Origin of the sequence: Bacillus sp. SIMBA_008, assembly GCF_046535495.1 — a bacterium.
Lineage (GTDB): Bacteria > Bacillota > Bacilli > Bacillales > Bacillaceae > Bacillus > Bacillus subtilis.
On sequence record NZ_JAWRWL010000004.1, the window covers coordinates 57,672 to 115,342 of the forward strand.

At 46.0% G+C, this 57,671-nt stretch carries 60 protein-coding genes, 1 pseudogene and 1 other annotated feature (1 of these 62 only partly in view); of the genes and pseudogenes, 43 read left to right on the forward strand and 18 right to left on the reverse strand.

The window, feature by feature from the left end; translation table 11 throughout:
• Window positions 1-90 precede the first annotated feature (90 nt).
• The 9 genes and pseudogenes from mpr (at window position 91) to trhO (ending at window position 6,174) form a co-directional block, all read left to right on the forward strand.
• On the forward strand, window positions 91-1,032 hold the full coding sequence (gene mpr, locus SB658_RS14440) for an extracellular metalloprotease Mpr (protein ID WP_003246370.1): 942 nt from the start codon (window positions 91-93) through the stop codon (window positions 1,030-1,032).
• Window positions 995-1,393, forward strand: coding sequence for a YbfJ family protein (locus SB658_RS14445; protein WP_003246434.1), 399 nt, complete (start codon window positions 995-997; stop codon window positions 1,391-1,393). Before mpr ends, SB658_RS14445 begins: the two co-directional genes overlap by 38 nt.
• Before the next feature lie 170 nt (window positions 1,394-1,563).
• Entirely contained in the window at window positions 1,564-2,454 is an 891-nt protein-coding gene (cesB, locus tag SB658_RS14450; protein WP_029726952.1) for an enantioselective carboxylesterase CesB, read from the forward strand.
• A gap of 195 nt (window positions 2,455-2,649) precedes the next feature.
• The gene (pssA, locus tag SB658_RS14455) at window positions 2,650-3,183 is read left to right on the forward strand and encodes a CDP-diacylglycerol--serine O-phosphatidyltransferase (RefSeq protein WP_009966430.1); all 534 of its coding nucleotides are present in this window, start codon (window positions 2,650-2,652) and stop codon (window positions 3,181-3,183) included.
• Window positions 3,174-3,662, forward strand: a complete 489-nt coding sequence (locus SB658_RS14460) for a DedA family protein (RefSeq protein WP_003234861.1) — start codon at window positions 3,174-3,176, stop codon at window positions 3,660-3,662. Before pssA ends, SB658_RS14460 begins: the two co-directional genes overlap by 10 nt.
• Window positions 3,655-4,446, forward strand: a complete 792-nt coding sequence (locus SB658_RS14465) for a phosphatidylserine decarboxylase (protein WP_003246344.1) — start codon at window positions 3,655-3,657, stop codon at window positions 4,444-4,446. Before SB658_RS14460 ends, SB658_RS14465 begins: the two co-directional genes overlap by 8 nt.
• A gap of 52 nt (window positions 4,447-4,498) precedes the next feature.
• Window positions 4,499-4,777, forward strand: coding sequence for a hypothetical protein (locus SB658_RS14470; protein WP_021481898.1), 279 nt, complete (start codon window positions 4,499-4,501; stop codon window positions 4,775-4,777).
• A gap of 87 nt (window positions 4,778-4,864) precedes the next feature.
• Window positions 4,865-4,957 (forward strand): annotated as a pseudogene (locus tag SB658_RS14475) (hypothetical protein); the annotation flags it as partial.
• Window positions 4,958-5,205: 248 nt separating this feature from the next.
• Window positions 5,206-6,174: an oxygen-dependent tRNA uridine(34) hydroxylase TrhO gene (trhO, locus tag SB658_RS14480; protein WP_003246287.1), complete on the forward strand. Its 969-nt coding sequence runs from the start codon at window positions 5,206-5,208 to the stop codon at window positions 6,172-6,174.
• A gap of 35 nt (window positions 6,175-6,209) precedes the next feature.
• On the opposite strand, the gene gltP is transcribed toward trhO, so the two are convergent.
• The 3 genes from gltP to nagB form a co-directional block, all read right to left on the reverse strand.
• On the reverse strand, window positions 6,210-7,454 hold the full coding sequence (gltP, locus tag SB658_RS14485) for a glutamate-aspartate/proton symporter GltP (protein WP_003234847.1): 1,245 nt from the start codon (window positions 7,452-7,454) through the stop codon (window positions 6,210-6,212).
• Between the two features lie 144 nt (window positions 7,455-7,598).
• A complete protein-coding gene (gene ptsG / locus SB658_RS14490) occupies window positions 7,599-9,494 on the reverse strand; it encodes a glucose-specific PTS transporter subunit IIBC (protein WP_113713015.1) in 1,896 nt (631 codons plus the stop codon).
• Between the two features lie 20 nt (window positions 9,495-9,514).
• Window positions 9,515-10,264, reverse strand: coding sequence for a glucosamine-6-phosphate deaminase (nagB, locus tag SB658_RS14495; RefSeq protein ID WP_113713016.1), 750 nt, complete (start codon window positions 10,262-10,264; stop codon window positions 9,515-9,517).
• Window positions 10,265-10,482: 218 nt separating this feature from the next.
• On the opposite strand from nagB, the gene gamR reads away from it, so the two are divergent.
• From gamR to SB658_RS14510, 3 genes are all read left to right on the forward strand, one after another.
• Window positions 10,483-11,190, forward strand: coding sequence for a transcriptional regulator GamR (gamR, locus tag SB658_RS14500; protein ID WP_003234841.1), 708 nt, complete (start codon window positions 10,483-10,485; stop codon window positions 11,188-11,190).
• 33 nt (window positions 11,191-11,223) lie between these two features.
• A complete protein-coding gene (locus tag SB658_RS14505) occupies window positions 11,224-11,499 on the forward strand; it encodes a DUF1648 domain-containing protein (RefSeq protein ID WP_113713017.1) in 276 nt (91 codons plus the stop codon).
• A 209-nt stretch (window positions 11,500-11,708) separates the two neighbouring features.
• Window positions 11,709-12,779 (forward strand): branched-chain amino acid aminotransferase, encoded by a 1,071-nt coding sequence (locus SB658_RS14510; protein WP_003246499.1) that lies wholly within the window; start codon window positions 11,709-11,711, stop codon window positions 12,777-12,779.
• A 36-nt stretch (window positions 12,780-12,815) separates the two neighbouring features.
• Here SB658_RS14510 and mmuP read toward each other — a convergent pair whose 3' ends face one another.
• The 4 genes from mmuP to SB658_RS14530 form a co-directional block, all read right to left on the reverse strand.
• Window positions 12,816-14,228 (reverse strand): S-methylmethionine permease, encoded by a 1,413-nt coding sequence (mmuP, locus tag SB658_RS14515; RefSeq protein ID WP_009966441.1) that lies wholly within the window; start codon window positions 14,226-14,228, stop codon window positions 12,816-12,818.
• Between the two features lie 120 nt (window positions 14,229-14,348).
• Window positions 14,349-15,296: a homocysteine S-methyltransferase gene (gene mmuM, locus SB658_RS14520; RefSeq protein ID WP_113713018.1), complete on the reverse strand. Its 948-nt coding sequence runs from the start codon at window positions 15,294-15,296 to the stop codon at window positions 14,349-14,351.
• Window positions 15,297-15,419: 123 nt separating this feature from the next.
• A complete protein-coding gene (locus SB658_RS14525; RefSeq protein WP_003234831.1) occupies window positions 15,420-16,856 on the reverse strand; it encodes an alanine/glycine:cation symporter family protein in 1,437 nt (478 codons plus the stop codon).
• A gap of 22 nt (window positions 16,857-16,878) precedes the next feature.
• On the reverse strand, window positions 16,879-17,862 hold the full coding sequence (locus tag SB658_RS14530; protein ID WP_003234829.1) for a glutaminase: 984 nt from the start codon (window positions 17,860-17,862) through the stop codon (window positions 16,879-16,881).
• Window positions 17,863-18,163: 301 nt separating this feature from the next.
• Here SB658_RS14530 and glnK point away from each other — a divergent pair, with 301 nt between their 5' ends.
• The 15 genes from glnK to SB658_RS14605 all read left to right on the forward strand — a co-directional run bounded on the left by glnK (window position 18,164) and on the right by SB658_RS14605 (window position 34,404).
• The gene (glnK, locus tag SB658_RS14535; RefSeq protein WP_010886394.1) at window positions 18,164-19,396 is read left to right on the forward strand and encodes a two-component system sensor histidine kinase GlnK; all 1,233 of its coding nucleotides are present in this window, start codon (window positions 18,164-18,166) and stop codon (window positions 19,394-19,396) included.
• A gap of 10 nt (window positions 19,397-19,406) precedes the next feature.
• Window positions 19,407-20,351 (forward strand): glutamine utilization two-component system response regulator GlnL, encoded by a 945-nt coding sequence (gene glnL / locus SB658_RS14540; protein ID WP_003234824.1) that lies wholly within the window; start codon window positions 19,407-19,409, stop codon window positions 20,349-20,351.
• A 226-nt stretch (window positions 20,352-20,577) separates the two neighbouring features.
• Window positions 20,578-21,504: a 5-dehydro-4-deoxyglucarate dehydratase gene (gene kdgD, locus SB658_RS14545; RefSeq protein WP_003246372.1), complete on the forward strand. Its 927-nt coding sequence runs from the start codon at window positions 20,578-20,580 to the stop codon at window positions 21,502-21,504.
• 29 nt (window positions 21,505-21,533) lie between these two features.
• On the forward strand, window positions 21,534-23,000 hold the full coding sequence (gene gucD, locus SB658_RS14550; RefSeq protein WP_003246263.1) for an alpha-ketoglutaric semialdehyde dehydrogenase GucD: 1,467 nt from the start codon (window positions 21,534-21,536) through the stop codon (window positions 22,998-23,000).
• Between the two features lie 83 nt (window positions 23,001-23,083).
• Window positions 23,084-24,451 (forward strand): glucarate transporter GudP, encoded by a 1,368-nt coding sequence (gene gudP / locus SB658_RS14555; protein ID WP_003234818.1) that lies wholly within the window; start codon window positions 23,084-23,086, stop codon window positions 24,449-24,451.
• 36 nt (window positions 24,452-24,487) lie between these two features.
• Window positions 24,488-25,855 (forward strand): glucarate dehydratase, encoded by a 1,368-nt coding sequence (gene gudD / locus SB658_RS14560; RefSeq protein WP_003234816.1) that lies wholly within the window; start codon window positions 24,488-24,490, stop codon window positions 25,853-25,855.
• 69 nt (window positions 25,856-25,924) lie between these two features.
• Window positions 25,925-26,626, forward strand: coding sequence for a FadR/GntR family transcriptional regulator (locus tag SB658_RS14565; protein ID WP_003246338.1), 702 nt, complete (start codon window positions 25,925-25,927; stop codon window positions 26,624-26,626).
• A gap of 90 nt (window positions 26,627-26,716) precedes the next feature.
• Window positions 26,717-28,249, forward strand: coding sequence for a galactarate dehydratase (gene garD / locus SB658_RS14570; RefSeq protein WP_144500908.1), 1,533 nt, complete (start codon window positions 26,717-26,719; stop codon window positions 28,247-28,249).
• 278 nt (window positions 28,250-28,527) lie between these two features.
• A complete protein-coding gene (gene mphK, locus SB658_RS14575; protein ID WP_088467501.1) occupies window positions 28,528-29,448 on the forward strand; it encodes a macrolide 2'-phosphotransferase MphK in 921 nt (306 codons plus the stop codon).
• 56 nt (window positions 29,449-29,504) lie between these two features.
• Window positions 29,505-29,752, forward strand: a binding site (T-box leader).
• 97 nt (window positions 29,753-29,849) lie between these two features.
• Window positions 29,850-30,011: an anti-TRAP regulator gene (gene rtpA, locus SB658_RS14580; protein WP_003234807.1), complete on the forward strand. Its 162-nt coding sequence runs from the start codon at window positions 29,850-29,852 to the stop codon at window positions 30,009-30,011.
• 20 nt (window positions 30,012-30,031) lie between these two features.
• The gene (locus SB658_RS14585) at window positions 30,032-30,970 is read left to right on the forward strand and encodes a DMT family transporter (RefSeq protein WP_144500909.1); all 939 of its coding nucleotides are present in this window, start codon (window positions 30,032-30,034) and stop codon (window positions 30,968-30,970) included.
• A 96-nt stretch (window positions 30,971-31,066) separates the two neighbouring features.
• Window positions 31,067-31,747, forward strand: coding sequence for a two-component system response regulator YcbL (ycbL, locus tag SB658_RS14590; RefSeq protein WP_076458515.1), 681 nt, complete (start codon window positions 31,067-31,069; stop codon window positions 31,745-31,747).
• A 1-nt stretch (window position 31,748) separates the two neighbouring features.
• A complete protein-coding gene (ycbM, locus tag SB658_RS14595) occupies window positions 31,749-32,684 on the forward strand; it encodes a two-component system sensor histidine kinase YcbM (RefSeq protein ID WP_144500910.1) in 936 nt (311 codons plus the stop codon).
• Between the two features lie 91 nt (window positions 32,685-32,775).
• Window positions 32,776-33,699: an ABC transporter ATP-binding protein gene (locus SB658_RS14600; RefSeq protein ID WP_144500911.1), complete on the forward strand. Its 924-nt coding sequence runs from the start codon at window positions 32,776-32,778 to the stop codon at window positions 33,697-33,699.
• 18 nt (window positions 33,700-33,717) lie between these two features.
• On the forward strand, window positions 33,718-34,404 hold the full coding sequence (locus SB658_RS14605) for an ABC transporter permease (RefSeq protein WP_010886395.1): 687 nt from the start codon (window positions 33,718-33,720) through the stop codon (window positions 34,402-34,404).
• Here SB658_RS14605 and SB658_RS14610 read toward each other — a convergent pair.
• Both SB658_RS14610 and SB658_RS14615 read right to left on the reverse strand, forming a co-directional pair.
• Window positions 34,365-34,499, reverse strand: coding sequence for a hypothetical protein (locus SB658_RS14610; protein ID WP_119898962.1), 135 nt, complete (start codon window positions 34,497-34,499; stop codon window positions 34,365-34,367). The genes SB658_RS14605 and SB658_RS14610 overlap by 40 nt on opposite strands.
• Window positions 34,459-34,845: a YndM family protein gene (locus tag SB658_RS14615; protein ID WP_014478718.1), complete on the reverse strand. Its 387-nt coding sequence runs from the start codon at window positions 34,843-34,845 to the stop codon at window positions 34,459-34,461. The genes SB658_RS14610 and SB658_RS14615 overlap by 41 nt, the downstream gene beginning before the upstream one ends.
• 313 nt (window positions 34,846-35,158) lie before the next feature.
• Between SB658_RS14615 and cwlJ the strand changes: the two genes are divergently transcribed.
• The 6 genes from cwlJ (at window position 35,159) to tatC (ending at window position 39,464) form a co-directional block, all read left to right on the forward strand.
• Entirely contained in the window at window positions 35,159-35,587 is a 429-nt protein-coding gene (gene cwlJ, locus SB658_RS14620) for a cell wall hydrolase CwlJ (RefSeq protein WP_014662646.1), read from the forward strand.
• A 105-nt stretch (window positions 35,588-35,692) separates the two neighbouring features.
• Window positions 35,693-36,424 (forward strand): vWA domain-containing protein, encoded by a 732-nt coding sequence (locus SB658_RS14625; RefSeq protein ID WP_119900083.1) that lies wholly within the window; start codon window positions 35,693-35,695, stop codon window positions 36,422-36,424.
• A gap of 79 nt (window positions 36,425-36,503) precedes the next feature.
• On the forward strand, window positions 36,504-36,680 hold the full coding sequence (locus SB658_RS14630; protein WP_003234785.1) for a hypothetical protein: 177 nt from the start codon (window positions 36,504-36,506) through the stop codon (window positions 36,678-36,680).
• An 18-nt stretch (window positions 36,681-36,698) separates the two neighbouring features.
• Complete coding sequence (phoD, locus tag SB658_RS14635; RefSeq protein ID WP_085186696.1) at window positions 36,699-38,450, forward strand: alkaline phosphatase PhoD; 1,752 nt, start codon at window positions 36,699-36,701, stop codon at window positions 38,448-38,450.
• Between the two features lie 12 nt (window positions 38,451-38,462).
• A complete protein-coding gene (tatAD, locus tag SB658_RS14640; protein WP_003223835.1) occupies window positions 38,463-38,675 on the forward strand; it encodes a sec-independent protein translocase protein TatAD in 213 nt (70 codons plus the stop codon).
• A 60-nt stretch (window positions 38,676-38,735) separates the two neighbouring features.
• Entirely contained in the window at window positions 38,736-39,464 is a 729-nt protein-coding gene (tatC, locus tag SB658_RS14645; RefSeq protein ID WP_003246495.1) for a twin-arginine translocase subunit TatC, read from the forward strand.
• Here the strand turns inward: tatC and pcp are convergent.
• On the reverse strand, window positions 39,461-40,108 hold the full coding sequence (gene pcp / locus SB658_RS14650; RefSeq protein WP_144500912.1) for a pyroglutamyl-peptidase I: 648 nt from the start codon (window positions 40,106-40,108) through the stop codon (window positions 39,461-39,463). The genes tatC and pcp overlap by 4 nt on opposite strands.
• 78 nt (window positions 40,109-40,186) lie before the next feature.
• On the opposite strand from pcp, the gene SB658_RS14655 reads away from it, so the two are divergent.
• Complete coding sequence (locus SB658_RS14655) at window positions 40,187-41,299, forward strand: aminotransferase class V-fold PLP-dependent enzyme (RefSeq protein WP_085186698.1); 1,113 nt, start codon at window positions 40,187-40,189, stop codon at window positions 41,297-41,299.
• A gap of 42 nt (window positions 41,300-41,341) precedes the next feature.
• On the opposite strand, the gene lmr(B) is transcribed toward SB658_RS14655, so the two are convergent.
• On the reverse strand, window positions 41,342-42,781 hold the full coding sequence (gene lmr(B), locus SB658_RS14660) for a lincomycin efflux MFS transporter Lmr(B) (RefSeq protein WP_032728901.1): 1,440 nt from the start codon (window positions 42,779-42,781) through the stop codon (window positions 41,342-41,344).
• A gap of 38 nt (window positions 42,782-42,819) precedes the next feature.
• Window positions 42,820-43,386, reverse strand: coding sequence for a transcriptional regulator LmrA (gene lmrA / locus SB658_RS14665; RefSeq protein WP_029317230.1), 567 nt, complete (start codon window positions 43,384-43,386; stop codon window positions 42,820-42,822).
• Between the two features lie 216 nt (window positions 43,387-43,602).
• Here lmrA and ansZ point away from each other — a divergent pair, with 216 nt between their 5' ends.
• On the forward strand, window positions 43,603-44,730 hold the full coding sequence (gene ansZ / locus SB658_RS14670; protein ID WP_029726973.1) for an asparaginase AnsZ: 1,128 nt from the start codon (window positions 43,603-43,605) through the stop codon (window positions 44,728-44,730).
• A gap of 163 nt (window positions 44,731-44,893) precedes the next feature.
• A complete protein-coding gene (gene estA, locus SB658_RS14675; RefSeq protein ID WP_003234767.1) occupies window positions 44,894-45,532 on the forward strand; it encodes a lipase EstA in 639 nt (212 codons plus the stop codon).
• A 37-nt stretch (window positions 45,533-45,569) separates the two neighbouring features.
• Here estA and SB658_RS14680 read toward each other — a convergent pair whose 3' ends face one another.
• Window positions 45,570-45,953, reverse strand: a complete 384-nt coding sequence (locus SB658_RS14680; protein ID WP_015715192.1) for an RDD family protein — start codon at window positions 45,951-45,953, stop codon at window positions 45,570-45,572.
• 234 nt (window positions 45,954-46,187) lie between these two features.
• Here SB658_RS14680 and SB658_RS14685 point away from each other — a divergent pair, with 234 nt between their 5' ends.
• Complete coding sequence (locus SB658_RS14685) at window positions 46,188-47,264, forward strand: helix-turn-helix domain-containing protein (RefSeq protein WP_003234762.1); 1,077 nt, start codon at window positions 46,188-46,190, stop codon at window positions 47,262-47,264.
• A 38-nt stretch (window positions 47,265-47,302) separates the two neighbouring features.
• On the opposite strand, the gene natK is transcribed toward SB658_RS14685, so the two are convergent.
• Window positions 47,303-48,259 carry a two-component system sensor histidine kinase NatK gene (natK, locus tag SB658_RS14690; RefSeq protein ID WP_085186700.1) on the reverse strand — a complete coding sequence of 319 codons (957 nt, stop codon included), beginning with the start codon at window positions 48,257-48,259 and terminating at the stop codon, window positions 47,303-47,305.
• A 12-nt stretch (window positions 48,260-48,271) separates the two neighbouring features.
• Complete coding sequence (gene natR, locus SB658_RS14695; RefSeq protein ID WP_097080588.1) at window positions 48,272-48,973, reverse strand: two-component system response regulator NatR; 702 nt, start codon at window positions 48,971-48,973, stop codon at window positions 48,272-48,274.
• Window positions 48,974-49,116: 143 nt separating this feature from the next.
• Here natR and natA point away from each other — a divergent pair, with 143 nt between their 5' ends.
• The 3 genes from natA to SB658_RS14710 all read left to right on the forward strand — a co-directional run bounded on the left by natA (window position 49,117) and on the right by SB658_RS14710 (window position 52,086).
• Window positions 49,117-49,857, forward strand: a complete 741-nt coding sequence (gene natA / locus SB658_RS14700; RefSeq protein ID WP_015252894.1) for a sodium ABC transporter ATP-binding protein NatA — start codon at window positions 49,117-49,119, stop codon at window positions 49,855-49,857.
• Window positions 49,858-51,018, forward strand: coding sequence for a sodium ABC transporter permease NatB (natB, locus tag SB658_RS14705; protein ID WP_086343412.1), 1,161 nt, complete (start codon window positions 49,858-49,860; stop codon window positions 51,016-51,018).
• 135 nt (window positions 51,019-51,153) lie between these two features.
• Window positions 51,154-52,086 (forward strand): aldo/keto reductase, encoded by a 933-nt coding sequence (locus SB658_RS14710; protein WP_085186704.1) that lies wholly within the window; start codon window positions 51,154-51,156, stop codon window positions 52,084-52,086.
• 39 nt (window positions 52,087-52,125) lie between these two features.
• Here SB658_RS14710 and SB658_RS14715 read toward each other — a convergent pair whose 3' ends face one another.
• Window positions 52,126-53,190 (reverse strand): DUF4352 domain-containing protein, encoded by a 1,065-nt coding sequence (locus SB658_RS14715; RefSeq protein ID WP_003234750.1) that lies wholly within the window; start codon window positions 53,188-53,190, stop codon window positions 52,126-52,128.
• Between the two features lie 22 nt (window positions 53,191-53,212).
• The gene (locus tag SB658_RS14720; protein WP_003246334.1) at window positions 53,213-53,344 is read right to left on the reverse strand and encodes a hypothetical protein; all 132 of its coding nucleotides are present in this window, start codon (window positions 53,342-53,344) and stop codon (window positions 53,213-53,215) included.
• Window positions 53,345-53,517: 173 nt separating this feature from the next.
• On the opposite strand from SB658_RS14720, the gene SB658_RS14725 reads away from it, so the two are divergent.
• A complete protein-coding gene (locus SB658_RS14725; protein WP_085186706.1) occupies window positions 53,518-54,936 on the forward strand; it encodes a YcdB/YcdC domain-containing protein in 1,419 nt (472 codons plus the stop codon).
• Window positions 54,937-55,122: 186 nt separating this feature from the next.
• Window positions 55,123-56,484 (forward strand): YcdB/YcdC domain-containing protein, encoded by a 1,362-nt coding sequence (locus tag SB658_RS14730; protein ID WP_085186854.1) that lies wholly within the window; start codon window positions 55,123-55,125, stop codon window positions 56,482-56,484.
• Between the two features lie 7 nt (window positions 56,485-56,491).
• Here SB658_RS14730 and cwlK read toward each other — a convergent pair whose 3' ends face one another.
• On the reverse strand, window positions 56,492-56,995 hold the full coding sequence (gene cwlK / locus SB658_RS14735; protein WP_021481861.1) for a peptidoglycan L-alanyl-D-glutamate endopeptidase CwlK: 504 nt from the start codon (window positions 56,993-56,995) through the stop codon (window positions 56,492-56,494).
• A 122-nt stretch (window positions 56,996-57,117) separates the two neighbouring features.
• Between cwlK and rapJ the strand changes: the two genes are divergently transcribed.
• Window positions 57,118-57,671, forward strand: partial view of a response regulator aspartate phosphatase RapJ gene (gene rapJ, locus SB658_RS14740; RefSeq protein WP_003234740.1) — the 5' portion only. Its footprint extends 568 nt past the window's final position; the window shows 554 of its 1,122 coding nt (coding positions 1-554); the start codon lies at window positions 57,118-57,120; the stop codon falls past the right edge of the window.

Here is a 57,671-nt window from a genome sequence, read left to right on the forward strand (position 1 = left end):
AAGTTTTATCATAAGAATCAGAAACCCGATTATAATGTAAAAGTCTTCCATCAATACGGGTGGTTGACACTAAAGGAGGGAGATGACAAAATGAAATTAGTTCCAAGATTCAGAAAACAATGGTTCGCTTACTTAACGGTTTTGTGTTTGGCTTTGGCAGCAGCGGTTTCTTTTGGCGTACCGGCAAAAGCGGCAGAGAACCCGCAAACTTCTGTATCGAATACCGGTAAAGAAGCTGATGCTACGAAAAACCAAACGTCAAAAGCAGATCAGGTTTCCGCCCCTTATGAGGGAACCGGAAAAACAAGTAAATCGTTATACGGCGGCCAAACGGAACTGGAAAAAAACATTCAAACCTTACAGCCTTCGAGCATTATCGGAACTGATGAACGCACCAGAATCTCCAGCACGACATCTTTTCCATATAGAGCAACCGTTCAACTGTCAATCAAGTATCCCAACACTTCAAGCACTTATGGATGTACCGGATTTTTAGTCAATCCAAATACAGTCGTCACAGCTGGACATTGTGTGTACAGCCAGGATCATGGATGGGCTTCGACGATAACCGCCGCGCCGGGCCGCAATGGTTCGTCATATCCGTACGGTACTTATTCAGGCACGATGTTTTACTCCGTCAAAGGATGGACGGAAAGCAAAGACACCAATTATGATTACGGAGCTATTAAATTAAACGGTTCTCCTGGAAACACGGTTGGCTGGTACGGCTACCGGACTACAAACAGCAGCAGTCCCGTGGGCCTTTCCTCGTCAGTGACAGGATTCCCGTGTGACAAAACCTTTGGCACGATGTGGTCTGATACAAAGCCGATTCGCTCCGCTGAAACGTATAAGCTGACCTATACAACCGATACGTACGGCTGCCAAAGCGGCTCGCCTGTTTATCGAAACTACAGTGATACAGGGCAGACAGCTATTGCCATTCACACGAACGGAGGATCGTCATATAACTTGGGAACAAGGGTGACGAACGATGTATTCAACAATATTCAATATTGGGCAAATCAATAAATACAGCAAACTAGCCATATTCATGTCTATTTTGTTTTTATGCGGGTGCAGTTCGCAGACGCATTCTTCTCAAAAAGAAACGACTATTCCTGTCACTCTTCATGTGGAGGATGCTAAGGGGCTGCCGGTCGAAGGGGTTCAAGTGACGATTGTCAAAGCGCCCTCTTCAGATGAGGAGCCGAGTACAGAGATTGGCGAGATACTCGGTAAAACAGACAAAAACGGAGATATCAAATGGGATACCGGCAGAAAAGGCGATTACTCAGTCGCGTTGACGAAGGGTGAAACATCAGTAACCCATCACATCTCGTTAACAGAGGATAAAAAAGATCATGCCATTCCATTAGTCTTCAAAGAATAGCAGTTTCCTTGATTTTAAGGGAACTGCCTTTTTTATTTATTGCAGGAAACCAAACTATATACTGGAAATTTATTATGTGAGATAATAAGAAATAGGTATTTTTTCTTACGAGACAAAAGGGGCGTTATCCTTTATTTTATATCAATCAAACCCGGAGGAAAAAGAAGAAAATGATACAAGATTCAATGCAGTTTGCCGCGGTTGAAAGTGGTCTGCGCTTTTGCCAGGCATATGATCAAAGCCTTTCTTTGTGGCCGATTGAGTCGGAAGCATTCTATGTTTCTACTCGTTTTGGAAAAACACATATCATTGCAAGTGGGCCAAAGGACGCACCTTCGCTCATTTTGCTTCACGGGGGCCTTTTCAGCTCTGCGATGTGGTATCCGAATATCGCGGCGTTGAGCCGTCAATTTCGTACATATGCGGTCGATATAATAGGAGACAAAAATAAAAGTATACCATCAGCAGCCATGGAAACGAGAGCTGATTTTGCAGAATGGATGAAAGATGTCTTTGATTCTCTTGGACTTGAGACGGCACACCTGGCCGGCCTTTCGCTTGGCGGGTCCCATATCGTGAATTTCTTACTCCGCGCGCCTGAAAGAGTAGAGCGGGCGGTTGTTATGAGTCCCGCTGAAGCGTTTATTTCATTTCATCCGGATGTCTATAAATACGCTGCAGAGCTTACAGGGGAAAAAGGAGCTGAATCATATATCAAGTGGATCACAGGCGACAGTTATGATCTGCATCCTTTACTGCAAAGACAAATTGTGGCGGGCGTGGAATGGCAGGATGAGCAAAGGAGCCTGAAGCCGACAGAAAACGGCTTTCCGTACGTGTTCACAGACCAGGAATTGAAATCAATACAAGTCCCGGTACTTCTGATGTTCGGTGAGCACGAGGCTATGTACCATCAGCAAATGGCCTTTGAGCGGGCTTCGGTATTGGTGCCGGGAATTCAGGCTGAAATCGTAAAGAACGCCGGACATCTGTTATCTCTGGAGCAGCCAGAGTACGTCAATCAACGCGTCTTGTCCTTTTTATGCGGGGGGATAAAATAGTAAGGAACATGAAAAGATTGGCATTCATTTTTCAAAAGGTAACAAATGTTGTATAATAATAGAATTTGAATGCTGCTTTTTTTGGGAGCATTCTATGTTATCATGCTTATTGGAGAAAAATTTTTCCTGTAACGCTATTCGATCACTATCGTCAAATAATATAGATGGTTTTACAATTGGAGGTTTGGTTACACTGTGAATTACATCCCCTGTATGATTACGATAGGAAACTTCATTTGCGGATTGCTGGCGATTCATTCCTTGCTATATCACAACATTCATTCAGCAGTGCTTTTTATTTTTACAGGCATGTTCCTTGATTTCTTTGACGGGATGGCTGCTCGTAAGCTGAATGCCGTTTCTGATATGGGGAGAGAACTGGATTCGTTTGCCGATCTGGTTACGTTTGGGGTGGCTCCTTCTATGCTTGCTTACAGTGTCGCGTTGTATACCCTGCCATTTATCGGGATCTTATGCGCATTGACGTACAGCATTTGCGGAATGCTTCGCCTCTCTAAATTTAACATTGAACAAAGCAAGCTCCCGACGTTTATCGGTATGCCGATTCCGTTTGCGGGCATGTGTCTCGTTATTCTAAGCTTCACCTATAACCCGATCCTTCTGGCAATCGGCACTTGCGGACTCTCATATTTGATGGTGAGTAAAATAAAATTCCCTCATTTTAAAAAACATGCGGCAGAAAACCTGGAGTCTGGGAGATGGAATTAGTTCAGCAGCTCATAGCGGATTACGGTTATCTCGCTATTTTTTTGATGCTGGTATTAGGAATTGTAGGATTGCCGATTCCAGATGAAGTGATGATGACCGTTGTTGGCTATTTCACGCATACCGATGTATTGAATTATGAGCTTTCGATATTGATTAGTTTTGTCGGGGCTTTGTTAGGTATGCTGATCAGCTACATGATTGGCAGAAAAGCCGGACGCCCGTTTATCGACAAGTACGGCAAGTGGGTCGGCTTAAAAGAAAAAAGAATGATGAAAGTGGAAAAATGGATGAAGAAATACGGTCCATATTCTCTTATTTTAGGTTATTTTATTCCCGGCGTCAGACATGTGACGTGCTACTTTTCGGGGATCGGCAAAATGGATCTGAAAACGTATGTTGCGTTTGCTGCAATCGGCGCCTTTTTATGGTGCTTTGTTTTTATTACAATCGGAAGGGTTATAGGGATTATTCATGTTTAATACGGCTGTAAAGATTCTGTATCGATCATTGATAGAGCTGACGAATCATCGTCTGTCATCCTATCTGATTAAAGGATTTTGCGAGTCGAAAATCAGCAAACCGGTCATTCCGCTTTTCTCAAAACATTTTCGGCTGAATTGGGATGATGTGGACGGTACGGCTGCTGATTACGGATCGCTGTCCGAATTGTTCATTCGACAAATAAATCTGGAGCGGCGCCCTGTGTCAAAAGAGGCGCATGCGGTGGTCAGCCCTGTTGACGGTGTGGTTCAGACGGTAGGAATCATCAACCCGAATCAAACCTTTACGGTGAAGGGAAAAGATTACTCATTCGCTGAGCTGACCGGCTGTAAAAGCGCAGACCATCAATACAATGGCGGTTACTTCGTCGTGCTGTATCTAAGCCCGAGGCATTATCACCGTTTCCATTCTCCGATCAGCTGCAGGTATCAAAAGCTGGCCGAGCTCGGAAATCGCTCATACCCGGTAAATCAACTAGGCTTAAAATACGGGAAAGATGTGCTGTCGAAAAATTATCGGTTTGTGTACGAGCTGAATAGCGGCAGCCGAAATGTCCTGATGATTCCTGTCGGCGCGATGAATATTAATTCTATCGTGCAGACGAATACCCGTACTGAATTGGAGATCGGCGAGGAGCTGGGATACTTTTCATTTGGCTCAACCGTCATTTTGGTTTTTGAAAAAGACGCGTTCCAGCCGTCCGCCCATTTAGCAGAAGGCCAAGAAGTTCAAGTCGGAGAACTGATAGGTTATGAAGAGTAAAAAGAGGAGCTTGCAAACGCAGCGCCTCTTTTTTTGAAGAAAGGTGAGACTTATGGAGAAACAAATCATCAGCTGGATTACAGATTATCAGAACACCGGAGATGAAGCCGTCCTGCGGCAAGTGCGAGAAGTGTGCTGGCCGATCGTTGAAGCGGTTTTGCAAGAGAAGGCAATAGATGATGAACAAGCGAACAATTTGCGCGAAAAAGGAATCGAGCGGTTTCCATTCATCATCAGCAAATACCAAGCGGATGTGCAGCTTCCAGTTGAGACATTTTTACGAAATACGTATCGGTTTTACTTTCATCAGGTGATGAGAGAATCCAGCTAAAGCTTCTTTCAACAGAGAAGCTTTTTTTTGTTGGTAGGAAAAGGAAACTTTTTCTATATCTATCTCGTAATGACTAGAGAACCTAATTGGGGATTCACAGAAGAGCAGATGATCCTTAAGGAACAATATGACGGTGTCATTTGGCTGGAGCATATCACGCCCTCTGTCATTATCAAGTGAGCGGCGTCCTCCTGTGCTATAACAGGTGGAGTGTACCTTTTGTTTGATAGTTTTCAGATAACTATATCGATTAGTGAATGAATGGAAAATACTTGTTTGCCATGAGAAACCCTTGTGCTGCTTAGGTTTGTAAGAGCTTGGTTATTTTTATCAGTCTGGGCGGATCTGTTCATCTTTGCGGCATTTTCCTGTATGATATAGTAAGAGTGTGCATAGCAACTAACTATAATTGAACAGGGTGTTTAAACATGGAAAAACAATACAGAGTATTACTTTACTATAAATATGTTCCGATTGAAGATCCAGAGGCGTTTAGAGAGCAGCATCTGGCTTTTTGTAAGGAGCTTGGTTTGTTAGGCCGTATCCTTGTTTCTTCTGAAGGAATTAACGGTACGGTATCAGGTACGGTTGAACAGACTGAAAAATATATGGAAACAATGAAAGCTGATCCTCGTTTTGCGGACATGGTATTTAAAATTGATGAAGCAGAAGGCCATGCCTTCAAAAAAATCTTCGTCCGCCATAAAAAAGAGCTTGTAACGCTTCGTCTTGAAGATGATGTCGATCCGAACGAAACAACAGGCCAGCATTTGAAGCCTGCAGAATTTTATGAGAAGATGCAGGATCCAAACACAATTGTCATCGACGCGCGTAACGATTACGAGTATGACCTTGGCCATTTCAGAGGTGCGGTCCGTCCTGACATCGAAGCCTTCCGCGAATTACCTGAATGGATCGAAGAACACAAAGATATGCTTGAAGGCAAAAAGATTTTAACGTACTGTACAGGCGGCGTACGCTGTGAAAAGTTCTCAGGATGGCTGGTGAAGCAAGGCTTTGAAGATGTAGCACAGCTTGACGGCGGAATCGTGACATACGGAAAAGACCCAGAGGTGCAAGGCAAGCTTTGGGACGGCCAGTGCTACGTATTTGATGAAAGAATCAGCGTGCCTGTCAACCGTGTTGAGCATGTGATTGTCGGTAAGGACTACTTTACAGGAGAACCGTGTGAGCGTTATGTGAACTGCGCAAATCCATCTTGCAATAAAAAAATGATATGCACACCGGAAAATGAGTATAAATATATGCGCAGCTGCAGCCACGAATGCCGCACGAACCCAAGAAACCTGTATGTGAAAGAGCATAATATGACAGAAGAAGAAGTAAACGCAAGACTGGCAGCGATTGAAACAGAAGATCACGCTGCTGCTGAATAAAAAAAGAACACCTCGTATTGAGGTGTTCTTTTTTTCTATATGCTTTCAGTTTGGCTGTTTGCGGAAACCCATTCTTTTTGGCGGAAGGCCTTTTCCCATTTTGATACCACGATACAGGCGATCGCATGTCCCGGTACGTTCACGCCTGTTCTCGCCATGTCCATGACGCGGTCAACACCCGCGATAATGGCAACGCCTTCAGCCGGCAGTCCTACAGCATTGGCAGTCGCCAGAAGAACTACAAGCGATCCTGAGGGTACAGCTGCAATGCCTTTACTGGTCATCACAAGCACAAGCATCATGAGCAGCTGCTGGGACAATGTCATGTCTACTTGAAAGGCCTGTGCGAGAAAGATACAAGAAACCGATAAATATAAGCTGGAGCCGTCACAGTTCAATGACAAGCCGGAGGGAACGACAAATGATACCACTCGTTTGGGACAGCCGTATTTCTCCATTCTATCCATCAGCTGAGGGAGAATGGTTTCAGTGCTTGTGGTGGAAAATGCAATTAAAAACAGATCCCATATCATTTTCAATACTTCGAAATACTTAATCTGAAAGATGAGACCGACAAGCGGAAAGAGGACAAAGAGGATCAGGAACAGGCCAAGGAATACGGTGCCAACCAGCTTAAACATAGGGAGGAGGAGTTCAATGCCATATTGGCCTACAGAAGCAGCCATCAGGGCTAACACGCCGATAGGAGCAGTGACCATGACGATTTGCGTGAGCTTGAACATAATCTGAGCTGTAGATTCAAAAAACTTCATTACTGGTTCAGAAGCTTTGCCGATACCAGCTGCGGCGACACCAAATAAAATGGCGAAGAAAATAACGGCAAGCAAATCATTTCTGGCCATGACATCAATAATGTTTGTAGGGATAATATCCAGGATCATTTGCTTGAAATCAACAACTTTGTCTGTGTAGCCGGAAAGTTCATGAATATCTTTTTTTGCCAAATGGGAGAGGTCAAGCCCGACACCTGGTTTTAAGACATTCGCTAATAAAAGTCCAAGCCCTAATACCAACGTTGTAATCACTTCGAACCAAATGATCGTCTTGATGCCGAGACTGCCCATTTTTTTCATGCTTCCGCTTCCTGCGGCTCCAATGACAATGGTAGAAAATACAATCGGCACAACAATCATTTTAATCAGGCGGATAAATCCATCTCCGACAGGCCTCAGTGCCATCCCGAAATCAGGAAAAAAGTGGCCGATCACCGCGCCGACAGCCAAAGCGATTAAAATTTGAAACGCGATTAATTTTTTCAAATGAATCCCCCTTTAGAACGATAGAATGTAGGCATATTCATATCATTCGTGATTCAAATGCAAACACCTTTTTTCAAGTTATTTTATTTTGACAGCGCTTTCATTATGTTGGCGAAAAAGTCCCCCGCAGCAGGGGGGACTTTTTTACTTCATTTGAATGTGCTTTAGATCTTCTTCAGAGGTATTTGTGAAAATAACCGGTGTTATGGCTGAAGCGGCATGCTGCTTGATGTAATTGAGATCAAAGGTGAGAAGCAGTTCGCCTTGTTTGACGGCTTGTCCGCTTGTGACATGTGCTTCAAAGCCTTCCCCATTCAGTTTGACGGTATCGATGCCGACATGAATCAGGATTTCAGTGCCGCCGGCGCTCATAAAGCCGATGGCGTGTTTTGTCGGAAAAATCGAGACGATCTCGCCGTCCGCAGGTGCAACGACTTTTCCTTCTGATGGTATAATCGCAAATCCCTCGCCCATCATTTTTTCTGAAAAGACCTGATCAGGCACATCCCCTAAAGAGACTGTTTCTCCTTTAATCGGATAAATAAAGGTCTCATCGGAATCGGGCTTCAGCGGTTTGTCAGTTACCGTGTCCAGCGCGGCGGCGGTGGCAGGGACGCCTCCGGCCATGATTGTTTTGATGTCGTCTTTTAAGGCATCGGACTTGGTTCCGAATATTGCCTGGAAGTTGTTGTTGACCTCCAGCACACCTACTGCACCAAGCCGTTTTAATTCATCCTTGCTGACTTGGCTTGGCCGATGAACGGTCACACGAAGCCTTGTGATACATGCATCCAGGTTAGCGATATTTTGCTGTCCGCCCAAGGCCTGCAGCACGTGAAAGGCAAGCTGGTCTTTTGCAACTGGAGCTTTCTCCTCATTCTGACCGTCTTCATCTGTCTCACGGCCGGGCGTTTTCAAATTCCATTTCAGAATCGCAAATCGGAACAAATAATAATAAATGAAAGCAAACACGATCCCGACAGGAATGACAACCCAGCCGTTTGTAGACAGTCCGTAGTTCAAGACGTAGTCAATTCCGCCGCCTGAGAACGTATAGCCGTGGCGGACATGGAATAAATCACAAACGACAAAGATGACGCCGGCAAGAATAGAGTTAATCAAATAGAGCACGGGCGCAACGAACAAGAAAGAAAACTCAACCGGTTCTGTAATTCCGGTCAGCATAGATGTGAGCGCCGCAGAAATCATCACGCCGGAGATCATTTTTTTCTTTTCCGGACGCGCGGTATGGATAATGGCAAGTGCAACTGCCGGCAGACAGAAAATCATGTAAGGGAAATCCCCCATCATAAAGCGCCCGGCTGTCGGGTCTCCCGCGAAAAACCTTGTCAGGTCGCCGGTTACGGTGTTGCCTGTTGATGGGTCTGTGTATTCTCCCATCATAAAATAGAAAGGCGTATAAAAAATATGATGCAGGCCAAAAGGAATCAGCAAACGATAGATCGTTGCATAAAAGAACAGGCCGACTGTTGAATCGGCAATTAAACTGCTGGCTGCGTTAATTCCGTTTTGGATCAGCGGCCAAACGAATGAGAAAATGACGCCGATCACCAATGAACTGACGGAAGTAATAATCGGGACAAATCGTTTTCCAGAGAAAAATCCAAGGACCGGATGCAACTCGATTGATGAAAATCGCTTATATAAATAGGCGGCGAGAAGCCCGATGATGATTCCTCCGAAAACCCCCATATCAATCAGGTGCTCGGCTCCTTCATACGGAGGCTGAAGGCCGAGTAATTTTCCCATATTGTCGAGGGTGACGGTTAAAATTAAGTATCCGATGACAGCGGCAAGTCCGGCTACACCTTCTCCGCCGGCTAATCCGATCGCGACCCCCACGGCGAAAATCAGCGGAAGATTATCGAATACAACGCCGCCCGCATCCTTTATAATAGGGATGTTCAGTAAGTCCTTGTCTCCGAAACGGAGCAAAAGACCCGCTGCCGGCAGGACGGCAACCGGAGTCATCAACGCGCGGCCAAGCTGCTGCAGAATTTGAAATGCCTTTTTAAACATGACAGTCTCCTTTTATTGTGTTATGAGAATGATGCACTCTTTAATTTTTGAGCTGCTTTATAATCGGCGATAACGGTTACATGATTGTGTTTTTGAAGAATGGAGGCCGGTACATCTGTCGTGACAGGACCTTCAACCATCTTTTGAATGGCGTCTGCTTTTTCCTCGCCGCTTGCTAATAGCACAATATGTTTGCTGAATTCCATGATGGTTTTAATACCCATTGAAATCGCGAGTCTCGGCACCAGCACCGGATCACCGCCGAAGAATCTGGCATTTGCCTGTATCGTGCTTTCCGAGAGCTTCACAACACGTGTCCGGTCCTCAAAATCAGATCCCGGTTCATTGAAACCGATATGGCCATTGGCGCCGATGCCGAGAATTTGGACATCAATGCCTCCCGCCTGGCGGATGAGATCCTCGTATACTTTGCATTCCGCCTCAAGCTGCGGGTTGTCTCCTTGCGGGATATGAATATGATCAGGCTGCATATTGATATGCTGAAATAGATGCTCATGCATAAAGTGGTTATAACTTTGCGGATGAGATGGAGAGAGACCAGCGTATTCATCCAAATTAAATGTAGTAACCTTTGAAAAATCAATTTCGCCTGCCTGATAGTCTGAAATCAACTGCTTATACAAGCCGACCGGTGTGCTTCCTGTTGCCAGGCCGAGAACGGCATCTTTCTTAGCTTGTATTTGTTCTTTAATAATGGCAGCGCTTAACTTACAGAGTTCTTCGTAGTGATCGGCGATCAGAATCTTCATGTGACACCCCCTCAAAGAGATAGACAAGCACCATATTTGTTATAACCAATTTACGATACTTGTCATTACGAATTTAGCACCGCCCTTATCAAACTGTCAATATTAATTTCTGAAAATTTGTTATAAAAGAAGGATACAAATCTTTCATATTGGGATGGCAAATGGTATTATGGTCTCAATTAAAAAGAACGGAATGCATACAGAATGGGGAGAATGAAATGACAGCTTTATATTCTGTTATCAAGTTTAAAATCATTGAGTTAATTAAATCGGGCAAATATCAGGCGAATGATCAGCTGCCGACGGAGAGTGAGTTTTGCGAACAATATGATGTCAGCAGAACAACTGTGAGACTGGCCCTTCAGCAGCTAGAGCTTGAGGGATATATTAAAAGAATTCAAGGAAAAGGGACATTTGTATCGGCGGCAAAAATACAAACGCCAATTCCGCATAAGATTACGAGCTTTGCAGAACAAATGAGAGGCCTTCGTTCTGAATCAAAAGTGCTTGAGCTTGTGGTGATTCCTGCCGATCACTCCATTGCCGAGCTTTTGAAAATGAAAGAGAATGAACCTGTTAACAAGCTTGTCAGAGTCAGATACGCCGAGGGGGAACCTTTGCAGTATCATACCTCATATATTCCCTGGAAGGCGGCACCGGGGCTGGCACAGGAGGAATGCACCGGCTCGCTGTTTGAATTGTTAAGGACAAAATACAATATTGAAATCAGCAGGGGCACGGAATCGATCGAACCGATTTTAACGGATGAAACGATCAGCGGCCACTTATTAACCAATGTCGGAGCGCCTGCGTTTTTATCAGAATCCCTTACCTATGATAAAAATGAAGAAGTGGTGGAATATGCGCAAATTATTACCCGGGGAGACCGAACGAAATTCACCGTAGAACAGTCATATCATTCATAAAGCAATGTGTTTTAAGAAGGGAATGGTGGTTCTATGTTTTTATTGACGAATGGAAAAGTGCTGTGGGGAGCAGTGATTGCTGCATTCATCCTTTCAATTGTATTTTACCCTTTTCTGCCGACGCAGATGCCGATTCATTATGATGTTGCGAACAGTCCGAATCTGACGGTTAACAAGCTGGCGGGGACTGTGATGCTGCCTGTTTTGATGGTGGTGTTTGCATGGGCGCGGAAGATCAATTGGCAATTAGTGTTCGCAGTGTATATTTTGCTGATTTGCCACATTGTCGTCCTTTGTTTAGCGGTCTAAATCAAACAGCCAGAATAAAACTGGCTGTTTTTCTTTAATTTCAGCTTCATCTGACAATGAATGTGGTGTATAATAGCTGATGATCCTAAAGAATATTCTGAAATTTATAGGTGTGAAGCGGCGTATTATTAAAGGAAAGGCTGTATACTTTTTGCAGCTTTAAAAAGACTGAATATTTAAACAATTATGTGAAAGGTGTGCTGATTAGATTGAATAAGCTTATTGAACGAGAAAAAACTGTATATTATAAGGAAAAGCCCGACCCGTCTTCCTTGGGGTTTGGACAATATTTTACAGATTATATGTTTGTGATGGACTACGAAGAGGGGATTGGATGGCATCATCCGAGAATTGCGCCGTACGCACCGCTTACGCTTGATCCGTCTTCATCTGTTTTTCATTACGGCCAGGCTGTTTTTGAAGGATTAAAAGCATACAGAACAGACGACGGCAGGGTGCTGCTGTTCCGTCCGGATCAAAATATCAAACGGCTGAACAGATCGTGTGAGCGCATGAGCATGCCCCCTTTAGACGAAGAGCTGGTGCTTGAGGCATTGACGCAATTAGTTGAGCTGGAGAAAGATTGGGTTCCAAAGGAAAAAGGAACGTCACTGTATATTCGTCCTTTTGTCATTGCCACAGAACCGAGTCTCGGTGTGAAGGCATCCAGGAGCTATACATTTATGATCGTGCTTTCGCCTGTCGGCTCCTATTATGGCGACGATCAGCTGAAGCCGGTTAGAATCTATGTCGAAGATGAGTATGTGAGGGCGGTCAACGGAGGAGTCGGGTTTGCAAAAACGGCTGGAAACTATGCCGCCAGTCTTCAGGCACAGCGGAAAGCGAATGAACTGGGCTATGACCAGGTACTGTGGCTGGACGCCATCGAAAAGAAATATGTGGAAGAAGTAGGGAGCATGAACATCTTTTTCGTCATAAACGGGGAAGCTGTCACACCTGCTTTAAGCGGAAGCATTTTAAGCGGGGTTACACGTGCGTCTGCGATTGAATTGATTCGAAGCTGGGGCATTCCGGTTCGTGAAGAGAGAATATCGATTGATGAGGTGTATGCGGCCTCTGCACGCGGAGAATTGACAGAGGTCTTTGGCACAGGCACGGCAGCAGTCGTTACGCCTGTCGGTGAACTCAACATCCATGGAAAAACGGTGATTGTAGGCGACGGGCAAATCGGGGACCTCTCGAAAAAGCTGTATGAAACGATAACAGATATTCAGCTTGGCAAGGTAAAAGGCCCGTTTAACTGGACAGTGGAAGTGTGAAAATCGAAAAAGAACCTGCCCGGAGGCAGGTTCTTTTTATTTTGAATGAGTCATATCAGCAGCCGGCTGGCTTTTGCGGTTTTTTACATAATATATTGCATAGCAAATGGCCATAAATGGAACGCCGCAATAGAGTGCGATTCTTTGATTCGGATCAAAGGCAATGCCAACGACGGAAGCCAGGCATAACAGGAACGCAGCAATCGGCACGAACGGATACAAAGGGGTTCTGTATTTCAAATCAGTAACCTTGTTTCCCGCTTCGATATAACGTTTTCTGAACATGAATTGAGAAGCAGCGATTCCCATCCACACGACAACGACGGCAAAACCGGAAATCGACACGAGCACAACGTATACAGTGTCTGGCGCAAATACGCTGGACAGCAACGACAGAATGCCGCCGATCATGCTGAACACCAGCGCGTTAAAAGGGGTTCCTTTTGACGTCAGCTTTGCAAATGTCGGATGAAGCGTTTTTTCTTTTGATAAAGACCACAGCATCCGGGAAGAAGCGTAGAGTCCGGAATTAGCCGCTGACAGGATCGCTGTCAGGATAACAAAGTTCATGATATCGGCTGCGTATGGTACACCGACTCTGTCAAAGACAGCGACAAACGGGCTTTTGATGACACCTGCATCTTGAATCGGAATCAGCCCTGACAGCACAAAAATTGTTCCGACAAAGAAGAGCGAGAGACGCCAGACCGTTGTTTTTATCGCTTTTGGTATCGTCTTGTCAGGATCAACGCTTTCACCGGCTGCGATTCCGATTAGTTCCGTTCCCGAAAAGGCAAAATTGACGGACAGCATCGTCATCAAAATCGGGACAAATCCATTGGGAAAAAGCCCGCCTTCCGCCGTGAAGTTGGACAGCATCGGAGCGGCTTCTCCGCCTTTGATCGGGATGATGCCGAACATGGCAGAGCCGCCTAAAAGAATAAATAATACAATGGCTAATACTTTGATGCTGGAAAACCAAAATTCTGATTCAGCGAAAAACTTGACCGAAAATGCGTTAAGCAAGAAGATGAACAGCGCAAAGACGGCACTCCACATCCAAACCGATGTATGGGGGAACCAGCGCTGCATTAACAGGCCGGCTGCTGTGAATTCTGATCCCAATGCCACGGTCCATGTCAGCCAATACAGCCAAGCGACCGTAAATCCGGTGCCCGGCCCTATGTATTTGGCTGCATAGGTGTGAAAGGCGCCGGTCACAGGCATGGCGACTGACAGCTCACCGAGGCATAGCATGACCAGATAGACGATGCCGGCCCCGACTAAGTAGGCGAGTATCGTTCCGGCCGGGCCTGCTTGCTGAATGGTATAACCTGAGCTTAAAAACAGCCCGGTTCCGATGACACCTCCCAAGGAAAGCATAAAGAGGTGCCGGCTTTTCATACTTCTCTGAAAGGTTGTCTCATTCTTGTTGTGGGCAGAGTTCATCTTTTTCCAACTTTCTATCAGCGATTTATTTCCTTCCTAATAAAAAATCTCATGTCAGAAAGTGACACGAGACTCCGGCGAACCGGCTTTAAGTTAGAATATACAAACTATTCCGATAAGTCAAGTTGTTTTTAAAGAGCGGGCCCAAGCCGCAATTTCTTGAATATTTTCGGGTTTTGTCCGGCAGCAGCCGCCAATCAGCCTCGCTCCTTTTTCATGCCAGGTGCGGGCGCTCGCCCCGTAAGATTCTGCGCATGCTGCGCCGTTCCACGTTTTTGTTTCCGGATCATATTGCTCACCTGAATTCGGGTAGACAATGATCGGTTTTGACGTGTTCTTTTTTAACTCCTCTATCAAGGAAGGGATATGCTGAAGCGGCGTGCAGTTGATGCCGAGTGCTGCAATTTGGCGGTGTTCATCAAGCCATGATGCGCAATCAGATGCAGGTGTTCCGTCACTGATATGCAGGCCGTCTTTAGCACTGAAGCTGATCCATGCATACGTTTCAGGAAATTCCTTCAACAGCCGAACAATCGCTTTGGCTTCAGTCAGACACGGAATCGTTTCGCATGCCAATACATCAGCTCCGGCTTCAATCAGCGCCTTCATCCGGGGGCGATGAAATTCAATCAGTTCATCTTCTGATATTGCGTAGTTGCCGCGATACTCAGACCCGTCTGCAAGATAAGCGCCATAAGGGCCTACAGAAGCCGCAATGATCGGTTTTGGCCGATTCAAACGGTTCTCTTCAAGCGACCAAAATTCATCACGTGCTTCAGCTGCGATGCTGACGGACAACTCGATGAGCCGGCGTGCTTCCGCTTCGCTCAGCCCGCGTGCGGCAAAGCCTTCAAATGTAGACTGATAGCTGGCGGTGATTGCACAATCGGCGCCTGCTGCGAAATAATCAGTATGAACTTGTTTAATCAGCTCCGGCTCTTCCATCAGGATTTTTGCCGACCACAGACTGTCGTTCAAATCACAGCCCTTGCGTTCAAGCTCGGTCGCCATGGCGCCGTCTAGCACAATAAGCGGGTATGTATCTAGTATGTGTTGGATAGGATTCATAGAATGTACCTTTCTTTCAGATTTTTTTGAAAAAGATATGAAAATCGTAATGGAGGCTTACGTGTTTGTCAATAAACGCAAAAAGAGAAAGGTGTTCAGCCCATATGTCTGAACACCCTTTTCTTATGATATTTGTTTGTTGTGCGTGTCAGTCTTTGTGTCTGAAACCGGCCAGCACTCAATGCCATTATGGTTTTTGAGCACATCTTTATAAAAGACAGGATCTTTGCCTGCTTTTTTCTGGCGTGTATAGTCTTTCAGCGCCGTAAAAACAACCTTTGATAGTAAGAAAATAGCGATTAAATTCACGACGACCATCAAACCCATGAACAAATCAGCAAGATCCCAGACGAGCTGGACTTTGGCAACACAGCCAAACACGATCATTGCCAGCACGCCGATACGGTAGACAAAAATCAGTTTTTTGCTTTTGTTCAAAAAGCCGATATTGGTTTCGCCATAATAATAGTTTCCAATTAGAGCACAGAATCCGAATAACAAAATCAGAATGGCCAGAAAGCCTGATGCCCATGATCCGACATGGGAGCTGAGGGAGGCTTGTGTCAAGGCGATTCCGCTCAGACCCGGAGTATGATAGGCATCCGAAAACAGGATGATAAAGGCGGTGCTTGTACAAATGACCAGTGTATCTGTCAGTACACCAAAAGCTTGGATCAGCCCCTGTTTGACGGGATGGCTTGTTGTGGCGGTGGCAGCGGCATTCGGTGCGCTTCCCATTCCCGCTTCGTTTGAAAAGATTCCCCGTCTGACGCCTTGCATGAGTGCCGCGCCCAAAGCCCCGCCGGCGGCCTGATCAAAACCAAACGCATTTTTCACGATTAGCGCAAGCACACTTGGCAGCTGCGTAATGTTGGTGAAAATGACGAAAAACGCAACTCCGATATACAGGACAGCCAATACGACGACAATGGATTCAGCCAGCTTTGCAATGCGCTTGACTCCGCCAAAAATAATCGTGCCGAATACAGCAATTAAAATGAGTCCCAATGTCAGGCGGTTTGTGCCAAACGCGTTTTCAAAGGCAAGGCTGACTGTATTGGATTGAACCGAGTTGAAGACGATACCGAACGATAAGGTGATTAACACAGCGAACAGCGCGCCCATCCACCTTTTGTTCAGCCCTTTTTCCATGTAATACGCCGGCCCGCCGCGGAAGCCGTTTACATCTTTTACTTTATAAATCTGAGCCAGTGTGCTTTCCACAAAGCTGGATGCTGATCCGATAATGGCGATAATCCACATCCAGAAGATTGCACCGGGCCCGCCGAGTGCAATGGCGATGGCAATGCCCGTAATATTTCCCGTTCCGACACGGGCCGCCATGCTGATGCAAAAGGCTTGAAACGGAGAAATGCTGTTTTTTGACCGGGAAGCAGCACCTTCTCTTAATACCCTGACCATTTCTTTCAGCATGCGAACCTGTAAAAACTTAAGCCTGAACGTAAAATAGATTCCCAGAGAAAGGAGCAAAACAATCAATAGCTTTGACCACAAAAGATCATTTGCAATACCGACGATATGTTCCAGGATTTGCTGCATACAATCACCTCTTTTTTCATATTTAAAAAATGCTGAGCTCCCATTCCTGCGCCATATGCTTCAGCAGCATACCGCCAGTGAGGCTGTTGCCGTATTCATCAATGGCAGGCCCGTAAATGCCGATGCCGCATCCGGATTGAAAAGGCTGTTCTCTTCTGGCGCTTGGAGGCACCAGCGCCATGATGCCGCCGGAGACGCCGCTTTTGGCCGGCACGCCGACAAACGCCGCATATTTGCCTGAAGCGTTGTACATGCCGCACGTCAGCATTAATGCCTTGGCCAATTTTGCCACATCTTTTGGAATCACCTGCTCGTGTCGAATCGGATGATACCCGTCATGAGCAAGGATCAGGCCGATCAACGCAATATCTTCTGTAGTGCTCTCCATAGCGCATTGCTTCAAGTACACCTCAAGTGTTTCTTCTACTTCAGCTTCTAAAAAGTTTGTTTCTTTTAAATAGTAGGCCAGCGCTCTGTTGCGGTGGGCGGTTTCCCATTCAGAACGGAATACTTCTTCATGAATTCTTGGCCGTTTTCCTATCAAAGTTTCCATCACCGAGTAAAGAAACTCGAGCTTTTCGTATGCAGATTCTCCGGGAAGGATCGAAGCGATGGTGAGGGCACCCGCGTTGATCATGGGATTGAAGGGCTTTCCCGGCTTGTTGATTTCGAGCCGAATGATTGAATTAAAGGCGTCACCTGTCGGCTCGACATCTACGCGGTCAAGCACATAGGGAATGCCGCGGCTCATGCAGGCGGCAATAAAGCTAATCACTTTTGAAATGCTTTGCATGGTAAAAGAGACGTTCCAGTCGCCGGCGTGTATCATCGTTCCATCAGGCTCCAATACACAGATGCCGAGCTGTGAATCATTGACTTTTCCTAAAGCGGGGATATAGTTTGCGCTTTGTCCATTGGCGGCAAAAGGGCGATAGTATTCAACCCAATCATGAAGCTGTAACGCCGGGTTTATGTCTTTCTGGTGCTCTTTTATCAATTCTTTCATCGAATTCCTCCTCACTGATTTTTTTCTTAAAGGACTGAGGTGTATCAAAACGAAGGCTAAGGGGGCGTTAAACGCTTTCATAATAGCGGAAGGTATAATTACTGTATAATGGAGACTACAGAATCATACAAAATACGACAAAAACATTTTGAAAATAAGCAGTAAGATTTATAAAAACCTCATGTTCTGGGTCAAAAGCAATTTGCAGGTTTTCTCCCGATTCCCCAAAATAAAAAGCGAGGATGTGATCAACATAAAACTGGAACGGTTTATTGAAAAAGACGGATATATACTGGCCCTCATGCTGATTACGGTGCCGCTGGCCGGTGAACTGAAATTTTATCCCCTCAATGAAGAATTCCGGGTCAGCTTTGGGGCACCGGTTTTTTTCTTCTTTTTATCATTGTTGCGGCATGTGCCCGCTGTGCTGCCGGGTTTTCTGACTGGAGCGGCTGTTTTCATCTTTCGCGTCTTTCTGGAATTATGGGGCGGAGGACACAATGGGCTGACTCCGATTCTGTATGATCAAGCGTCTGGCTTTTTCTTTTATATGACTTACGCCTGTCTGTTTTCCATATTAAAGGCCAATCGTTTCCGTGAACGGCCGATTATGCTCGGTTTCATTGGGTTTATGATTGAAGTTGTGTCAGATTGTGTCGAGCTAACTGTGCAATTTCTCATTTTTCATACGGTTGTCACGCCTGAGAAAATCACTGACATTGCGGTGATTGCGATTTCTCACACATTTATTGTGATGAGCTTTTATAGTGTGCTGAAGCTGTATGAAACACAATCGAGAGAAAAACAGACAAGGCAGCAGCACGAGCACATGCTGATGATCGTTTCCAATTTATATGAAGAAACGGTGCACCTAAAAAAGACATTGAAAACGACAGAGAAAGTGACAAACGATTCGTATCAGCTCTATCGGGAAATGAAGGGCAAGGATGTTCAGCTGAGCGGCAGAATCCTGAGACTGGCCGGAGAGATTCATGAAGTGAAAAAGGACAACCAGCGGATATTCGCAGGGCTTTCAAAACTGATTTCGAATGAGAGTTTGAGAGATTATATGAGGGCTTCTGATTTGCTGCAGCTCGTGATTCGAATGAATGAAAAGTACGCTGAAGCACTAGGGAAGCAGATTGATTTTTACTGCTCGATCGAGGGAGAGCATGACGAATATCACGTATTTATCGTGCTTTCGATCATTAATAATCTAACAGCAAATGCGGTAGAGGCTATGGATGAAGAGGGAATGGTCAGCCTGAGGCTCCGTAAGCCAAATGAGAGTATGGTAGAATTCCAGGTGGAAGACAATGGCCCCGGGATTTCCGAGAAAATCGGAGACATTGTGTTTGACCCGGGCTTTACTTCAAAATATGACGAATTTGGCACGCCTTCTACGGGTATCGGACTTTCCTACGTAAAGGAAATCGTGACAGAGCTAGAAGGGGATATCACGTTTGATAATCAGCAGCGGGGAGTGGTGTTTGCCATCAGGCTGCCTGTCCGGCATTTGATTCAGAAAGGGTGAACCAAAAGCTATGCGTTTTTTTATTGCAGATGATGACCGTGCGGTGCGGTCAATTTTAAGGCAGATCATTGAGGACGAAGATCTCGGGGAAGCTGCTGGTGAAGCAGACGACGGAAGCCAAGTGGAAGGGCATATGCTGCAATTTAAGCAGATTGATATTTTATTAATCGATCTGTTAATGCCCGGAAGAGACGGCATTGAGACGATTCGTCAGATCCAGAATACGTACTCCGGCAAAATCGTAATGATCTCTCAAGTGGAGGCGAAGGAAATGGTCGGGGAAGCGTACTCGCTCGGCATCGAATATTTTATCCATAAGCCGATTAACCGCATTGAAATTGTCACGGTTCTCCAAAAGGTGAAGGAGCGGATCGAGCTTGAACACTCGATTGGAGCCATTCAGCATTCTCTAAGCCGGCTTGTCAATCGGACTGAACGGAAAGCGCGTCCCCAGCAGAAGAGTGACAGCGGTTTAAAAGAGGCAGGAACATTCCTGTTGTCCGAGCTGGGCATGATGGGAGAAGGCGGCGCACATGATCTCATGGCGGTCCTGCAGTATTTAGCAGAACACGAGCAATCCGAGCCGCACGAAAAACAAAGCCCTTCGCTAAAACAAATATTCACCCAAGTAGCGGTACGGAAGCTGGGGACAGGAGCCTCACAGACGGAAGTCAATCGCGAAATGAAAGCCTCGGAGCAGCGTATCCGCAGAGCGATTATTCATTCGCTGCACCATTTTGCTTCACTGGGCACAACTGATTTTTCGAATCCAAAATTTGAAACCTATGCATCGAAATTCTTTGATTTTCCGGTTGTCAGCCAGAAAATGAAAGAACTCCAATCCAAGGATGCAAAACCCCTTGCACCTGCTAGAATAAATATGAAAAAATTCATCCACGTGTTTTTTTTGGAAGCAAAGCTTTTGCATGAGACGATGAAACAAAGAAGGATATAAACCAAACAGCCGGCTGACCAGGCTGTTTTTTTGCTGCGCAGAATCCCGGCCGGACAGTGATTTACCGCTTTTTTATAAAATATCAGAAAATAAAGATATTGACTTATTGTTTATTTGTCTTACAATTAAACAAAAGGATATATGGGAAGGAGCGGATGTGAAAGAAAAATTAATAAAAGCGCTTACAGATAGAGGCCGTATACACAAATAACAGGAGGTTATGTTGATGAGCCGTATCAGAAAAGCACCCGCTGGAATTTTAGGTTTTCCGGTTGCTCCTTTTAACACACAAGGAAAACTGGAGGAAGAAGCTCTTTTTCAAAACATTGAGTTTTTGCTGAATGAGGGCTTGGAAGCGATATTTATCGCTTGCGGGTCTGGTGAATTCCAATCTCTCAGCCAGAAGGAATATGAGCAAATGGTGGAAGTCGCAGTCTCGGCAGCCGGAGGAAAGGTGCCGGTCTACACGGGGGTGGGCGGCAACCTCAGCACAGCGCTTGATTGGGCGCAGCTGTCGGAGAAAAAAGGCGCCGACGGCTACTTGATTCTGCCTCCGTATTTGGTGCATGGCGAACAGGAGGGGCTGTACCAGTATGCGAAAACGATTATTGAAAGCACTGACTTGAACGCGATTCTTTATCAGCGCGATAACGCAGTTCTCTCTGTTGAACAGATCAAACGTCTGACCGAATGTGAACAGCTTGTCGGTGTCAAAGACGGGGTAGGAAATATGGATTTGAATATCAATCTCGTCTATACGATCGGCGACCGCTTGGGATGGCTCAACGGAATGCCGATGGCTGAAGTGACGATGCCGGCTTATCTGCCGATCGGGTTCCACTCTTACTCTTCAGCGATTTCAAATTATATCCCGCATATTTCGCGAATGTTCTATGATGCATTGAAAAACGGAAATGACGAGCTTGTGAAGGAACTCTATCGGCATGTGATTCTGCCGATCAACGACATTCGCAAACAACGAAAAGGCTACGCCGTATCCTTGATTAAAGCCGGTATGGAAATCATGGGTTTGAATGTAAGGAATACAGCCAGACCGCCTGTCGGCCCGGTTGAAAAAGATCATTATCAGCAATTGGAAGCAATTTTGAAGCAGGCGGCTGACCGTTTTCCGAAAAAAGCCGCGACGGTTTGACCAGAAAAAACACGAAAGGGGCAATGGGCATGTCTGTGATCACGGAACAAAACACGTACCTCAACTTTATTAACGGAGAGTGGGTTAAGTCTCAATCAGGCGATATGGTCAAAGTCGAAAACCCTGCCGATGTGAATGATATTGTCGGATATGTACAGAATTCAACGGCTGAAGATGTGGAACGTGCCGTCACCGCCGCCAATGAAGCCAAAACGGCTTGGAGAAAGCTGACGGGTGCCGAGCGCGGCCAATACTTATACAAAACAGCGGATATCATGGAGCAGCGCTTGGAGGAAATCGCCGCCTGTGCAACGCGTGAAATGGGTAAAACATTGCCGGAAGCGAAGGGAGAAACAGCCCGGGGGATTGCCATTCTGCGCTATTACGCCGGAGAGGGCATGCGAAAAACGGGTGACGTCATTCCGTCTACTGACAAAGACGCGCTCATGTTTACCACCCGTGTTCCGCTCGGTGTGGTCGGTGTGATTTCTCCGTGGAACTTCCCAGTGGCGATTCCGATTTGGAAAATGGCGCCGGCATTGGTATACGGCAATACCGTTGTCATCAAACCGGCGACAGAAACAGCTGTGACATGCGCGAAGATCATTGCCTGCTTTGAGGAAGCGGGGCTCCCGGCAGGGGTCATCAATTTGGTGACAGGCCCGGGTTCTGTTGTCGGGCAGGGGCTTGCTGAGCATGACGGTGTAAACGCCGTTACGTTTACCGGTTCAAATCAAGTCGGAAAAATCATCGGGCAAGCCGCTTTAGCGAGGGGAGCCAAATATCAGCTTGAGATGGGCGGCAAAAACCCTGTCATCGTAGCTGATGACGCTGACCTTGAAGCTGCGGCAGAAGCTGTCATAACGGGGGCCTTCCGTTCAACCGGCCAGAAATGCACCGCGACAAGCCGTGTCATCGTACAAAGCGGAATTTACGAGCGCTTTAAAGAAAAACTGCTCCAGCGCACAAAAGATATTACAATCGGAGACAGCTTAAAAGAGGATGTCTGGATGGGACCGATAGCCAGCAAGAATCAGCTTGATAACTGCCTGTCATACATTGAGAAAGGCAAACAGGAGGGCGCTTCCCTTTTAATAGGAGGAGAAAAGCTGGAGAACGGAAAGTATCAAAACGGCTATTATGTTCAGCCTGCCATCTTTGACAATGTGACATCTGAGATGACAATTGCCCAGGAGGAAATTTTCGGTCCGGTGATCGCCTTGATCAAGGTGGACTCGATAGAGGAGGCGCTGAACATCGCCAATGATGTGAAGTTCGGTTTAAGTGCATCCATCTTCACGGAAAACATCGGCCGAATGCTTTCTTTCATTGATGAAATCGATGCCGGGCTGGTTCGGATCAATGCAGAAAGCGCAGGTGTTGAGCTGCAGGCGCCTTTTGGCGGCATGAAGCAGTCGAGCTCCCACTCCCGAGAACAGGGTGAGGCAGCGAAGGACTTTTTCACAGCGATCAAAACTGTTTTTGTGAAGCCGTAATGGTGCTGGAAAGAGGCGTGCGTCTCTTTCCCGGTTTATCACAACCAGCATATGATTCTCTACTTTGAAAAGGAGAAGATACTATGAAAAAAGACTTTGCGAGTGTTACTCCGGCGGGCAAAAAAACGTCCGTGCGCTGGTTCATCGTGTTTATGCTGTTTCTTGTGACCTCTATTAACTACGCGGATCGAGCGACGCTTTCCATCACCGGAGATTCCGTCCAGCACGATTTGGGATTGGACTCGGTCGCCATGGGATATGTCTTTTCTGCCTTTGGCTGGGCCTATGTCATCGGACAGCTTCCGGGCGGCTGGCTGCTGGACCGTTTTGGTTCAAAGACTATCATTGCGTTAAGCATCTTTTTCTGGTCGTTTTTTACGTTGCTGCAAGGGGCGATTGGCTTTTTCTCCGCCGGCACAGCGATTATCCTGCTGTTTGCACTGCGTTTTCTGGTTGGTTTATCAGAAGCGCCTTCATTTCCCGGAAACGGCAGAGTTGTTGCCTCATGGTTTCCAAGCTCCGAGCGCGGGACAGCTTCAGCCTTTTTTAATTCAGCACAATACTTCGCAATCGTCATTTTTTCTCCTTTAATGGGCTGGCTTACCCACTCTTTCGGCTGGCATTCCGTCTTCGTTGTTATGGGTATTGCAGGCATTCTTCTGGCTGTCATCTGGCTAAAAACGGTGTATGAACCGAAAAAACATCCGAAGGTTAATGAAGCTGAGCTTGCGTACATCGAACAGGGCGGCGGGCTGATTTCCATGGATGACAGTAAAAGCAAACAAGAAACAGAATCGAAATGGCCGTATATCAAACAGCTGTTAACGAACCGCATGCTGATTGGCGTGTACATCGCGCAATACTGTATTACGACTCTCACCTATTTCTTTCTCACATGGTTTCCGGTATATTTGGTTCAGGCCCGCGGCATGTCTATTCTTGAAGCTGGGTTTGTCGCTTCCCTGCCGGCGCTGTGCGGATTTGCCGGCGGCGTCCTTGGGGGCATTGTGTCAGACATCTTACTCAAAAAAGGCCGTTCACTGACCTTTGCAAGAAAAGTGCCAATCATTGCCGGCATGCTGCTGTCTTGCAGTATGATTGTCTGTAACTACACAGATTCAGCATGGCTCGTCGTTGTCATTATGTCGCTCGCGTTTTTCGGAAAAGGCTTCGGCGCATTGGGTTGGGCTGTCGTGTCGGACACGTCTCCGAAAGAATGTGCAGGATTAAGCGGCGGTTTGTTCAACACTTTCGGGAATATTGCCTCAATTACAACACCGATTATTATCGGATACATTGTCAATGCCACTGGATCTTTCAATGGCGCGCTTGTGTTTGTCGGCGCTAACGCGATTGCGGCGATCCTCAGCTATTTGCTGCTGGTCGGGCCGATCAAACGGGTCGTGTTAAAGAAACAAGAACAAGACCCCGATCAATCGTTGCCTGTCTAATATTTATGAAAGCGCTTTATAAAGGGAGGAAAATGCATGAGTTCACCGATACAAGAGCAGGTTCAAAAAGAAAAAAGATCGAATATTCCCTCAATTTCTGAAATGAAGGTGATTCCTGTTGCGGGACATGACAGCATGCTGCTGAATCTAAGCGGAGCACACAGCCCGTTTTTTACCCGGAATATCGTAATCTTAACAGACAGCAGCGGAAATCAGGGAGTCGGCGAGGTGCCTGGCGGAGAGCATATTCGCCGCACACTGGAGCTGTCAGAGCCGCTTGTTGTCGGAAAATCTATCGGTGCGTACCAGGCGATATTGCAAACGGTCAGAAAGCAGTTTGGCGATCAGGACAGGGGAGGGCGAGGAAACCAGACGTTTGATTTGCGCACCACTGTGCACGCCGTCACCGCACTGGAAGCGGCTTTGTTGGATTTGCTTGGAAAGTTTCTTCAGGAACCGGTCGCGGCTTTGCTGGGCGAAGGGAAGCAGCGTGATGAAGTAAAAATGCTCGGTTACCTCTTTTACATCGGCGACCGAAATCGGACGACCTTGCCGTATCAAAGCGATGAGCAGTCAGATTGTGCGTGGTTCCGTCTGCGCCATGAGGAAGCGCTGACGCCGGAGGCCATTGTGCGTCTTGCCGAATCCGCACAGGAGCGCTATGGCTTTCAGGATTTCAAATTGAAAGGCGGGGTGCTGCGGGGAGAAGAGGAAATCGAAGCTGTTACCGCATTATCGAAACGTTTTCCAGAGGCAAGGATCACTCTTGATCCGAACGGGGCATGGTCATTAGAGGAAGCTATTGCATTATGCAAAGGAAAGCAAGATGTGCTCGCGTATGCGGAAGATCCATGCGGGGATGAGAATGGCTACTCCGCTCGTGAAGTAATGGCTGAATTCCGCCGCGCGACAGGGCTTCCGACTGCGACAAATATGATTGCGACTGACTGGCGGGAAATGGGTCACGCGATTCAGCTCCACGCGGTCGATATACCGCTGGCTGATCCGCATTTTTGGACGATGCAAGGGTCGGTGCGGGTTGCGCAAATGTGCCATGATTGGGGTTTGACATGGGGCTCGCACTCCAACAACCACTTTGATATTTCCCTTGCGATGTTTACCCATGTGGCAGCAGCGGCTCCGGGGCGGATCACGGCGATTGATACCCATTGGATCTGGCAGGACGGGCAGCGATTAACGAAACAGCCTTTTGAGATTTCTTCTGGCTGTGTCAAGGTGCCGGATAAGCCTGGACTAGGCGTCGATATTGATATGGAACAAGTGGAAAAAGCGCATGAGATCTATCGGAAAATGAATTTAGGCGCACGGAATGACGCGATCCCAATGCAGTTCCTGATCAGCAACTGGGAATTTGACCGGAAGCGCCCGTGTCTTGTGCGATAAGTTTGATTGTAAATATTGTCATATCCGCTATTTTGTCTTACAATTGAACAACTGAAGGGAGAGTTGTTCGTGTACGAAGGTTTAGAGGATTTGAAAGTCGATACAGTCAATCGGAAAACATTAGCCAAGCAGGTCATCGAACGGATTGTCCATTTATTATCGAGCGGACAGTTGAGGGCCGGAGACAAATTGCCGACAGAAATGGAACTGATGGACATTTTGCATGTCAGCAGGCCGGTGCTACGGGAAGCACTCAGTTCACTTGAAACGCTGGGCGTCATTACGAGAAAAACACGAGGGGGCACATATTTCAACGATAAAATCGGCATGCAGCCATTTTCCGTCATGCTTGCTTTGGCCACTGATAATCTTCCGGCTATCATTGAAGCGCGGATGGCGCTAGAACTCGGGCTCGTGACAATTGCCGCGGAAAAAATCAATGAGGAAGAGCTTCAGCGTTTGCAGAAGACGATCGACGATATTGCCAACAGCACTGACAATCATTATGGTGAAGCGGATAAAGAGTTCCATCGAATTATTGCGTTAAGCGCCAATAACCCCGTCGTTGAAGGGATGATTCAGTCCCTGCTGATCACCCATGCGAAAATTGACAGCCAAATTCCGTACAGGGAGAGAGATGTAACGGTCGAATATCACAAAAAAATCTACGACGCCCTTGCCAAAAGAGATCCGTACAAAGCACATTACCACATGTATGAGCATCTGAAATTTGTCCGTGACAAAATTCTAAAAGGAATGGATGAAAAATAATGGTGAGCAACCGCAGTTGAAACGTAAGAGCTGCGGTTTTTTTAAACCAATTTAGAAAACGCTTACTAAAATATGAGGAGTGATTTTCATATGGCGATGAACCTCAGGAAGAACCAAGCCCCCCTTTACATCAAAGTGCATGAAATAGATAACACCGCGATTATTGTAAATGATGGAGGGCTGCCAAAGGGCACTGTTTTCTCATGCGGGCTCGTACTTGAAGAGGATGTTCCTCAAGGCCATAAGGTGGCCCTCACCGATCTCAATCAAGGGGACGAGATCGTGCGTTACGGAGAGGTGATCGGATTTGCTGATGAGACGATCAAACGCGGGAGCTGGATACGGGAAGCCCTCGTGAGAATGCCCGCTCCTCCGGCGTTAGACGATCTTCCTCTCGCAAACAGGGTGCCGCAGCCGCGGCCGTCTCTTGAAGGCTATACGTTTGAAGGATATCGAAATGCGGATGGCAGTGCGGGGACAAAAAATATTCTCGGCATCACGACAAGTGTTCAATGTGTTGTTGGCGTTTTGGATTATGCAGTCAAACGAATAAAAGAAGAGCTGCTGCCGAAATACCCAAATGTCGATGACGTTGTGCCGCTGCATCATCAATACGGATGCGGCGTGGCGATCAATGCGCCCGACGCTGTCATTCCGATCCGCACGATTCAAAATCTTGCGAAGCATCCGAACTTCGGCGGAGAAGTAATGGTCATCGGATTGGGATGTGAAAAGCTCCTCCCGGAAAGAATTGCCTCCGAAAATGATGATGACATTCTATCGCTCCAGGATCACCGAGGTTTTGCGGCGATGATCCAATCCATTTTGGAAATGGCGGAGGAACGGTTAATCAGGCTGAACAGCAGAACCCGGGTGTCATGCCCTGTTTCGGATCTGGTAATCGGCCTGCAATGCGGCGGCAGTGATGCGTTTTCCGGCGTGACGGCGAACCCTGCCGTGGGGTATGCGGCTGATTTATTGGTTCGCGCAGGTGCAACGGTTTTGTTTTCTGAAGTGACAGAGGTGCGGGATGCCATTCATTTATTAACGCCGCGGACTGTCAGTGAAGAGGTCGGACAATCGCTGATCAAAGAGATGAAGTGGTATGACAGCTATCTTCGGCGGGGAGACGCAGACCGTAGCGCAAACCCGTCACCAGGCAATAAAAAAGGCGGATTATCCAATGTGGTGGAAAAAGCGTTAGGTTCGGTAGCGAAATCAGGCACAAGCCCCATCTCCGGCGTGCTCGGCCCTGGTGAAAGAGCAAAGCAAAAAGGCCTGCTGTTCGCGGCGACACCGGCAAGCGATTTTGTGTGCGGCACCCTGCAGCTGGCTGCGGGCATGAATCTGCAGGTGTTTACGACAGGAAGGGGAACACCATACGGCCTGGCTGCTGCGCCGGTGCTGAAAGTATCGACGCGGCATTCCTTATCAGAGCATTGGGCTGATTTAATCGATATCAATGCCGGCCAAATCGCGACAGGAGAGGCCAGTATCGAAGACGTAGGCTGGGAAATCTTCAGAACGATTTTGGATGTGGCAAGCGGCCGAAAACAAACGTGGGCAGACCGTTGGGGCCTTCATAATGATTTGTGCTTGTTTAATCCTGCTCCAGTGACTTGATTCATTTTTTTATAGCGATTAGATGGAATATGATGTAAAATACAATTAACGTATAGGAAACGGAGGGGTTACAGCATGGCATTCATTAGATTCCGAGTGACACGAATTCAATAGTGAGCAACTCTCGCCTGAATGCGGGAGAATCGGGATGAATCCGCCTATGTATGAGCCCTTATATGGTTATTAAAAAAGAGGGTGGCGATGCCTGCCTTCTTTTTTCTGCCCCCAAACATCCCCTCTCTCTCCTTCAGGGCGGAGCATGAGAAAGGGGAAATGGGATGACAAACCTTACCGAAAAACAGATGATCACGGAGATTGTCGGGCTTGCACGCAGCCAAGGTTTGACGGTTCATTCTGAGAACGCGCAATTGAATGAAACCGGAATGGACTTTCAAGTTGTATTTGCCAAGGACGACACAGGTATGCCATGGGTGCTGCGAAAACCGCGGCGAAGTGATGTTGTGGAAAGAGCATCTGCAGAAGGCATAACGCTTGCCTTTCTCCGCGCGAATCTGACTGCTGATGTGCCGGATTGGAGAATTCATACACCGGAATTGATCGCTTACCCCATGTTAAAAGGAACGCCGGCTGCTGGAATTGACTTGGAACAAAAGCAATATGTATGGAATATGGATCATCAGCCGCCGTCAGACGACTTTGTCCGCACACTTGCCGACATACTGGCTAAATTACATGGCACGGATCAAATATCTGCTGGGCAATCCGGAATAGAAGTGATAAGGCCAGAAGATTTCAGGCAAATGACAGCAGACTCTATGGTTGATGTGAAGAATAAGCTTGGTGTATCTACGACGCTTTGGGAAAGATGGCAAAAGTGGATAGATGATGATGCATACTGGCCTTGTTTTTCTGCACTGATACACGGCGATCTCCACCCGCCGCATATTCTTATCGACCAAAATGAACGTGTCACAGGACTTCTGGATTGGACAGAAGCGAAGGTTGCCGATCCAGCCAAGGATTTTGTTCTTTATCAAACCATTTTCGGGGAAAAAGAAACTGCCCGTTTACTTGAATACTATGATCAAGCAGGCGGCCGGATATGGGCAAAAATGCAGGAACACATTTCAGAGATGCAGGCGGCGTATCCGGTGGAAATCGCCAAGCTAGCTCTGCAAACACAGCAGGAGGAACACATCAATATGGCGCTGGAAGCACTTGGTGTAACATCGGATTAAGAATTGACTTCGTTTCATGAACCGAGTATTATAAACTCTACAAATAATAGAACGGATTAACAATCGTGAGGAAGAGCAAGTACGCATCAGAATGGAGGTTCAGAGAGTCGGTGGCAGGTGTGAACCGATCCTCCCCTGATGCCGAATGGGCTTCTGAATTGCTTTGCTGAACGGATAGTAGGCGATGCCGGGTTTCTCTCCCCGTTACCAAGAGAGGAGTATCGAAACATAGGTTTTCTGTACTTAGAGTGAACGGCTGTATAGCTGTTAATAAAGGTGGTACCGCGAGACCCTCGTCCTTTTCATAGGACGGGGGTTTTTTGTGTTTCTTAAAGGAGGTGACGGCCAATGGACGATGGCTGGTGGTGGCATAGCAGATGAGTTAGAAAGGAGGATATCAAATGGTCATTGCAACTGATGATCTTGAGGTCGCATGTCCTAAATGTGAAAGAGCGGGAGAAATCGAAGGAACACCTTGCCCGGCCTGCAGCGGAAAAGGTGTTATTCTGACTGCTCAAGGATATACGCTTCTGGATTTTATCCAAAAGCATTTGAATAAGTAAAGGATAAAAGCTGAGCTGAGATGAGAGCAGAAGAGCAGAGTAAGATTCGTGAGGCCGCAGCAGGTACGATTTTTTTGCTGATCGGAACAGTTTGTTTTGCGTCTAAATCGATTTGGATAAAATGGGCATACCAAATGGGTGCTGAGCCAGATGCCGTGCTGCTATACAGGCAGCTGCTGGCTGTTCCGCTGTTTTGGCTGATTTTTTTAATATACCGACCTCCAATGCCAGACGGTAAGAAAAAAGGAGACCTATGGAAGGCTTGTGGCGCGGGAGTGTTTTGTTTTTTTCTGTCTCCCTTGCTTGATTTTATCGGGCTGAACCATGTATCCGCAATGGTTGAACGTATATTGCTGATGAGCTATCCGTTGTTTGTGTTTGGATTCACCGCGTGTCGTGACCGGAAAATGTCCTCAATTCAGGACCTTTTCGCAGTTCTGGCGGTCATGTTTGGGCTTTTCTTGGCGCTGGGCGGCTGGAATGCTGAACTTTTCCAGGCGAATATGATTGGAGCTGTATTCATTTTGTTATCTTCGGCGGTCTATGCTGGTTATCTTGTCCTTTCCGGGCATCTCGTCCATCAAATCGGAGGGATCCGTCTCAATGCATATGGGATGACAGCTGCTGGAGCTGCCATGATGCTTTACACAGGGATCAAATCGGCGGCTGGCATGAATACGCCAATGGCAGCATATCCGCTTTCTATGTATGGTTTGTTCGCGGTAATTGCAGTCGTTACCACAGTGATTCCATTTGTGCTAATGCTTGAGGGCATAAAACGAATCGGGGCACAGCGAGCCGCCGCCATTTCAATGGCAGGGCCTATCCTGACGATTTTCTATGGAGCTTTATTTTTCGGTGAACGACTCGGGCTCATTCAAGTCATTGGATGCGCTGCCGTATTCTTTGTCATTACGGGCATGGAATACAGGAAGCTGAAAATAGGAAAAAAAGAATAATTTTTATAAAACACACACGTTTTTCAATTACAATAAGTGTAATTACGTGTGTGTTTTTTGATTTTGTAAAGGTTAGGTGAGAAGATGCAGCGCATATTGCTTGTAGAAGACGACCACTCAATCAGTGAAATGGTGGATCATTATTTAACAAAAGAAGGCTTTGGAATTGTGCATGCTTTCGACGGAGAAGAGGGCATCCGGCTGTTTCAGCAGGGTTCATACGATTTGGTCCTCCTTGATATCATGCTCCCGAAGCTGAACGGCATGGATTTTCTGAAAATCATCCGGGAAAAAAGCAACGTTCCGGTCTTAATGATTTCGGCAAAAGATGGAGATGTGGACAAGGCATTGGGACTGGGCTTTGGGGCGGATGATTATATCGCCAAACCGTTTTCGATGATTGAGCTGACAGCCAGAGTAAAAGCCGCGATACGGCGGGCGACGCAATATTCGGCAGAGGAGCCGGCTGTGAATAAGGTGATCCGGATTCACCAGCTTGCGATAGATATAGACAATGTTTCCGTTTTGAAAAACGGAGAGCCGCTCCAGCTGACGTCAACAGAATGGCAGCTGCTGTGCTTATTTGCATCAAATCCTAAAAAAGTGTTTACGAAAGAACAAATCTACCGTTCCGTTTGGAATGAAGAGTACTTTGATGATCAGAACATCATTAACGTACATATGCGGCGGCTCAGAGAAAAGATTGAGGATGACCCCTCCTCCCCTCAATATATTAAAACGTTATGGGGCATCGGTTATAAATTAGGAGAGTTTTAGAATGACAGTGCTATGGGTGGCCGCTGTCATCGCTCTGGCGTGTCTGAATGTGATTCAATTCATAATGAAAAAGAAGCGGGACGGGAATCTGGCTTACACGGCTGACCAGCTTAGCTACATGCTCAGCCGGGATTCGGCAGGACAAATTTTGCTTCCTACAGACGATCATGCGCTCAAAAGCTTGCTTGTTAATATCAATCTTATCGTTGAGAATCGTCAGCAGATCAGCGCCCAATTTGCCAAAACAGAGCAATCCATGAAGCGGATGCTGACCAATATGTCGCACGACCTGAAAACGCCGTTAACGGTCATTCTCGGTTATATCGAAGCCATTCAAAGTGACCCGAACATGCCGGAAGAAGAGCGGGAAAGATTGTTGGGGAAGCTCCGCCAGAAAACAAATGAACTTATTCAGATGATCAATTCCTTTTTTGATTTAGCGAAATTAGAATCTGAAGATAAAGAGATCCCGATCACCAAAGTACATATGAACGACATATGCAAACGAAATATCCTGCACTATTATGACGCTGTTCAGTCAAAAGGCTTTCAAGCAGCCATCGATATCCCGGATACGCCGGTGTATGCGCAGGCGAATGAAGAGGCACTGGACAGAATCCTGCAAAACCTATTGTCCAATGCGATTCAATATGGCGCGGCTGGCAAGTTAATCGGCATGACGCTGTCTTATGATGAGAGGAACATCGCCATCACCGTATGGGATCGCGGAAAAGGGATTAGTGAAACCGATCAGCAGCGGGTGTTTGAGAGGCTGTACACACTTGAAGAATCCAGAAATAAAGCATTTCAAGGAAGCGGACTGGGTTTAACCATCACAAAACGGCTTACAGAAAAAATGGGAGGCACCATATCCGTCCAAAGCAAGCCGTACGAACGGACTGCATTTACGATCACCTTGAAACGCATGACATATTAATCGTAAGAATTTCTTAAGGTTTGAGAAATAAAAATGACAGGGCTCGCCGCTACAATAGAAAACAGGAAAAGAGAGGGAAGGAGAAACAAAGTTGACTTATATCGTACAAACAAACGGGCTGACCAAAACATATCAGGGCAAAGAGGTCGTATCCAATGTCAGCATGCATATTAAAAAAGGTGAAATCTATGGCTTTCTCGGCCCGAACGGCGCGGGGAAAACAACCATTATGAAAATGCTGACGAGCCTTGTCAAACCGACAAGCGGTGAAATCATCATCCTTGGGAACAAGTTCACCCACACGTCATATGAGGTGCTGGGGAACATCGGCAGCATGATTGAATATCCGATTTTTTATGAAAACCTGACAGCTGAAGAAAATTTAGATCTGCATTGTGAATATATGGGATACCACAATAAAAAAGCCATACAAGAAGTGCTGGATATGGTGAATTTAAAACAAATCGACAAAAAACCCGTCAAAACCTTTTCCCTCGGGATGAAGCAGCGCCTTGGAATTGCGCGTGCCATCCTCACGAAGCCGGACCTGCTTATTCTGGATGAGCCGGTGAATGGTCTTGACCCTCTCGGCATTAAAAAGATCAGGCAATTGTTTCAAGTGCTGAGCAAAGAGTACGGTATGACACTGCTGATCTCAAGCCACCTGCTGGGTGAAATCGAACAAATCGCAGACACAATCGGCGTCATTCGGGACGGCAGGCTGCTTGAAGAGGTATCAATGGAGGATGTCAGGGGCCAGAACACTGAATACATCGAGCTTGTTACATCGAATCAGACAAGGGCCTGCTTTGTGCTGGAGAAAGAGCTGCAATTAACCAACTTTAAAATATTAAATGAGAAAATGATTCGAATTTACGAGGCTGAAGCCTCTCAGGCTGCCATATCCAAAGCATTGATTTTAAATGATGTAGACATTGAATCAATGAACAAAAAGTATACGTCGCTGGAGGATTATTTTATCAAATTGATCAACGGCAATAGCATCAGTGCGTAAAGGAGGAGAGACACGTTGATGAATTTGATCAGAATCGAATTAAGAAAAATGAAAATGGGCTGGTATATCAGAGGTGCCCTCATTGCCAACGTGATCATTATGGGTTTTATGTGGCTGATCAGTTATTCCGAAAAAGCCGATGGCGGGGTTTCGTTCCAAAGTACGGATGAAGCATTCCTCATCATCGGCACCTTCGTCAGAGCGGTATTTATCGTATTTGGCGCTGTGCTGATCGTAAAATTGGTGATTTCGGAATATAAAAACAAAACCATTCTTGTGATGTTCACGTACCCGATCAGCCGTAAAAAGCTGCTCACCGCTAAGCTCATGATCGCGGGCGGACTGACGTTTATCACGATTTTACTTTCAAATATACTCATAGCCGCCGGTTTCTTTTGGCTGAACTCGATCTGCCATTTCATACCGGGAGAGCTTACTTCCGAGATCATTTCTCAACAGGCGGTCAAAATGGCGGTTTTCGCTTTTGGCGCCGCTGGAACCAGTTTAGTTCCCATCTTTTTTGGGATGCGTAGACACTCGGTTCCGGCGACCATCATTTCATCTGTAGTAATTGTGATGCTCATCAGCTCAACAAGTCCGGGCTTCTCGATTTCATCTGTTGTGTATATCCCGTTATCGTTAGCGGCATTCGGATTGTTCTTTTCCTACATGGCGATCAGGAATGCGGACAAGCAGGATGCGTAAACAAAAGCGCCCAATAAGTATAAAAGGCCGATGCTGTCAGCACCGGCCTTTCTATTATGAGTCTGTTCTTGTTTCAAGATAATGCTTCTTGCCAATCTCTTTGCTCATCATATAGAAATGGAAGCAATATTCACCGATTGCCATGACGATCGCGCCGAATAAAGCCGCCAACGCAACTTCACCGCCAGTCATCCCCAGGGAAAGCGGCATGCCCATCAGCCAGATCACAAGAAAGGCCAAGCCAAAATCAGCCAAAGTTGCAATCATATTATTCCATCTCGGCAATACATAAAGATCGCCCAGCAAATAAGAAATAACCCCTAACACAATCGTCATTAGCAGCGTATCACCAAACGTGAAACCAAAGCCCAGACCAAGCACCAGATACAACACAATAATCGTCATAATACCTTTAATCGCGAGCGCTTTCACATGTGTCATTACAATTCCTCCTTTTGTCATTTGATTTGTTATGTATAATTCCTCAAATGTAAAAAGTTAAACCTTATTTCTTTTCGGAGGCGGGTGCAAATCTGCTGGGGAGGGGTCAATGATGTGAATCCAGGAATTGAGGCTGCGGCGCTTCGACAGCGGAAACGTGAAGCTTGTACTGCACCGGACGCTGCTTTGATGCCCAACAGCCCATTATGTTTGCTGTTTTTAGATGAATAAATTTAAAAACTTCTCCTGTCCCTCCGTCATCACTTCTGAAGTAATGAAATATGATGAAAAGAGATCAAGGGGAGGTGACGTGATGGCGGTCGTGAGAGCAACGAGTGCGGATGTCGATTTGATGGCAAGGCTGCTCAGAGCGGAAGCGGAAGGCGAAGGCAAGCAGGGGATGCTGCTTGTCGGCAACGTTGGAATTAATCGGCTGCGGGCGAATTGCTCAGATTTTAAAGGCCTCCGCACCATCAGGCAGATGATTTATCAGCCACACGCGTTTGAGGCTGTGACTCATGGATATTTTTATCAAAGGGCGCGAGATAGCGAGCGTGCCCTTGCACGCCGGTCGATTAATGGTGAAAGGCGCTGGCCTGCAAAATTTAGTTTATGGTATTTCAGGCCGGAGGGGAACTGTCCAGCCCAGTGGTATAACCAGCCGTTTGTGGCCAGATTTAAGTCACACTGCTTTTATCAGCCGACGGCGGAGACGTGTGAAAATGTATATAACACATTTTAGAGACAGGACACCGTTCAAGTTGAACGGTGTTTTTCTTTGAAAAGATGCAATGGAAAATATTCCTGTGAGATAATCGAAGAAAAAAGAGCTGACGGAGATGACAGAATGGCAACAATTGACCTGCAAAAGAAAAGTGTAAAGATCGCACTGGAGAAAAAGCAGTTAACGAAGGTGACGGCTCGTGTTGGACTGGTTCTTGATATTACGGGATCGATGAGACCGCTCTACAAAAACGGGACGGTTCAAAATGTGGTGGAGCGGATTTTGGCAGTGGCTGATCAGTTTGATGATAACGGTTTGCTGGATGTATGGGTGTATGATAATGAATTTTCCCGATTAAAGCCAGTTTCAGAAAAGGATTTTTCGGGCTATGTCGATCGTGAAATTTTAAATAATGACCGCTTGCATAAATTCGGCAGAAATGATGAGCCGCCAGTCATGAAGGACGTGCTGCGCAAATATGTTACGGAGGAACCGAGCTCGTATCCTGCTTTCATTGTTTTTATCAATGACGGGGGCTGTAAAAAGTCAATCAAACCGATAATTGAAGCTTCTTCTGATAAACCGGTGTTCTGGCAGTTTGTCGGCATCGGAAACGGAAACTTTGATTTTCTCAATAAACTGGATACGTTAGGAGGGCGTGTCATTGATAACACGAACTTCCTGCATATCGAAGAGATTGACCGCATTTCTGATGATGAGCTTTATGATGCTCTGCTTGCTGAATTTCCATTTTGGCTGAAAGAAGCGAAGGAAAAAGGAATTGTAAGAGATCAAGAGCCACCTGCTGAAAAGCCGAAAAAGAAGGGCTTTTTCAGCAGATTGTTTTCGAAATAACTGATAAGGCACTGAGTCATTCAGCGAAATGGCTCGGTGTTTTTGTTTTTTTAAGATCATGTGAAGAAAAATAGTCCGAATGGGCGGCTTGCAAACGACAGGATATGCAGAAAACGCGTCATTCAGCCAGCTTTCGGCATGTTTCAGCGGCAGGCTTGTGAGGGAAGACCTGTTTTTAATGTTCAGCGCTTACAATCGGTTCACACTTCTTCACAGTCGTTTAACAATGATTTCCTATAATGGAGACGATCAATGAGAAGAGAGGGGATCTTGAATGGCATACGACAGTCGTTTTGATGAATGGGTACAGAAACTGAAAGAGGAAAGCTTTCAAAACAATACGTTTGACCGCCGTAAATTTATTCAAGGAGCGGGGAAGATTGCAGGACTTTCTCTTGGATTAACGATTGCCCAGTCGGTTGGGGCTTTTGAAGTAAATGCTGCGCCTAAATTCTCAAGCTATCCGTTTACATTAGGGGTAGCGTCAGGTGATCCGCTTTCTGACAGTGTCGTGCTCTGGACGCGCCTGGCACCAGATCCGCTGAACGGCGGAGGAATGCCGAAGCAAGCGGTGCCTGTCAAATGGGAGGTCGCAAAGGATGAGCATTTCCGCAAAATCGTAAGAAAAGGCACTGAAATGGCTAAACCGAGTCTTGCCCATTCCGTTCATGTGGAAGCGGACGGGCTTGAGCCAAACAAAGTGTACTATTATCGTTTCAAAACCGGCCATGAACTAAGCCCTGTCGGAAAAACAAAAACACTGCCTGCCCCTGGCGCCAATGTGCCGCAAATGACCTTTGCATTTGCTTCCTGCCAGCAATATGAGCACGGATATTATACGGCCTACAAGCATATGGCAAAGGAAAAGCTTGATCTTGTCTTCCATCTCGGTGATTACATATATGAATACGGCCCAAATGAATATGTATCAAAAACAGGCAATGTCCGCACGCACAACAGCGCGGAAATCATTACGCTGCAAGACTATCGGAACCGTCACGCTCAATACCGTTCTGACGCCAATCTTAAAGCTGCACATGCGGCATTCCCTTGGGTTGTAACTTGGGATGACCATGAAGTTGAAAACAACTATGCCAATAAAATACCTGAAAAAGGACAGTCGGTTGAAGCATTCGTGCTCCGCCGCGCGGCAGCATACCAGGCATACTATGAACATATGCCGCTCCGCATTTCCTCTTTGCCGAATGGCCCAGATATGCAGCTGTACCGGCACTTTACGTACGGAAACCTGGCGTCCTTCAATGTGCTTGATACCCGCCAGTACAGGGACGACCAAGCCAATAACGACGGCAATAAGCCGCCTTCTGATGAATCGCGCAATCCGAATCGGACCCTGCTTGGAAAAGAACAGGAGCAGTGGCTCTTCAACAATTTGGGCAGCTCGACTGCCCACTGGAATGTGCTGGCGCAGCAGATTTTCTTTGCCAAGTGGAATTTCGGGACAAGCGCAAGCCCGATCTACAGCATGGATTCGTGGGACGGCTATCCGGCTCAGCGCGAACGGGTTATCAATTTCATTAAAAGCAAAAATCTGAATAATGTTGTCGTACTGACAGGTGATGTACATGCAAGCTGGGCATCGAATTTGCATGTCGATTTCGAGAAGACAAGTTCAAAAATATTCGGAGCCGAATTTGTCGGAACCTCGATCACTTCCGGAGGGAACGGAGCGGATAAGCGGGCGGATACGGACCAAATTTTAAAAGAAAACCCGCACATCAAGTTCTTTAACGACTATCGCGGATATGTCCGCTGTACAGTGACGCCTCACCAGTGGAAAGCCGATTATCGGGTGATGCCGTTTGTGACCGAGCCGGGCGCAGCCATTTCCACGAGGGCTTCATTCGTTTACCAGAAAGACCAAACTGGGTTGAGAAAGGTATCATCCACAACAATCCAAGGCGGGGCGAAGCAATCCGATGAGGTCGAAGAGGATCGTTTCTTTGCGCACAACAAAGCCCACGAAAAACAAATGATTAAGAAGCGGGCAAAAATCACGAATTAAGGAGTGGAAATTATGTTTTCAAACATTGGAATACCGGGCTTGATTCTGATCTTCGTCATCGCCCTCATTATTTTTGGCCCTTCCAAGCTGCCGGAAATCGGGCGTGCCGCCGGACGGACACTGCTGGAATTTAAAAGCGCCACAAAATCACTTGTGTCTGGTGATGAAAAAGAAGAGAAATCAGCTGAGCTGACAGCGGTAAAGCAGGACAAAAACGCGGGCTGAATGCTGATGAGGCAGACACCGGGTCTGCCTCTTTTTTTATGAAAGGGAGGGCTTTTTTGAATGGATAAAAAAGAAACCCATCTGATCGGGCATTTAGAAGAGCTTCGCCGCCGGATTATCGTCACCCTTGCGGCATTTTTTCTATTTCTCATCACGGCTTTTTTGTTCGTACAGGACATTTATGACTGGCTGATCAGGGATTTGGATGGAAAGCTGGCTGTGCTTGGGCCGAGTGAAATCCTCTGGGTGTATATGATGCTTTCCGGCATTTGTGCCATTGCGGCTTCTATCCCTGTTGCCGCGTACCAGCTGTGGCGTTTCGTTGCACCGGCGCTGACGAAAACGGAGCGCAAGGTGACGCTCATGTACATACCAGGTTTATTTGCGTTGTTTTTGGCGGGCATCTCCTTCGGATACTTTGTCTTGTTTCCGATCGTGCTCAGCTTTTTGACTCATTTATCCTCCGGCCACTTTGAAACGATGTTTACGGCTGACCGCTACTTTAGGTTTATGGTGAATTTGAGCCTGCCGTTCGGCTTCTTGTTTGAGATGCCCTTGGTGGTGATGTTTTTAACAAGGCTGGGCATCTTAAATCCTTACAGACTGGCCAAAGCGAGAAAGCTATCCTATTTTCTGCTGATTGTCGTGTCCATATTGATTACACCGCCTGATTTTATTTCTGATTTTCTCGTGATGATCCCGCTTCTTGTCCTGTTTGAAGTGAGTGTCACCCTATCGGCGTTTGTCTACAAAAAGAGGATGAGGGAAGAAACAGCGGCGGCCGCTTAGTGCAGCGTACCACCCGGTGACTTCACATCCTCATCATATTGTGCGGCCGTAACAGCGGCGATTCTCAATGCCCGGACAATCGTGTCCAGGCTGAGGCTCGGCGCTGTTTTGTCGATTGTTTGCTGCGGAATGTAAGGAATATGAATAAAACCGCCGCGAATGTGCGGGGATGTCCGGCTAATGTGATCCATTAACCCGTAGAACAAATAGTTGCATACAAAGGTCCCCGCTGTGTAGGAAACCGCAGCTGGAATGCCGTGCTCCTTCATCTTAGCAGTCATTCGTTTCACGGGAAGCCTTGTCCAGTAAGCGGCGGGCCCATCTGGAGAAATCTCTTCATCAATCGGCTGATGTCCTTCGTTATCGGGGATTCGCGCATCTGCAAGGTTGATCGCCATCCGTTCCGGTGTAATCTGCATCCGTCCTCCTGCTTGGCCGACACAAATCACGATATCTGGCTGATGTGTTTGAATGGCTTGGCGCAGAGTGCCCAGAGCGGATCTAAAGACGGTTGGAATTTGTTCCGCTGTAATAATGGCTTCTTCCGTCTCGAAGCCATTAAGCCGTTTCGCCGCTTCCCATGATGGATTGACGGTTTCTTTGTCAAAAGGGTCAAAGCCAGTGATCAGCACTTTTTTTCCCATCTTCTCATCTCCTTTTTCTTTTATTCTATTGTTTATTTATGGGTTTTTCATCAAAATAATGTAAAGGAGTAAATCATAATGGAGCATTTACCGCAGCAGTATCGTCATTTATTCCCAACCTTGCAGACGCATACGATGCTTGCCAGCTGTTCTCAGAGCGCATTGGCAGAGCCTGTATCAAGGGCGATCCAGGATTATCATGATAGCCTGCTGTATATGGGGACGAACTGGAAAGAAGCGATCGAAAAAACAGAGTTTGCGAGAAACGAGTTTGCAAAGCTGATCGGGGCTGAACCGGATGAAGTGGCGATTGTGTCGTCAGTTTCTGATGCGCTGGTTTCTGTAGCATCGTCCTTAACTGCATTTGGAAAGAAGCACGTTGTATATACAGATATGGATTTTCCGGCGGTGCCTCATGTTTGGCAGGCACACTCCGATTATACCGTATCCGTCATTCCATCAATAGACGGTGTGATGCCGCTCGAACAGTATGAAACGCATATTTCGGATGAAACAGTACTGACGTGTGTTCCTCACGTTCATTATCGTGACGGCTATGTTCAGGATATAAAAGCGATTGCCGAGATTTCTCAGAGAAAGGGCTCTTTATTGTTTGTAGATGCTTATCAATCAGCCGGGCATATTCCCATTGATGTGAAGGAATGGGGCGTAGATATGCTGGCAGCAGGCACCCGGAAGTATTTGCTCGGCATACCGGGTGTGGCGTTTCTTTATGTGAGAAAGGAGCTGGCTGACGCACTGAAGCCGAAAGCATCAGCTTGGTTCGGAAGAGAGAGCGGATTTGATGGGGCTTATGCAAAAGACGCGCGCCGTTTTCAAACGGGCACCCCAGCTTTTATCAGCGTATACGCAGCTGCAGCGGCTTTGTCGCTGCTGAATCATATTGGGGTTTCTCATATCGGGGATCATGTCAAAACGATCTGTGCCGATGCAGTTCAATATGCCGCTGAAAAAGGCCTGCAGCTGGCGGCGGCACAAGGTGGGGATCAGCCGGGCATGGTTGCGATCCGGGATGAGCGGGCATCGGAAACGGCGGCGTTGCTGAAGAAGAAAAAAGTGATTTGCGCGCCGCGGGAAAATGTTATCCGTCTCGCTCCCCATTTTTATAATACGAAGGAGGAAATGCGGTACGCGATTGATGAAATCGCGGCGAAAACGATCCACAAGTAAACATAAAAAAAGCCCCTGAACATTAGTCAGGGGCTTTTCATATTAATGATCTACCTTCACGCGCTTCATAAAGAAAGCGCCAATCAAACCGATAATGGCAACAATCATTGCAAACACAAATGCGTGCTGTACACCCGCTGTCAAAGCTTGTGGGATGACTGCCGGATCGGCAGGGTTTTTAACTGTACTCATATAATCATGCTGGCCTGCAGCCATAATGCTGACCGCAACCGCTGTTCCGATAGCGCCGGCCATTTGCTGCAGCGTGTTCATAATGGCGGTGCCGTCTGGATAAAATTCACGCGGCAGTTGGTTTAAACCGTTTGTCTGTGCAGGCATCATGATCATAGAAATCCCGATCATCAAGCAGGTGTGCAGGATGATAATCAGCACAGCTGTTGAAGTGGTCGTTACATTTGAGAAGAACCATAGTACAACTGTGACAATCACAAATCCCGGAATGACAAGCCATTTCGGCCCGTATTTATCGAACAAGCGGCCTGTAACAGGGGACATAAATCCATTTAAAATACCGCCCGGCAAGAGAACAAGACCAGATGCAAATGCAGTCAGGACTAAGCCGCCTTGCAGATACATCGGCAGAAGCAGCATAGATGACAGAATGACCATCATACAAATGAACACCATGATCACACCCAAAATAAACATCGGGTATTTGAACGCACGGAGGTTCATCATCGGCTGCTTCATTGTCAGCTGGCGGATTGAAAATAGGATAAGGCCGACAACGCCGACAATCAGCGACACGATAACAGTCGGGCTGGACCATCCCCCGGAGCCTTCACCCGCGTTGCTGAATCCGAACACAATGCCGCCGAAGCCAATCGTCGACAGGATGATAGACAATACATCGATTTTCGGCTTTGTCGTTTCAGATACATTCTGCATATATGCGATACCGAACACAAGCGCCAGCACAAGGAATGGAAGAGAGATCCAGAAAATCCAGTGCCAGTTGAGGTGCTCCAGAACCAATCCTGAGAAAGTCGGGCCGATGGCGGGCGCGAACATAATGACAAGCCCGATCGTTCCCATTGCGGCGCCCCGTTTATGAGGCGGGAAAATCACCAAGATTGTGTTAAACATCAGCGGCAGTAAAAGACCGGTTCCAAGTGCCTGAACGATCCTTGCCGCCAATAAAAACGGGAAGCTTGGCGCGAGTGCCGCGATCAAGGTTCCTATAATTGAAAAGATTAGTGACACGGTAAAAAGCTGTCTTGTTGTGAACCACTGCAACAGCAGTCCTGAAACAGGAACAAGGATACCGAGTACAAGCAGGTAGCCCGTCGTTAACCATTGGACGGTTGCCGCTGTAATGTTCAATTCCTTCATAAGGTCGGTTAACGCAATATTCAGTGCTGTTTCACTGAACATGCCGATAAAACCGGCCAACAGCAAGGAAATCATAATCGGCATCACTTTGTATTGCTGAGATGCTTTAGCTGTTGTTTCCAAAATCATTTCCCCTCTCTATCAACTGCATGTAGTATGTCGTTTTTTTATCTCTTCAGCAGGTCAGGAATGCAGCTGGAGATATGAAGGAGCGGCGTACTGTTTTTTGCCGTCAAAGATAAAAGAATGCCGCCTTCAATCATCGCGTTAACCACAGTGCTGGCTTCTTTTGCACGGTTCTCGCTGCAGCCAGTCTGCCGCAGTTTTTCCTCATATACAGAGGCCCATTCTTTGTAGGCTTCATGACAGGCTTCGCGCAACGGTTCGCTTTTCAATGACGTCTCAGCCGCTAGCAAGCCCACAGGCAAGCCTTCAATGTCTTCCGTACATGAAAACTGGCAGGAGAGCTCCTTCAAAAAGGCTTGAATGCCTTCCGCTGGATCGGTGCAGGCTTCCATGCAGTCCGCGATTTTCTGACGGATATACTCCTTCATCTCATTTACGGCTTCGATCGCAAGCTGTTCTTTACCTCCGGGAAAGTGGTAGTAAAGAGAGCCTTTAGGCGCACCGCTTTCCTTTATAATCTGGTTCAGCCCCGTGCCGTAATACCCTTGCAGCTGAAAAAGCCGGGTAGCTGCCGAAAGGATTTTCTCACGGGAATCTCCATAACTCATAACATTCCCACCTTACTGAATTGCAATCAAAAATATAGTGACTGGTCTATTATCTTGATTCAATCATCAATTGTCAAGAAAAATTCATTGTATGAAAAGACAAAAAAAGAAGGATATGACAACAAAAAATACTGAGAGAAAAGCTGACTGATCTTTTGACTGAATAGATAAAATGTTCAATGATTAATCATCATATGGATGTAAGGAGAGAAATAGATGAAAAAACAACGAATGCTCGTACTTTTTACCGCACTATTGTTTGTTTTTACCGGATGTTCACATTCTCCTGAAACAAAAGAATCCCCGAAAGAAAAAACGCAGACACAAAAAGTCTCTTCGGCTTCTGCCTCTGAAAAAAAGGATCTGCCGAATATTAGAATTTTAGCGACAGGAGGCACGATAGCTGGTGCCGATCAATCGAAAACCTCAACAACTGAATATAAAGCAGGTGTTGTCGGCGTTGAATCACTGATCGAGGCAGTTCCAGAAATGAAAGACATTGCAAACGTCAGCGGCGAGCAGATTGTTAACGTCGGCAGCACAAATATTGATAATAAAATATTGCTGAAGCTGGCGAAACGCATCAACCATTTGCTCGCTTCAGATGATGTAGACGGAATCGTCGTGACTCATGGAACAGATACATTGGAGGAAACCGCTTATTTTTTAAATCTTACCGTGAAAAGTGATAAACCGGTTGTTATTGTCGGTTCGATGAGACCTTCCACAGCCATCAGCGCTGATGGGCCTTCTAACCTGTACAATGCAGTGAAAGTGGCAGGTGCCCCTGAGGCAAAAGGGAAAGGGACGCTTGTTGTTCTTAACGACCGGATTGCCTCAGCCCGATATGTCACCAAAACAAACACAACCACAACAGATACATTTAAATCAGAAGAAATGGGCTTCGTCGGAACAATTGCAGATGATATCTATTTTAATAATGAGATTACCCGTAAGCATACGAAGGACACGGATTTCTCGGTTTCTAATCTTGATGAGCTGCCGCAGGTTGACATTATCTATGGATACCAAAATGACGGAAGCTACCTGTTTGACGCTGCTGTAAAAGCCGGAGCAAAGGGGATTGTATTTGCCGGTTCTGGGAACGGGTCTTTATCTGACGCAGCCGAAAAAGGGGCGGACAGCGCAGTCAAAAAAGGCGTCACAGTGGTGCGCTCTACCCGCACGGGAAATGGTGTCGTCACACCAAACCAAGACTATGCGGAAAAGGACCTGCTGGCATCGAACTCTTTAAACCCCCAAAAAGCACGGATGTTGCTGATGCTTGCGCTTACCAAAACAAATGATCCTCAAAAAATCCAAGCTTATTTCAATGAGTATTGAAGAAAAGAAGGCGAATAAGCCTTCTTTTTTTTGGCTTTTTAGGACCAATAATGACCTCTGAATCTTAAAATTTCTTTAAAAATAAGCCAAAATTACCCTTTACTTAATTAATTTGGTAACGTAATATAATTGGAGAATTTGTTACAAAAAAAAGGAGGATATTATGAAATTTGTAAAAAGAAGGATCATTGCACTTGTAACAATTTTGATGCTGTCTGTTACATCGCTGTTTGCGTTGCAGCCGTCAGTAAAAGCCGCTGAACACAATCCAGTCGTTATGGTACACGGCATTGGAGGGGCATCATTCAATTTTGCGGGAATTAAGAGCTATCTCGTATCTCAGGGCTGGTCGCGGGACAAGCTGTATGCAGTTGATTTTTGGGACAAGACAGGCACAAATTATAACAATGGCCCGGTATTGTCACGATTTGTGCAAAAGGTTTTAGATGAAACGGGTGCGAAAAAAGTGGATATTGTCGCTCACAGTATGGGGGGCGCGAACACACTTTACTACATAAAAAATCTGGACGGCGGAAATAAAGTTGAAAACGTCGTGACGCTTGGCGGCGCCAACCGTTTGACGACAGGCAAGGCGCTTCCGGGAACAGATCCAAATCAAAAGATTTTATACACATCTATTTACAGCAGTGCCGATATGATTGTCATGAATTATTTATCAAGATTAGACGGTGCTAGAAACGTTCAAATCCATGGCGTTGGACACATCGGCCTTCTGTACAGCAGCCAAGTCAACAGCCTGATTAAAGAAGGGCTGAACGGCGGGGGCCAGAATACAAACTAATGAGATAAATAACCTTGAAGAGTCCTATTCTTCAAGGTTATTCTGCTTTTAGCACAATGGTTTTCGCCGCCATATCATGAACGGTTTGTTTTTTCTTCGTAAATGCGGCAGTCAAATAGATCAGGCGGGAGAACACATGCACCCACGCTATCAGGTAACGGACAATGGCTTGCGGGAAGGATATTTTTTTATATGTTTCGTCCCTCACGATTTGCAGCCCGATGATTTTTTTGCCCAGTGTGCCCTTCCAATTTGTCAGCGGCATCAGCAAAGGATACACAATCAGCATCAATATGGCGACAATAATGACACCGGCGGACCCATCGCCAAACGTAAATCCGGCTGCCAAAATCACTGCTGCGGCAATGATTACATCAAGTACAAGCGCGCAGGCGCGCAGCATGAAACCAGCTAGTTCCAATAGAAACACTCCTTAAAATGTTAAATAAATACCTAATGATTGTAAAAAAGAAGGGCCTAAAGTGGGAATAGGTGATAAGCCTTAAATCACAAAAGTTGGTGAAAATGTCATAGGTAAATTGGCATAATCAGCCAGCTTATCACATTACCAAATTCTTTTTTAGCCCGAAACCAAGCCCTCAGAAGTTATTTTTGTTAAAATAGAAAAGTTACAACAGAATTCGGAGGGTTTATTGTGGGAAAAGTGAAACGAAATGCCCCTTGCCCATGCGGCAGCGGCAAGAAATATAAAAAATGCTGCGGAAGTAAAGTTGTCGACTTCCCGGCGGAACTAGCGGCAAAAGAAGCGAAACAAATTCAGGAAGACTTAGTGGAGTATGCCTTCACAGTACATAGAGAAAGCATTTCAGGCTTTATCAACCAGCATGATTTTCTTTCTGCTATGGACAGACAGACGAAAGACATCAGCGTATTTAACTTAGGAATCTGGGGAATCTTCTTCCACCCGCTTGCTGGTGAGAAGACAATCTTCGAAGAGTACCTTCAGAAAAAAGGCGATTCGATCACTCGTCCGAAAACGCGTGAGATCGTAGAATCATGGCAGAGCATGACGCCTGCTTTATTGCTGCTGAAGGACCTGAAGGAAGGCATCATTCACTTTGAAGATGTGATTACGGCAAAACAATTCGAAGTGGAAATGGACGCCAGCAATCAAGACCTTCCTCCAGTGGGAAGCCTGATTCTTGGATACCCAATCCACGAAGCGGAAAAAGCAGAATTCTTCATGCAGTTCACGATCTTCCCGGTGAAGAGAACAGAAGCGCTGATCAGCAAGGTGAAGAAATATGCGGATGCCGCTGTGAAGGAAGGCAAAACGCCGGAGGACTTCATGAAGCAGGAATTCAACAACGTTCTGTTCGCGTTGTTAGCTGAGAAAGATGAAGAGCCACAAGCAGAGAAAGCGGAAGTAAGCACTGTTGAGTGGGCAAACGACTTGGAGAAAGAAACCGCTGCGGCTATTGAAGAAGGCATGAGCGGGGAAGAGTATCCGACTGAATTGATCCCAGCTGTTATTGACATCTGGAAAACATTCTGCGAGAAAAAATCACCTGTCATCAGAAAGCCGGAAGCTTTTGCTGCGGCAGTTGAATATTATGTAAACGCGATTTCTCTTAACGGCGCGTCTGTTTCTCAAGCTAAACTGGCGAAAAAATACGGCGTCAGCGCATCAACGATTTCCAGCCGTTACAAAGAAATTGAAAGCACGCTGCAAGATGAAGCAGATCGTTTTGCCCAAGCGTTATCCTCATAATGAAAAAAACCTTGAAAAGCCTGGCTTTTCAAGGTTTTTTATTTCTGAAACGGAATTTTGATTTCTAACCGGAAGACGGGGTGGCGGTAGGTAAAATCCAGCCTGCCAAAAGCGCTCTTCACCAGTTTTTGAATGATATATGTGCCCATGCCTTCATGAGCGCCGTTTTTCGTTGAGCGGCCAAACGATTGATAAATTGTATCGAGCACTTTTGGGGCCATCCCGGGAGTGCTGTTTTCACAAGTCAGTACATAAAGTCCGCTGCGCAGTGAAGTCTCCAGTTTAATCTCTGCTTTTTCTCGGGTCTCCGCCGCGCTGTCGAGCGCGTTTTCTAATATGTTGCCGACCAAGCTGACCTGATCAGCAGGCGAAAACGGAAGGGAAGAAAGCGGTGTATGCATATGCAGCGAAACACTCACATTCGAGGCGCGGGCTTTTTCTAAAAAATCATAAAGCACCCCTGCAACGTACGCGTTCTCTCCTTTCAAAAAACGGTCATATTGACTGTATTGATCCGCCCAGTTTTGAATATATGCTTGTGTATCTGCCTTGGGCTGAGCTGATTTGATTGCAGTGATATGTTTCATTGTGTCATGATTCCGGCTTCTCACATCAATCAGCATTTGATTGGCGTGCTGTTCAGCTTGCGTCAGCTTATCAATTTGATCAGAAAGCCTTGCCTGCAAAGCAGACTGTCCGATACGGAGCCCTTCACACCCTGCAAATATTACGATTACACATAATGCCTGCATGATGTCTGTGCCGATCAGCACCACTCCCGCCGACATCACTTGAATCACGGCAATCCATGCACAAAGCCCTGAGGAACAGTGTTTCCACACCCGCTTCGTATTCCAAATGTACAATCCTGCAGCAGCTGCGCCTAAAACAGCGGTGAGCCAAGAGACTGCTGTGCTGTGTGAAAGAGCAGCAGCTCCCTGATAACATATGAAACTAAATAAAACCAGATAAAGACATTGAAAAAGGGTAATCACGTTCCGAACTCCTCAAAAATAGTAGTTTTGAAAATAATCAAGCTGCTGCTTAGTGATCATCGCTTTTTTAGACGTTCCCTCAAAGGAAACTGTGAATGAATGCTTGGTATAAGCGGAAAAATGCTTTATGTAATGAATGTTGATAATAAAGGAACGATGCGAACGAAGAAAATCCTTTTCGGGCAGGTCGCCTTTAATATTATTTAATGTTTGATACGTTTGCACCTCTTCGGCGGTTGTCACAATCGTCGTCGAACGTCCCGTCCGTTCTGCGAAAATAATATCCTTCTTTTGCAGGACGTGCATTTCAGACTTTTGCTTTATCAATATACGCCCATTCAAACTCGTTTCCGTTTTCTTTTTCAAGTACCGGTCGAAGGAAGCGGCCAGACGGTCGGCATAGTACGGCTTCATAATATAATCATGGACGTTCAGGTCAAAGGCGTGAACCGCATAACCGCCGTGGCCGGTAACAAAAATCACATCCACATCAAGTGAATGGGATTTGATCAAATCAGCAAGCTCGTAGCCAGACATATGGGGCATCTCGATATCGGCAAGCAGCAGATCAATGTCTCCGTTCTTTACCCGCCTGTAGGCTTCCTTCGCTGAATCGGTGGAAAAGACAATTTCGACGTCCTGCATTCTGGACACGATCGCTTCCAGCTTCTCTAAATCTACTCGATAATCATCTACAAGTCCGACTTTTACCATTATCATTCCCCTAGTTACATAGAATCATCTTTATTCTATCCCATTTCACGACATAAAAAGAACTCTTCGCGACAACTTTATCCAACTAATCCAGCTTTTCGTATATAGTCATTACTAGAAATAAAGATAAGGGAGATTGTGACATGATAACACTGACCGATTGCAGCCGCAGGTTTCAGGATAAGAAAAAAGTAGTCAAAGCGGTGCGAGATGTAAGCTTAACAATTGAAAAAGGAGAAGTCGTCGGCATTCTCGGAGAAAACGGTGCCGGCAAAACCACGATGCTGAGAATGATTGCTTCCTTGCTTGAACCATCACAGGGTGTAATCACAGTAGACGGCTTTGACACGGTCAAGCAGCCGGCTGAGGTCAAAAAAAGAATCGGTGTCTTATTCGGAGGAGAAACCGGGCTTTACGACAGGATGACCGCTAAAGAAAATCTCCAATACTTCGGCAGGCTGTATGGGCTGAACCGCCACGAGATCAAAGCAAGAATAGAAGATTTATCGAAACGGTTCGGCATGCGCGATTATATGAACCGGAGAGTGGGCGGGTTTTCGAAAGGCATGAGGCAGAAAGTCGCCATTGCCAGAGCGCTGATTCACGATCCGGACATCATTTTATTTGATGAGCCGACAACTGGGCTTGATATTACGTCAAGCAACATCTTCCGCGAATTTATACAGCAGCTGAAAAGAGAACAAAAAACGATTCTTTTCTCCAGCCACATTATGGAGGAAGTGCAGGCGCTCTGTGACAGTGTCATCATGATTCACAGCGGAGAGGTGATTTACCGAGGGGCGCTTGAATCACTATACGAGAGCGAGCGCAGTGAGGATTTGAATTACATCTTTATGTCTAAGCTTGTCAGGGGGATTTCTTAAATGCTGAGCCATATTTATAAAAAAGAAATGATCGACGCTTTGCGCGACAGAAAAACGATTTTACTCACAATCTTAGTGCCGATGATTATGATGCTTGGACTTGTCTTCTTTTATGAAAGCATGCTGTCCGACAAAGGGGAGCAGTACACGCTGGCTGTCGGCCATTCGCTTCCGCCCGCACTGGAAAGCAAGCTTAATGAGATTGACGAAATCAGCGTAAAAACATTTGCAAAGCCTGAAGAGGCAGTTGATGAAGGAAAAGCAGATGCCTATCTGAACGTCCCGAAAGAGTTCGACTCATATGTCAACAGCATGACACCTTTTAAGATTGATGTTTACGGTAATTCAATCGATCAAGGGTCGTCAAATGCCATGCAGCTTGTGCAGTCTGCCTTAGATCAGTACAAAAATGAAATTGTGCAGCAACGTTTAACAAATAAGCATATTGATCAATCGGTGATCCAGCCGTTTACGATTCAGCAAAAGGAAGCGGATGAGGAGAAAGGGACTTCCGCTATTATGCTTTCCGCCATTCTGCCCATGCTGATTCTGACTTCCATTGTTTCCGGCGCAATGCCGATCGCTCTTGATATCATGGCCGGTGAAAAGGACCGGAAGTCAATCGAGGCGCTGCTATTAACGCCAGTCAGCAGAAACAAAGTGCTGGTCGGCAAGTGGCTTGCGGTTTCCACTTTTGCCGTGGCTTCAGGTGTATTGGCTTTGGTGTTTTTGATTTTGTCCACCGTGTTATTTACCGAAAATTTAAAAACGGCCTTCCAGCTGGGAGATCATATGTGGAGTGTAATCGGCGCTTCAGCCTTAATCATTGTGCTCTCTGCATTGCTGATCTCTGCGATGGAGCTTTTCATCAGCATCATGTCCAGCTCGGTAAAAGAAGCGCAAAGTTATATGTCTCTCGTCGTCTTTCTGCCTGTGTTCCCGATGTTTTTCATCTTCAGCAAGGCACCGAACCAATTTGACTTATCATACTTTCTCATCCCGTTTCTGAACCTGCATGCGTTATTTAAACAGCTTTTATTCGGGATGATTGACCCGGCTGCCATTATGTCTACGGCGGGAACCATCGCCGTGCTGATCGCCATCTTCTTTTTACTAGCCAGAGCCTGCTTCCTGAAAGACAAATGGGTTCTTCCAAAATAAACTTGCGAAAGGAGAAATACACTTTCTCCTTTTTGTATATCCTGAAAAAAGAAGGAAAATAGAAAAAGGATATCTAATACAAAAAGTGACCCTGCACTATTTTTCATCAAAATTGGTTTCAAAGGAGAAGGAACAATGGATCAAACACGTACACTCGGCAAAACGAAGCTGGAGGTGAAGCGGATCGGATTCGGCGCGAATGCGGTCGGCGGGCATAATCTATTTCCAAATCTAAATGATGAAACAGGGAAGGATTTAGTGCGCACGGCATTGGATGGCGGCGTCAACTTTATCGATACCGCCTTTATATATGGATTGGGGCGATCTGAAGAATTAATCGGCGAAGTCGTACAGGAACGCGGCGTGCGGAATGAGCTCATAATCGCCACCAAAGGAGCTCATAAAGAAGTGAACGGCAGCATTGAATTAGACAATAGCCGGGAGTTTCTTCGCAGCGAGGTGGAGAAGAGCCTGAAGCGGCTGAAAACAGATTACATTGATTTGTATTATGTTCACTTTCCGGATGGAAAAACACCTCTCGCTGAAGTGGCGGGCACTTTGAAAGAGCTGAAGGATGAGGGGAAAATCAAAGCGATCGGCGCTTCGAACCTCGATTATCAGCAATTGCAGGATTTTAATGCTGATGGCTATTTGGAGGTCTTCCAGGCCGAATATTCTCTCATACAGCGTGATGCCGAGAAAGAGCTTCTTCCATACTGTGAAAAACAAGGTATCTCCTTTATTCCTTACTTTCCGCTTGCGTCCGGACTGCTGACAGGAAAATTCACGCAAGACACAGTCTTTGATGATTTCAGAAAGGATAAACCTCAATTTCAGGGTGAAACGTTTATCCACAATCTCAAAAAAGTAGATAAGCTGAAAGCAGTAGCGGAGGAAAAACAAGCGGACACGGCACATGTCGCCTTGGCGTGGCTGTTAACGAGACCGGCGATTGATGTCATTATTCCAGGAGCTAAACGACCTGAGCAATTACAGGATAACCTGAAAACCCTGAACATTGAACTCACCAAAGATGAAGTGAATTTCATCAGCGACATTTTCAAATAAAAAAGGAAATAGCCTCCGAGGCTATTTCCTTTTGGTGTTTTATTCTTTGATGAATGCTTCGACTAATTCTGCTGCTCTGTAATCATCCATATCAAGCTGCCATTGGTCGATGTCATTTTTCTTCATTTTTACTTCGACTGTTTTTTCAGATGAAGCAGGTCCAAGCTTTTTAAATTCCTCAGGGTAGACTTGAAGCGCGTATTTCACTGCCTCTTCATAGCTGGCACTAGAGTTTTTACTGTAGTAGTCTTTCACTTTGTCTTCGATACGGTCTGAAAGAGATGATGCATCTACAGGTTTAACTGTGGCTTCAACAATTGCTTCGTCTTTAGAGATTGAAGTCGTTTTTGCTTGAATGGAAGAGTTTTTGCTTAATCCCTCTTTAATGCCGTTCACGATATTATCAAGCGCTTTGCTGTCCGCATATGTGCTGGAAAGGCCGGAAGCTGAGAGATAACCGTCTTTGGCTGATTCATTGAAATCATTTACAATTTCATTTTTGTTAGCGCCGGTGATTTTTTCGAAATCGGCGTTATCTTTGCCGAAAAGAAGGACATCAACATAAGCTGATAACGCTTTTGCAGAATCTTGGAGCTTATCTGCCGTCGCCAGGATTTTTTTGTCTTTTCCGTCAATTTTAAAAGTAACTGATTTTGGCTTTTTATCACCGTAAGATTCCGGCGTATAGTTGAGCTCGTATTGCTTGCCTTTATCTACAACGAAGAAAAGATTTCCTTCAACGGATTTGTCAGCGTTAATCGTGCTGCCTTGAAGCTTTTCGCTATAGTCTTCAGGGTCTGTGTCAGACATTTTGGTATCACCTTGATACAATGTGAAATCCATACTGTCTACATTCAGCGGGTCTTTTCCTGTGTTTTTCACCGCGACATTGACTTTTAACACAAGCTGGTCATCTGAAGTGGACTTATCATATTTAGACGGAAGCGTATAAGAGACATCCTTGATTTTGACTTGAGCTATATCTGAGCTTTTTTCTGTTTCTGATTCTTTCTTCTCCGCGCTTGTTTTGCTGCCGGAACAAGCAGCTGTAAACATCATCAGCAGAAGAATTAGGAAAACAGCGTACGTTTTTTTCTGAAACATTCATTTTTCCTCCTCAAATGGTTTAGGAAAGGGGAGTCTTTTGTCTTTGAGAAATGGATCTTTTTGAATGGATTAGCATCATATAACCAAAAAAATCAGTTCTTTTCTCACGGTTTTCACCGGATTTTCTGGAAACTCCGCCCTCCTTTGTCATGAATGGACCTATAAAAAGTTACAACGGAATTAATTTTAAGATTATTAGCTTTTATATTGAATAGGTTCATCATCCTATTTTTGGTGAAAAATGTTCTGGTAAAACTGGTAAACTCAGAAAACTGTGTATTTTAGACTATTACTTTTTGATTAGTTGGAGGGAACTTAAGAAGGATGAAAGGGGCTGCCTTTGTGAAGAAAGAGGGACTGAAACAAAAAGCACTGGAAATCGGCCGGGTGCCGACACACTTAAAACTGGAAATTGAAGATTATGGCGGTGATGATAAAAGAGTCTGTTTTTGTTGGACAGATCCTCAGGATGAGAATATCGGCATTATCGTGGAGCTTGGACCGGACGGGGAGCTGGAATCCCTTTCCCGTGATATTGAGCCTGAAAGCGGAGAAAGGCTGTCTGAGGAGAAACTAGAGGATATCATTTGCCAATTTGTCGAGACTCATCATCCGGGGGCACTCTCTGCCTTTGTTCGTGAAGAAAATGACCGTGCATACGGCGATAAAGTGAGATTTTCATATGTTCAAATGAAGGCTGGGCTTCCTCTCCCCATGAGCGGATTTATGGCTGATGTTTCCTTATCAGGTGAGATCGTTTACTTCCGCTATTACGGCGAAGCAGGCAGCGTCATCAAGCCAAAGAGGGTCGCGGATGTTGAAGAGGCACTTGCCTTTATCAAAAAGGACGTGGAGTTCGACCCTTTGTTTGAGGTTCTCCATCGTTCTGTTTACAAAAATGGAGATGATCAGCCGCATTTGGTGTATGAGCCTGAATGTAGGGCGATTACCGTACCTGCGGATTTGGTTCAAGAACAAGGAGGAGTTGATGATGACGATGATTACAGGGAGCCGGAGAGCTTTCCTCTCCCTTTATTCGAGGGCATCCGCGAAAAGGCCGATCCTGACAGCATGATTGGTATTGAAAATGGGTTTGTCAAAGAGCGGGAAGCGGATTTGGGAGATGGGAGAATCGGAATCGTTTGGCGGAATCCGGATGACCCTGTGTATCAGCCGGCGGATAAAAGCATGGACAGCTGGTTTAAGGGACGGACTCATCAAGTGCTGAAAACCATCTATAACAAAGAAACCGGAAAACTCGAAGGCGTCATGTCATTTATGGAGGAAAAAGGGCCGCTGACAGTAACTTTGGCAGAGTGCGAAAAAATCGCGCTTCGCTTTCTGTTTGCTTTATTTCCGAATGCCGATCAATATTTTAGGATCAGATACGATGAAAAGGATGAAGAAGAAAACGCAGTCGCTGTTTTTACATTTGAAGCGCATTGTCACGGAGTTCCGATCCGATTTGGGCAGATCAAAATTTGTGTCAGCCGCCAGACAGGGTATATCACCGTTTATATGGGACCGGATATTGACCCAAATGAGCTGGCAACCATTGATCCTGTGCCGGCCATTTCAGTTGAACAAGCCAAGGCTATCTTTTGGCAGCATTTTAAAGTTGAGCTTGGCTGGGAAAGAGAGTACGGAGATGATGAAGAACACAGCTACCGGCTCGTCTATAAGCCGGTGTATCCGCGTTTTATCGATGCACATACAGGAGAGCCTGTCTTCAGCTCATGGTAAAACAGCCAAAAGTCACGCAATTGCCTCAGGTATAGAAGAGAGTACGTGATGAAAGTAACAGAAAGAATCTCGAAAAACAATGACAATAATAGAAAAGGACCTTTCTTCACTTTAAAAGAAGAAAGGTCTTTTTATATAATAAACAGGATTCTCTTTGTCGTAGACTCTTTGAAAGGGATGACTTCATTGGTTAATAAACAGCTGAAAAAGAAGGCGCAGGAGATCGGAAATGTACCGACACATTATGAGCTTGAGATAGAAGATTACGACCAAAAGCAAAAGAAGAACGGGCAGGCATATTTTATCTGGAAGGACCCTAAAGATCCGGAAAAGCACATTACAGTTGAACTTAGAAATGACGGCGCTTTGCTCACCTTTTCAACAACTGTCCGCTCCGAGACAGACAAACAACTTCCAGATGCCGAGCTGAAGCTGACGGCTCTTCAGTTTGCCGCTGCCAATCATCCCGGTACATTTATGAATTTTTATTTTCAAGGCAAGGAAGAACGGGGGCAGCACATCCGGTTTGTCTATACCAAAATGGAGCTGGGGCTTCCGATTCCCAATTCAGGTTTTTTAATTGATATGACACGAAGCGGTCAGATTGTCCACTTTCTATATTACGGGGAAGGGTATAAAGCCGAAGTTCCGACGGAATTTGTAGCAAAAGAGAAGGTTGTGTCCCATTACTTAAACACAATGTCTTTTGAGCTGATGTACGATGTCATTGATGGCGAACAGGAACCAAGGCTTGTTTATGAACCGATTCTCCCGGGATACAGCTATCCCGCAGATGTAGACGAAATTGTGCCCGACCAGCATATCGCAGATGAAAGAATAGAAAACACGGCGCCACTGCCGCCGCTTCAGAACGAGGAAGAAGTTGATATATTTGCCTTGCTGGGTTTTACCTCTGATATGCAGAAAGTCAGTGAAAGAGACTTTGGGGAACAAATTGGAAGCACGTGGCGCAGGGGCGCTGCGCCGGAGCGTAAGGATTTAAGCATAGGAAGCTATTTTGAAACGAGAAATAAAAACACAATCAAAATGAAGACGGATAAAAGAACCCGAAAATTAAAAGCAGCGCTTTCTTTTATGGAGCGGCAGAACAACCGCCAATGCTCCACGGAAGAATGCCAAGAGATAGCGCTTCAATTTTTGTATGCCCTCTATCCGAGAGCGGCTGAGTTTTTCAGGGTGAATCCCGTCCGAATTGATGAAAGAGGGAGAGTCCGCAACCATTTTTCTGTCTGGTATAAAGGAGTGCCGCTGCGGTTCGGCGCTGCCCGCATCATTGTCAATCCGGAAACTGGGTTGATTGACGCTTTTATGGCGCCTGATATTGAACCTGAACAATTGGAAGCGATAAATCACAGGCCGGATGTTTCCGCTGAAGAAGCGAGAGAAGCATTTTTAGCCGCTTTTGATGTGAAGCTGGAATGGCAGCCCGATTTTACAGCAGGCAGTGACCAGCACTACAAACTTGTCTATAAGCCGGTTTACCCTTCCTATATTGATGCGCACAAAAGGAAAAAGAAAAGGCTGTGAGGGGTGTCTAGTTAGGAATCATCTCCAAGTGGGGGTAGTCCTTGAATCGTTTCCAATCCCCGCCCCATTCAAAACCGAGTGTCTTAGCGATCTCGACAACCTCCAGCCAATCTGATTTTTCGTTTTGATTGCCGTCATATTCCATATCCCATATGATGCTTCCATCTTTTTTTTGAAGGGCGAAATCAATCGCTAAACCATAGTTATGATACGATTCCCCTCCTCTTGCATAGGTGACAATATTCCCTTTTTTTGTACGTCCCTGTTTATATAATTCATCTTGTTCCTTAAAGGACCTGAATCCTTCAGTAATGACGACGTTAATGCCTTTATTCGCTGCAGCGGCTTTGAGTGCATCGGCATTCTGCTTCACAATCGGATGAAGATCCGAGGGGACAGGCATGTCCTGCAAGGCGTTTTGAGAATGCCATTCATGCCGAATATAACTAAAACAAAGATCTAGAAGAAATAGAATACATAAGATAACAAATGTTTTTGCGGGTAACTTCATATCGGTCTCACTTTCTCAAGATGTGCTGAATGTTAACGCTTTTAAGTGATTGACTCTCTCTAAAAGCGAACAGCTATGATAAAATATAACATAAATAGTAGCAGGAGGAAGGAGGCAGACCGATGAGAGCAAAGATTCCATCAGAAGAAGTAGCAGTAAAGCTGAATGAATGGTACAAGCTCATTCGCGCATTTGAAGCAGATCAAGCAGAAGCGTTAAAGCAGGAGATTGAATACGATTTAGAAGATATGGAAGAGAACCAGGACTTGCTTTTATATTTTTCTTTGATGGAATTCCGGCATCGAATCATGCTTGATAAGCTGATGCCGGTGAAAGACAGCGACACCAAGCCTCCGTTCTCTGATATGCTGAACGAAATTGAAAGCAATCAGCAAAAACTCACGGGCTTATTGGAATATTACTTTTATTATTTCAGAGGAATGTACGAATTCAAGCAGAAAAATTTCATATTAGCGATTGACCATTATAAACATGCCGAGGAAAAGCTCGAGTATGTCGAGGATGAGATCGAAAAAGCTGAGTTTCTTTTTAAAGTCGCAGAAGTGTATTATCACATTAAACAAACGTATTTTTCCATGAATTATGCGAGCCAGGCGCTTGATATCTATACGAAATATGAACTGTACGGTCGCCGCCGGGTTCAGTGTGAATTTAT

Coding starts and splice junctions, on each gene's coding strand:
- mpr (WP_003246370.1), top strand. CDS start 91: ATGAAATTAGTTCCAAGATTCAGAAAACAATGGTTCGCTTACTTAACG.
- SB658_RS14445 (WP_003246434.1), top strand. CDS start 995: ATGTATTCAACAATATTCAATATTGGGCAAATCAATAAATACAGCAAA.
- cesB (WP_029726952.1), top strand. CDS start 1,564: ATGATACAAGATTCAATGCAGTTTGCCGCGGTTGAAAGTGGTCTGCGC.
- SB658_RS14460 (WP_003234861.1), top strand. CDS start 3,174: ATGGAATTAGTTCAGCAGCTCATAGCGGATTACGGTTATCTCGCTATT.
- SB658_RS14465 (WP_003246344.1), top strand. CDS start 3,655: ATGTTTAATACGGCTGTAAAGATTCTGTATCGATCATTGATAGAGCTG.
- SB658_RS14470 (WP_021481898.1), top strand. CDS start 4,499: ATGGAGAAACAAATCATCAGCTGGATTACAGATTATCAGAACACCGGA.
- trhO (WP_003246287.1), top strand. CDS start 5,206: ATGGAAAAACAATACAGAGTATTACTTTACTATAAATATGTTCCGATT.
- ptsG (WP_113713015.1), bottom strand. CDS start 9,494: ATGTTTAAAAAGGCATTTCAAATTCTGCAGCAGCTTGGCCGCGCGTTG.
- nagB (WP_113713016.1), bottom strand. CDS start 10,264: ATGAAGATTCTGATCGCCGATCACTACGAAGAACTCTGTAAGTTAAGC.
- gamR (WP_003234841.1), top strand. CDS start 10,483: ATGACAGCTTTATATTCTGTTATCAAGTTTAAAATCATTGAGTTAATT.
- SB658_RS14505 (WP_113713017.1), top strand. CDS start 11,224: ATGTTTTTATTGACGAATGGAAAAGTGCTGTGGGGAGCAGTGATTGCT.
- mmuP (WP_009966441.1), bottom strand. CDS start 14,228: ATGAACTCTGCCCACAACAAGAATGAGACAACCTTTCAGAGAAGTATG.
- mmuM (WP_113713018.1), bottom strand. CDS start 15,296: ATGAATCCTATCCAACACATACTAGATACATACCCGCTTATTGTGCTA.
- SB658_RS14525 (WP_003234831.1), bottom strand. CDS start 16,856: ATGCAGCAAATCCTGGAACATATCGTCGGTATTGCAAATGATCTTTTG.
- SB658_RS14530 (WP_003234829.1), bottom strand. CDS start 17,862: ATGAAAGAATTGATAAAAGAGCACCAGAAAGACATAAACCCGGCGTTA.
- glnK (WP_010886394.1), top strand. CDS start 18,164: ATGCTGATTACGGTGCCGCTGGCCGGTGAACTGAAATTTTATCCCCTC.
- glnL (WP_003234824.1), top strand. CDS start 19,407: ATGCGTTTTTTTATTGCAGATGATGACCGTGCGGTGCGGTCAATTTTA.
- kdgD (WP_003246372.1), top strand. CDS start 20,578: ATGAGCCGTATCAGAAAAGCACCCGCTGGAATTTTAGGTTTTCCGGTT.
- gucD (WP_003246263.1), top strand. CDS start 21,534: ATGTCTGTGATCACGGAACAAAACACGTACCTCAACTTTATTAACGGA.
- gudP (WP_003234818.1), top strand. CDS start 23,084: ATGAAAAAAGACTTTGCGAGTGTTACTCCGGCGGGCAAAAAAACGTCC.
- gudD (WP_003234816.1), top strand. CDS start 24,488: ATGAGTTCACCGATACAAGAGCAGGTTCAAAAAGAAAAAAGATCGAAT.
- garD (WP_144500908.1), top strand. CDS start 26,717: ATGGCGATGAACCTCAGGAAGAACCAAGCCCCCCTTTACATCAAAGTG.
- mphK (WP_088467501.1), top strand. CDS start 28,528: ATGACAAACCTTACCGAAAAACAGATGATCACGGAGATTGTCGGGCTT.
- rtpA (WP_003234807.1), top strand. CDS start 29,850: ATGGTCATTGCAACTGATGATCTTGAGGTCGCATGTCCTAAATGTGAA.
- SB658_RS14585 (WP_144500909.1), top strand. CDS start 30,032: ATGAGAGCAGAAGAGCAGAGTAAGATTCGTGAGGCCGCAGCAGGTACG.
- ycbM (WP_144500910.1), top strand. CDS start 31,749: ATGACAGTGCTATGGGTGGCCGCTGTCATCGCTCTGGCGTGTCTGAAT.
- SB658_RS14605 (WP_010886395.1), top strand. CDS start 33,718: ATGAATTTGATCAGAATCGAATTAAGAAAAATGAAAATGGGCTGGTAT.
- SB658_RS14615 (WP_014478718.1), bottom strand. CDS start 34,845: ATGACACATGTGAAAGCGCTCGCGATTAAAGGTATTATGACGATTATT.
- cwlJ (WP_014662646.1), top strand. CDS start 35,159: ATGGCGGTCGTGAGAGCAACGAGTGCGGATGTCGATTTGATGGCAAGG.
- SB658_RS14625 (WP_119900083.1), top strand. CDS start 35,693: ATGGCAACAATTGACCTGCAAAAGAAAAGTGTAAAGATCGCACTGGAG.
- SB658_RS14630 (WP_003234785.1), top strand. CDS start 36,504: ATGGGCGGCTTGCAAACGACAGGATATGCAGAAAACGCGTCATTCAGC.
- phoD (WP_085186696.1), top strand. CDS start 36,699: ATGGCATACGACAGTCGTTTTGATGAATGGGTACAGAAACTGAAAGAG.
- tatAD (WP_003223835.1), top strand. CDS start 38,463: ATGTTTTCAAACATTGGAATACCGGGCTTGATTCTGATCTTCGTCATC.
- tatC (WP_003246495.1), top strand. CDS start 38,736: ATGGATAAAAAAGAAACCCATCTGATCGGGCATTTAGAAGAGCTTCGC.
- pcp (WP_144500912.1), bottom strand. CDS start 40,108: ATGGGAAAAAAAGTGCTGATCACTGGCTTTGACCCTTTTGACAAAGAA.
- SB658_RS14655 (WP_085186698.1), top strand. CDS start 40,187: ATGGAGCATTTACCGCAGCAGTATCGTCATTTATTCCCAACCTTGCAG.
- lmrA (WP_029317230.1), bottom strand. CDS start 43,386: ATGAGTTATGGAGATTCCCGTGAGAAAATCCTTTCGGCAGCTACCCGG.
- ansZ (WP_029726973.1), top strand. CDS start 43,603: ATGAAAAAACAACGAATGCTCGTACTTTTTACCGCACTATTGTTTGTT.
- estA (WP_003234767.1), top strand. CDS start 44,894: ATGAAATTTGTAAAAAGAAGGATCATTGCACTTGTAACAATTTTGATG.
- natR (WP_097080588.1), bottom strand. CDS start 48,973: ATGGTAAAAGTCGGACTTGTAGATGATTATCGAGTAGATTTAGAGAAG.
- natA (WP_015252894.1), top strand. CDS start 49,117: ATGATAACACTGACCGATTGCAGCCGCAGGTTTCAGGATAAGAAAAAA.
- natB (WP_086343412.1), top strand. CDS start 49,858: ATGCTGAGCCATATTTATAAAAAAGAAATGATCGACGCTTTGCGCGAC.
- SB658_RS14710 (WP_085186704.1), top strand. CDS start 51,154: ATGGATCAAACACGTACACTCGGCAAAACGAAGCTGGAGGTGAAGCGG.
- SB658_RS14715 (WP_003234750.1), bottom strand. CDS start 53,190: ATGTTTCAGAAAAAAACGTACGCTGTTTTCCTAATTCTTCTGCTGATG.
- SB658_RS14720 (WP_003246334.1), bottom strand. CDS start 53,344: ATGACAAAGGAGGGCGGAGTTTCCAGAAAATCCGGTGAAAACCGTGAG.
- SB658_RS14725 (WP_085186706.1), top strand. CDS start 53,518: ATGAAAGGGGCTGCCTTTGTGAAGAAAGAGGGACTGAAACAAAAAGCA.
- cwlK (WP_021481861.1), bottom strand. CDS start 56,995: ATGAAGTTACCCGCAAAAACATTTGTTATCTTATGTATTCTATTTCTT.